Origin of the sequence: uncultured Ellagibacter sp., assembly GCF_934617235.1 — a bacterium.
In the GTDB taxonomy this organism is placed as follows: Bacteria; Actinomycetota; Coriobacteriia; order Coriobacteriales; family Eggerthellaceae; genus Ellagibacter.
Map to the genome: position 1 here is coordinate 1 of NZ_CAKTTZ010000008.1, position 57,671 is coordinate 57,671.

Consider the following 57,671-nt stretch of genomic DNA (forward strand, 5'->3'; position numbering starts at 1 on the left):
CGCCCATGGCTCAACGGATAGAGCATCGGACTTCTAATCCGACGGTTGCAGGTTCGAGTCCTGCTGGGCGCGCCAGATTTTCCCAGTTCATCGGCCTGATTCGGCTGCTCTTTCTCTTTGTCGGTCAGCCCGATTCCGGGCTTTGGTCACAATATGGTCACAATGCCTCGGCCTAGGCGGTTTTCGCGGCCTTCTCGGGGTGCTCCATGACGGCTGCCAGCAGGTTCGCGGCCTGCTCGTCGTTGCCCGGCATGGCGTGCGCGTACCAGTTGAGCGTTATGCTGGCGTCCGCATGGCCGAGGCGGGTCTGGACGGTCTTCACGTCCACCCCGTTCCCGAGAAGCAGCGTCGCCTGGGTGTGCCTCAGCTCGTGGTATTTCAGCCCCTCGAAGCCGCTTTCCTCCCGAAACGCCCTCCACCACTTCTCGAAGTTCGACGCGTTCAGGTAGCCTCCCGTCGACGAGCGGCAGACGGGCGTTCAATTTCCCTAGGGCGTCAGCTTGCGAGGTTGCGCGGCTGAGGCGCGGCGTGTATCATACGGGGTGCGGTGCCCCGGCCTATCGGGCAGCATCGTACTTGAGATTACCCGGCTAGCTTCGCACGGCGCGCCGGGTTTTTCTTTTGCCTAAATGCAGTTCACTTGTTGTTGCGGGATAGCCCGATGATTTCCACCACCACCGCGATTATGGCGCATACGGCCAGAACAGTTTGAGAGTCCATCATGGCAACCACCTCCGTTCAAGGGGATAGGCTGCCCGACAAGTGAAGCACCGCGAGGGGCATTATACGCGAAGGCCGCTCCGCAGGAGGGCGCGAGAGCATGGAAAGGCCCCGCTTCGGCGGGGCCTTCGTTTTTCTGTCGGTTGTTTGGGGCTGGGCTATGCGGCCTCTACGCCGTGCGCGCCGCCGTCGGCTGCGGCTGTCTCGGGCCCCATGCCTCGGCTCGGCGCGTACAGCTCGCCGCTCAGCCCCTCGCCGTCCTCTTTCAGCTTGTCCAGCAGCGTTATGAGCGCCGCGAGGGATTGCCCCTCGATCGTGCCGCCGATCTCCTTGTCCAGCACCTCGCTCAGCATCAAGGCGAGGCTGCTCGCGTTCGCGAGGTTGTATGCCAGGGTCTCGGCCTTCGTCGCCGCGTCGTGGACGGCGCTTCTCGTTTGGTTGGTCATAGCGGTTTCTCCTTTCGGGTAGCTGCCAAAGCATGCCGATTATTGGTCACAATATGGTCACAACGCACAATATCGCTATATATCGTACTAGTACGTAATCGCAGATTGGACGGGCGTAACGATGTGCAGATATGCGCTGTTGTATCCAGAAAATGCGTCTTCTAATCCGACGGTTGCAGGTTCGAGTCCTGCTGGGCGCGCCATTTCTTTACGCAGGTAAACAGCCTTTTCTCAGAAACTAAACGGGTCGATGATAATCGATGAGCTATAAAAAAATGCGCCACTCGCGCGCTGTTTGCGAATGACACATCTCTGCATTTCGGTTAATATCCCAGGCCATCCGTCGGGAAGGTGAACGGGCGGCGAACGCTTGTTGCCTGCGGTCCCGTCGTCGTTTCTATTTCGCTAGCTTCTCGCGCAACTCGACCAGGGCGTTCCCGCGATGCGAAATCGCGTTTTTCTCCTCGGGCAGGGCCTCTGCCAGCGTTCGCTCAAAGTTGAAAACTTCGGCCAGGAAGAGCGGGTCGTAGCCGAAGCCGTGTTCGCCGCGCTCCTCGTGCCCGATGCGGCCTTCCACCGTACCGTGCGCGTCCGTCTCGTTGCCGTTCTCGTCGAGGAAAACAAGCGTGCATACGAAGCGTGCCGTACGTTTCTCGTCGGGGGTTTCGCCCAGCTCGCGCAGCAATTTGGCGTTGTTCGCGGCATCGTCGCCATGCTCGCCGGCATAGCGCGAGGAGAAGACGCCCGGCGCACCATCGAGTGCGTCGACTTCAAGCCCCGAATCGTCCGCAAGGACGGCGACGGGGTGCCCAAACGATGTCTTTGCGGCTTCCCAGGCGGCCTTCGCCTTGATGCGCGCGTTGCCGAGGAAGCTATCGGCGTCTTCCGCGGGGTCCGAGGCAATGCCCGCGTCCCTCAGCGTTTGAAACTCCCATCCAGGGAAATCGAGTGCGTGGGCGATTTCTTCCGCCTTGTGCGCGTTGTTGCTTGCAATAATGACGGTTTTTGCGTTGGACATGAGGATTCCTTACGGTAGATCGACGTGATTGACCTGGCCAATTGCATGTCCGAAGGCGCGCCCGCCGAAGCGCTCGAAGCCTTCGATGTCGGTGCCGGTCGTGCTGAACTCGTGATGCGCGACGGCGTCGGGGCTGGCGAGTTCTCCGCGGCGAGCGAGTATCTCCGCCACGTCGATCGCGGTTTCGTGAGCGGACGAGATGAGCGTGACGTCGCGCCCGATCACGCCTCCGATCAGCGCTTTCAGCAACGGAAAATGCGTGCACCCCAGTACGAGCGTGTCGATTTCGCAGCGCCGCAGCGGGTCGAGGTAGTCCTGCGCGATTTCTTGGAAGGCGGGGCGGATGTAGACCTTCGATGCGAGCGAGGTGAACTCTTCGATGGGGCCTTCCGCCATCTTGATGCCCTGCTCTGCGATGTCGACGAAGCGCGGCGTGGCGGTGGAGAAGACGGTGATGCCGGCATCGATGTGACGGATCGCCTTGGTATAGGCGTCGGATTCGACCGTTGCCTTCGTGGCGATGACGCCCACGCGGCGGTTTTTCGTGGCATGGGCGGCGGCTCGCGCTCCTGGCTCGACCACGCCGATCACGGGCACGGGCAGCGTTTGCTGGGCGTGCGAGAGCCCTGCTGCGGTTGCCGTGTTGCAGGCAATCACGATCATCTTCACGCCGCGGCTCACAAGCCACGAGCCGATTTGCTGCACGAACCCGTCGACTTCGGAAAGGGGCCTGGGGCCGTAGGGGCCTCGTGCGGAATCGCCCAGGTAGATGATGGATTCGTACGGAAGCTTCTTCGCAATTTCGCGCGCGACGGTAAGCCCGCCGAAGCCTGAGTCGAAAATACCGATGGGGGCACTGCTCGCGTGCTCGGCGGTGGGGTGGATGTTTGCTGTGAGTTCCATGTTTGAAAGTATACTCCAGACGTTTGGCCGTGCTCGGTGAACCACAATATGCCCAACGGTTCGCATGGCGGGCGGTTTGCGCGCGTTTGCGCGCGGAACTTGCGATTCGGAAAAAGTTGAAAAAGGGGCTTGCGCGTATTTCGGGGCTAGTGTATTCTAATCAGGCTGCTGAAGCACGGGGTGTTAGCTCAGTTGGTTAGAGCGCCGGCCTGTCACGTCGGAGGTCGCGAGTTCAAGTCTCGTACATCCCGCCATTCGAATTCCAAAGCCTGCGAAAACGGGCTTTCTTTTTTTATCTGCAGTCGTCGAAAGGGCATCGATTGTGGGTACGCAAAATCGATGCCCACTAGCAACATATTACTGTGTTTGCAGCCGCGATGCATGACGCCACATGTGCCAACTTCTCTTGTAAACGCGTTCTATTGCCCATTCGCTCTTGCGTGTTCTTTGGCTCGCGCGTTGCAAAGCCCTGCGAGCTTGCCGAAGTCCACCGTCGGGTTCTTCATGCGCTTCGCCCAGTTGGGACACTCGGTGAGAAGGTCCTTCCAGCACATTGACGTGAACATGCCCATCATCTTGCGGCTTTCGGGATCGAAAGACTCCGCGTTGACCATGGTGCACACCTTGGCGGCTGTCTTTTCAAGCTCGGCGTCGGTCATGTACGCATTGACGATTTCGAGCTCGACGTCGACACTTTTGCTGGCGGGCTTGCGCTGCTTTACGAACTCGTCGAGCACCACCTTGCCGTAGGCTGTGTGGCCAAAACGGTTCTTCCATCCTGGGACCTTGCAAACCACGCCTTCGCCGACCGCATCAGTTCCTTCGAGCAGGAAATCGTTGGCCTTTGCTATGGCGATGACGTCGTCGAACGTGGGGTGGTCGAGCACTGCAAGCAGCTTAATGAAGTAAGGTTCCAAACCGCTCGCCGAGAGCTCCTCGCGCCACTTGGGTTCGTCGAGGAAGCGCTCTTCCGCCGTATCGTAGACGTCGAAGATGAACAACTTGCCAAGCGCTGCTTTGTCGTAGCCCTTGAAAGCTCCGATGAATCGGTCGCGCCCCATCCATTCTCCGTACACGATGCGCGTCGGATGGGCCTCGCAGTAATCACAAAGGAGTTTCGCCTCGTCAGCGCCACTTTTTACCCAGGCGTGGAAGTAGGCATTGTCCTCGGTTTCGGAAAGCTCGAAATTGCGCGATCCGACCATGACCTCGCCCGCCTTCTCGCTCCAATAGACGCAGCCATTCGATCCGTCGACCTTCGCCGTCACATAGACAGCGGCGTTGTCGAGCAGACCTTCGCATTCCTCCGACCCGAGACGTTCCACGTGCAAGTACTTCTTGTATTCGCTCATTGTTGACATCCTTCGTCTTGCCCGCCCTTCTCGGCGGGATGTGGGCATTGTCCTTTACGTCGTAGCTTTTGTGAGTCCGTTGTATGGGACAGGGGGCATCGTTTGAATTGCGAGGCCGTGCGATTGGCGATTTCCTGCGCCTACGGCAGGGCCTTCCTGCAATGCGTGGGCCACCAAGGTTCGCTTGCGCGACCTGCCGCTTGCGTGCTTTGGATGGGATTGTTCCCGTGCCGACGATTCTCGTTTAGCATAGAACAGTTACCGAAAGAGCAGGCAACGGAACAGGCAATGGGCCAGTCATTCTAGGGCCAGACGCCTTACGACATAGCGGGAAAGGAAGCGCGCGGGTGGCGGTATACCCCTCGAAAGACATCGATCGCGAAGCTGCGGGCAATGCGCGCGCGGCGGGCTCGCGTGCGCGCAAAAAGCTTCCGCCCCGTGCCGAAATCGAGTACGTCGTCCCCGAAAGCCCTGCTGACGACGCTGGATTCGAACCTGGCTGCTTCATCACCACGGTCGACGGCGAGCCGGTGCGCGACCTGATCGACTGGCGTTGGCTTTCCGCCGAAGATGAGATCACGGTGGGCTACATCGATCTCGACGGCGAGGCGGGGGAGGTCGACCTTTTCCGCGACGAGGGTGAAGACTGGGGCTTCGAGTTCGAAGGCGTCGTGTTCGACGGCGTGAAGCAGTGCCGCAACGCCTGCATCTTCTGCTTCATGCGCCAGCTCCCCGACGACATGCGGGCATCCCTCACCCTGCGCGACGACGACTTCCGCCTGAGCTTTCTCGCTGGCACGTTCGTCACGTTCACGAACCTCTCGGCTGAAGACGAGGCGCGCATTATCGAGCAGCACATCAGCCCCCTGCGCGTGTCGCTGCACGCCTCGAACCCCGAGGTGCGCCGCCGCATCATCGGCAAGCGCGCCGCCCACGGCATCGGGGCGCTCGACCGCCTGCTTGCCGCCGGCATCGAGTTCCACGCGCAGATCGTTCTCATGCCCGACGAGAACGACGGGGAAGTGCTGCGCGAGACACTCGAGTGGGCTTACGCTCGGCCGGGAATCCTCGATATCTGCATCGTTCCGCTTGGATTTACCAAGCACCAGACGTGCTTTACGAAAAGCTTCGACGACCCCGACGCCGCCTATCGCGCGATGGAGGTCATAAAGCCTGTTCAAGAGCGTGCTTTCGCCGAACGGGGGACGCTTTGGGCCCATGCCGCCGACGAGTTCTACTGCAACGCCTACGGCGATGCGATCTTGGAGCATCTTCCGCCCGCCAGCTGCTATGGCGAGTTCGAGATGTTCGAGGACGGCGTGGGAATTGTGCGCTCGTTCGCCGACGACTGGCAACGAGCGGTGGAATCGGGCGCGGACGCCGCCTGCGCGCAGGCACTTCGCGAGGCGAAGGCGACCGCGCGCCTGGTGTTCGGCTACGCCACGCGCGGTTTCGCGGCGCGCCTTATGGAGGAAAGCGCCGTGGCGGGGCTCGTTCGCCCGCTCTTCGTGAAGAACGACTTCTTCGGCGGCAACGTCGACGTGACGGGGCTCCTTTGCGGCTGCGATATTGTGCGGGCGATTCGCGACGCCAACTTAGGGGAGGGGTCGCTTGGCGGTGCGGCCTCGCTCGACGGCGCGACCTTGCCCGACAGTGCGGCTTCTCTTGCAGGCGACGCCCCTCCCGTCGTGGACGGCCCGTCGCCTGCCTCGAGCGACTCGCCGCTCGTCATCTTCTGCATTCCGCGCGTCGTCTTCAACGATGACGGGGTGACGCTCGACGACATGACGCTTGCGGATATCGAAAAAGCCGCAGGTGCGCATGTGGCCGTGGTATCCTGTAACGGTTCGGAATTTTTACCGGAAATCGCCCGCCTGGCCGCGGAATTGCGCGCCAAGAGCTTTGAAGGATAGTCCAATATGGCATTACCAATCGTTGCGGTCGTAGGCCGCCCGAACGTGGGGAAATCCACGTTCGTCAATCGAATCGCCGAGGCCGACGAGGCCATCGTGCACGAGATGCGCGGCGTCACGCGCGACCGTTCGTATCACAAAGCCGACTGGAACGGCATCGAGTTCAAGCTGATCGACACCGGCGGCATCGAGATGGGCACCGAGGACCAGTTCCAAGGTTCCATCCGCTCGCAGGCGTTCGAGGCGACCAACGAGGCCGACGTGATCGTCTTCATCGTGGACGGCAAAACCGGCATCAACGCCGACGACGAGGAGGTCGCGCGCATCCTGCGCAAGACCACCAAGCCGGTGTTGCTCGCGGTCAACAAGCTCGACACCCCCAACAAGCTCGATGAGCTGTGGGAGTTCTACCAGCTGGGCTTAGGCGACCCGTTCCCCATTTCGGCCACGCACGGCCATGGCACGGGTGATTTGCTCGATGAGGTAGTCGATCACCTGCGCAAAGTCGATTGCAGCTTCGAGGACGATGAGGACGACGAGGACATCATCAACGTCGCCATCATCGGCCGCCCGAACGCGGGTAAGTCCTCGCTCACCAACCGCCTCACCAACAACGATCGCTCCATCGTCTCGGATGTTGCGGGCACTACGCGCGACGCTATCGACACGGTGGTTGTTCACGACGGCAAGAAGTACCGCATCGTCGACACGGCGGGCCTGCGGCGCAAAAGCCAGATCGACGAGGACGTCGAGTATTACGGCTTCGTCCGCGCGATGCGCGCCATCGACCGCGCTGACGTTGCGCTGCTCGTGATCGACGGTTCGATCGGCCTGACCGACCAGGACCAGCGCGTGGCCGGTTTCGCCGCTGAGCGCGGGTGTGCCATGATCATCGTGCTGAACAAGTGGGACCTCGTGGAAGGCCCCGAGGCGAAAGCCGAGGTCCGCGAGCGCATCGAGGACCGCATGACCTTCGTTGGCTACGCGCCCGTTGTCGCCACCTGCGCGCTCACGGGCAAGAAGGTCGACCGCATTTGGGACGCCGTCGACAAGGCGTACGCCGGCTTCAGCCAGACGATTTCCACCAACAAGCTCAACTCGTGGCTGTCCTCCATTCGCGAGACCGGTCACACAGTATCGCAGGGCAAGGCCGTGCTGCGCATGAAGTACGTCACGCAGACGGGCACGTGTCCGCCGCATTTCACGGTGTTCGTGAATCGCCCGGATTTGGTGACCGATAACTACGAGCGCTTCCTTGAGAATCGTCTGCGCAAGACGTTCGATTTGGAGGGAACGCCCATCCGTCTCAAGTTCAAGAAGAAGGATTAGATCGGTAGCGCGGGGCTTTAGGCCGTAACCCCTCGTTTCGGCGGTGCTCCAAATCGCCTGATTGCACGTGCTTTTTGCGGTTTGCGCAGCTGTGCGTCGGGCATGGCTGCCGCCGTTTGCCCTGTCGTTGTTTGCTAAGGAGTTTATTTTGCTCGCGCTTGTGTTGCTCGCTGTCGTTTGCTTCCTTTTAGGGTCGATTCCCTGGGGGCTTATCATCTCGAAGTCGGTTTTCCATACTGACATCCGCGAGCATGGCAGCGGCAACATCGGGACCACGAACGCCATGCGCACCATGGGCAAGAAAGGCGGCGCTGCGGTGTTCGTGCTCGATTTCGGCAAGGGCCTGCTCTCGGGGCTGGTCGCCGTTTTCGTGCTGGCGAACTGCATTCCTGACGCCGGCATGGCGGCAGATTCGCCGGTGAGCGCTTCTGAGGTCGTCGCGCTCGCCTTCCTCTGCTGCACGCTCGGGCACATCTTCAGCCCCTGGCTTAAGTTCAAGGGCGGCAAGGGAATCGCGGTCGCGGTGGGCTGCCTGTTCGTGACGTTCGGCGTGATGGGCGCGCTTCTCGAGATCGCCGTCTTTGCCGTGGTGGTCGCCATCTCGCGCTTCGTGTCGGCAGGCTCGCTCGCTGCGGCGATCGTGTGCCCGATCTTTGCGGCATACTACTTCCTCTTCCAGACATTCGACCCGATTGCATGGGTGTTGTGCCTGGCCACCGCACTCGTTGTCATTTGGGCTCATCGCGGCAACATCCATCGTCTTGCAACGGGGACCGAGCGCCGCATCGGCGACAAGGCAAAGGAGTAGCGCATGAAGGTTTCGGTTATCGGCGCGGGTTCTTGGGGCACCGCGCTTTCGCAGGTGCTTGCGAATAACGGCCATAACGTGGGGCTTTGGGCGCGCAAGCCCGAAGTCGTCAAGGCGATCAACTCCGAGCACAAGAATCCTCGCTACCTAACTGATGTAGAGCTGAACCCAGATGTGGTCGCCACATTGTCGTATCGCGATACGCTGCTTCGTGCTCGCGCTGCCGTTATCGTCACGCCCTCGACGCTCGTGCGCGGGGCGGCGCGCGCCTTGGCAGACGTGGTCGACTCCGATTTCCCAGTCATCGTTTGCTCGAAGGGCATCGAGGAGGGCAGCGGCCTTCTTCCCATCGACATCCTCGACGCCGAAATGGGCAATCGCAGCCGCTTCGCGGTCCTTTCGGGTCCTAACCATGCCGAGGAAGTGGTGCGCGGCGTTCCCGCTGCCACGGTCATTGCGAGCGAATCGCCTGATACGGCCGCATTTTTCCAGGAGATGTTCGCGAGCGAGTCGTTCCGCGCCTATACGAGTGAGGATGCGTGCGGAGTGGAGCTATGCGCCGCCTTCAAAAACGTTGTCGCGATTGCCGTGGGCATGTCCTACGGGCTTGGTTTCGGTGACAACACCGCGGCACTTCTCGTGTCGCGCGGTTTGGCCGAGATGAGCCGGCTTGTCGTGGCGTGCGGCGGCAACGCGATCACCTGCATGGGGCTTGCGGGCACGGGGGATATGGTCGCCACGTGCATGTCGCATCATTCGCGCAACCGCACGTTCGGTGAGATGCTTGCGGCTGGCAAGACGCTTGAGGACTTCACCGCCGAGACCCACATGGTTGCCGAGGGTGCCAATGCGTGCCGCAACGTGAAGGTGCTTGCCGATCGCTACGGCGTTGACCTGCCGATCGCCGATGCGGTGCGCTCCGTAGTGTGGGAGGGTGCTGACCCGAAATCGCTCGCCCGCGATTTGACGAGCCGCTCGCTAAAGCCCGAATTCTACGGAATCTAGCTAAATTTCCCGTTTTCTTGCGAACGGAAGCTGCTGGCTGGAGCAGTACAGTGGGTTCGTGGTCAACTAGACGAGTTATGCGACGTTTTTCCGCCCGATTATTCCTCTCGCGATGGCTTGGGGCATCCTTCGAAGGTAAAATCCCAGGTCAGCTTGAGGCAAGTTGGATTATCCTGAGAAAAGGCAGCGCATAACTTGTTCTTTTGACCACCAAGTGGCGTTTCTTGGCGTGCTTATCATGCAAGCAGGTGGCGGTTTTCGAGTGGGCGCGTTTACACGAGTTTCTCAAAGGCGATTCGTTGTTTTCCCGCGTCATTTCCTTCTACCAGGGTGATGACGCCACAATAGGTGAAACCTGCTTTCTGAAGGGCGCGCTGCATCGGCTTGTTGTCCGCATGCGTGTCGATGCGGATCGAAGAGAGCCCCCTTCGAGCGGCCTCGCTGCACGCGAAGTCGAGCATCGAGCCAGCGATGCCTTTGCCCTTCGACTCCGGGGCTACGCCTACGCGGTGAACCGCGGCGTACTTTGCGCCAGGTGTGAGCCAAGCGCCGTCAATTTCGCCGTATGAGGGTTCCGGGTCGTTTGCCTCGGCGTCGGCGATGAGGGCGAACATACCCGAAACCGCACCTTCGTCGGTTTCCACTACGTAAGCGAAGCCGTCCACAACGTCAGCTTCCCAGCACGCACGGTTGGGGTAGCCATCTTGCCACTGATCGATGCCCATGTTCCGCATGGCGGTCTTCGCAGATTCGCAGATCTCGTCCATACGCTCGACGTCGGAATGGGTTGCCGGTCGAATAATCATGCGACCCCTCTCTCGCATTTAGTGTTCCGACGATGATACCAGCTGATGCGGCTTATGGGCCGAGCCGTTAAGTGACTGTTTCCCTTGCCTTGTCAAGCGGTGGGGGAGACCTGCCAGAAATCGGGTGGTTTTCATCATCTGGAAGGGGTGGAGTGGGTGATGGGGAGAGCATCTCGGGCACTTGCATTAATTTGAACTGGCCTTTTGGTTCTGTGTTGCGAGGAAGCATCATGAGGCGGGCTGAATTGGGCGGCGAATTGTCTGCCAGATGATGAAAACTGCCAATTATCTGGCAGTTACCCTTCTCGTTTTCTGCACGCGCATTGTTGGCAAGGGGCTCCTGTGGGGGAAGGGGCTGCGAGATGCCTTCGTGCTGGCCAGCTACGGGCTTCCCGTGGGAGAAAGAGCCGCAGTTGCCTGCGCTTATCGTGTCGACGCCCAGCTACGGGGCTCCCGCGGGGGAAGGGGAAGCGCGGCGGCGCCCTCCCGTTGACCGGCAAAGGGCTCCCGTGGGAGAGAGGTCGAGGCGTTCCTTCGTATTGCTGACAAGAGGTTCTCGTGGAGAAAGAGGCTGCAAATTAGTCTATCGAGGTGCCATCCTTGTATTTGCTAGTGAGAATGAGTATCATTAAGCTATCCTAATTAGAAGATGAGGGAGGACTGAATGATCGACAAGACTGCTTTCCATAGCCTGAGCTACGGTATGTACGTTATCGGGACCAGTTTCGAGGGTCGCGACTTCGGCTGTGTGGCGAACACTTTTGCCCAGGTCACGTCATCTCCGTTGCAGGTGAGCGTTGCCCTGAACAAAGAAAATGCCACGACGGCTGCCCTGCGCGCTGCTTGCTGCTTCACGGCGTCGTGTCTGTCGGAAGATGCCTCGATGGAGCTCATCGGCACATTCGGCTTCCACTCGTCGACCGAGTTCGATAAGTTCGCCCGACATGCGTGCGCCCGTGATGCGGCGGGCATGCCGTATGTCGCCGAGGCGTGCTGCGCGTGGTTCTCCGCGAAGGTCACAGCTGAGCTCGACTTGGGCACGCACGTGCTGTTCATCGGCGAGGTGGAGGAAAGCCGGAAGGTCGAAGGCGCGGCGGCGCCCATGACTTATTCGTTCTATCACCAGGTAAAAGGTGGGAAAACGCCGCCGAAGGCTTCGAGTTATCTGGGGGATGATCAACCTGCAACCACCTCGGCGTCTGCTGGGGAAGGTGGCGAAGGCGAGGGCGCTGCGGCCCCGAAGGTTGGAGATGCGGCCCCGAAGGTGGGCTGGCGCTGCACGATTTGCGGCCATATCGAGTACGTCGATGAGCTCCCTGATGATTTCGAATGTCCCATCTGCGGTGTTGGCAAGGAGATGTTCGAGCGCGTGGAGCTGTAGACGGCTGCGCACAGCCCCTACTCGAGCTTCTGCTTACGAGCTTCCCGCCATCCGCCACGTACGATACCCGTAGACGGCCGCCGTCTAACTCTGCTTGAGCTTTTCCCGATAAGGGGCCGTGTCCACGAGCTCTGCGAGTTTCACCTGCCCACAGAAGCGCTCGGCACCGCTTGCGATGAGGCCCGGCTTCATCGCAAGCATGGTGACGGTGACGTCGGCGCAAAAACAGGGGTCCGCCCATATCGCGGCTTGTGCGGAATAGCCGCTTGGCACATCGATCGCCACGGCAAAAGGAGCATCCTTCCTGCGATCGTGCAGGGTAGTGCCGCTCGCCTTTTTACTCGGCGCACCCGTGCGGGCGCGATGCGCTCCGCGCCCCTTCCCGCGCGGCCCATTGAATCTTCGCAGGTTGGCAAGGGAAATCCACGTTGCATACGGCTCGCGCAGAGCACGCCCCGCAAAACCCGTTCCCAAAATCGCGTCGACGACGACCTCTGCTTCGTCGAGCGTGCGTGCGACATCGCCGGCTTCCGGGGCAACCGCGATGGTCAGGGAAAACCCGCCTTCGGTTGCTCGCTCCATAGCGAAAAGGGCCTCGGTGCGCGCGGGCTCGGCAGTTAGGGCTTCGGCTGCTTTCGGGGTGACGAGCGTGACGGGGTAGCCGCTCTTCGCAAGGCTCGCTGCGCATACCCAGCCGTCGCCTCCGTTGTTGCCCGAGCCTGCCAGCACGCATACGCGCACCGGGCCTCCCGACCATGCGCGCACCTCGTCGGCGACCGCTTCACCCGCACAGCGCATGAGGCTTGCGAGCGACGTGCCGCCTTCGGCGATAAGCTGCTCGAGTTTTCGCACGTCATCGACGGAAAGCGCGCTCAGTCTCGCGCGCTCTGCCGCAAGGCCGCTCTCGGTCATGATGCGCGTTCGGCTTAGCATGCCGTTCAGCATGACGAACGGCGAGCGACCCGACGCTGCTCGTGCGCCGCGGACGACAAGCGAGACGATCCATGCCAGACTAAACACGGCAAGCACTCCGATGCACACCCCTGTGTTGTGCGAGGCGAAGGTTGCCAGCGTGCCCGTCTCAGAGCCGAGCGAGACATCGCGCACCTCGATGAGCAGGGTGAACAGCCCCCAGGGAATCCACAGGAAAACGAAGAGCAGGCCGTATCGCGCCAGATAGTGGTACCACGATGCGGGGCGTGCCCCCGTGCGCGCGATGCGCAGGTGCAAGAGCGCCTGGGCGGGCGTTTTGCCCTTCGTCGCCATGGGCACGATGAAGAATACGACGACGAGTGCGGCGAGTATGCACAGGCGAGCAGGCGAGAGCGCGTCGCTTACCTGCGCGGTGGTCGCCTCGAGGGCTTGCGCTGCGGTTGCCCTCGCGCCGATCGGAGTTGCAACCAGGCCTGATCGGTACACCAGGTAGATCGATCCCACCGCAAGCGCGGCGGTCAGCACGGAGTCGAGCGCGAAGGAGAGGGCGCGCCTTATGACGCTTGCGGAAAGCCCCGCCTCGGCCGCGCGCAGGTTCGCCGTCCGCAAGTCGGGAAGCGCGCGCATTGCGGGGCCTGTCAGCCAGAATCCCAACATGGCGCCGAGTGTGTTTTGGATCAGGTCGTCCACATCGAACAGGCGATAGGGGTGCTCATAGATGCCCCACAACCCCGTGAGCTGGGTCGTCTCGAAGGAGAGCGTCACCAAAAAGCCGATGATGAGCGTCTGCCACCAGGTGCGGCGGAAGTAGTAGCGAAGATAGGCACCTAACGGTAAAAGCAACAGTACGTTGAAAATCGCCTCGTAGATGTAAGGGTCGCGCAAAAGCCGAGGCCACGTTGCGGGATCACTCGGTGAGAAGGTGGTTTCGGCGAGAAACTCATGGACGAAGTTGAAGGGGATAAGTTGCGGCGTCGCAGCGTAGGCGACGTATGTCGTGCGATCGGCGGGAAGCGGCAAAAGCACGAGGAAATACGCGCACATAAGATAGAACACGAACGAATAGACAATCGCGGTATGAAGTTTCGGTACCGACCCTCGGCGGCGGTATTGGTAGACCATATAGGGAATAGTGATGAGGAACGCGACCGCCGGGAACAGGATGCATGCGGTGAGGATGTCGCTCAGGTATACGTTCAAGGTGTCTTGCCTCTTCTTTATCGTTATCCCGCCCGCGCGAGGTCATTGCTTGGCCTGCGGGGCCGCGCACAGGTTCGGTTTTCTCAGCCTTGCGCGCGTTTCGGTTTGTCGCGGTTGCAAGCGGCGTGGCTTATCGCGGTTGAACCCGCTTGGCTTTGTGGAGTCGTGCGCGGGTTGAATGACGGGCCGTTTCACAGGTCGAACGACGCTCCGCCCGACAGCTCGCGCTCCGCTTCGCAGCTTGCGCGTCGCTCGGCAGAACGCGAGCCCCTACGTTAGGCCCCTGCTCGTTCCCGCTCCATGTGCAAGAGGCCTTCCCGAATGCGCCCGCGCGCATCGGCTGCGATGGGACGGCCGTTTGCGCGAACGACTCGGTGATCGGGAACAAGCACGGCGATCGGGTTTTCCCTCACCGCGGCCCCCACGGTGCGGTACGACTTCGGTTTCCCCAGCTCGCGCGCAAGATCGCCGCTTGTGACCGAGGTGGCGAAGGGAACGCGGGCGAGCGCTTCCCATACGCTTTTCTGGAATTCGGTTCCCTCGGGGTCGAGCGGGATGTCGAAGGCGGTGCGCTTTCCCGCGAAGTATTCTAAAAGCTCGGTGGCGCAGCGGTTCGATAGCTCGGTCGGGCGCCGAGTGCCTGCCAGCTGCACCTCACCGAACGCCACTGCGCGCACACCCTTCTCGCTCACGCAGATGGTGATCGGGCCGTGGGGGGTGGGGTAGGAATAGTGCGAGAGCATGCTGTGCATCATGGGGCCTTCTTCCTGTCGTTGTCTCCATTATAGGCGGGCGAGGCGTTTTCGCGTCGCGCTGCGTGGGGATTTCACATGTCATTGCGCGATGTGCCCGTCGTGTGCGCCCAGTGCGCTAGAATGGCTGCTTGACGAGAGAACGCCGCAGGTAGGCGGCGCAATAGGCAGACAAGGAGCACACATGTTTCAACCGGTGGCCATAGCGCCTTCCATCCTTTCGGCTGACTTCATGAACCTCGGCCGCGATATCCGCATGATCGAGCAGGCGGGCGCGGGCTACGTCCACGTCGACGTGATGGACGGGCATTTCGTCCCCAACCTCACCATGGGCGTTCCCGTGGTGAAGCAACTCGCGAAGCTGGCGAACATCCCGCTCGACGTGCATCTCATGATTGACAATCCGCTCGACGAGCTGCCGTGGTTTCTCGAAGCGGGTGCCGACATCGCGTGTGTGCACGCCGAGGTGCTCTATGGCGATGAGCTGCGCCTCGCGATTGATATGATCCACGACGCGGGTGCGAAGGCCGCTGTGGCGCTTAAGCCCCATACGCCTCCCGAGGTGCTCGAAGAGGTCATCGCGCGCCTCGACATGGTGCTCGTGATGAGCGTCGAGCCGGGCTTTTCCGGGCAAAGCTACATCGAAGGCAGCGAGGAGAAGGTCGCGGCCGTCGCCGAGATGGCGCGTGCGGTCGGCAACGACGCGCTCCTGATCGAGGTTGACGGCGGCGTGTCCGAGGCCACGGTCGAGCGCCTTACCGCGGCGGGCGCCGACGTGCTCGTGTGCGGCAGCGCTGTCTTCGGGGCGGACGATCCCGCAGCCGCGCTTGCTGCCGTGAAGGAGAAGGGCGATGCCGCGCGCGTGGCCGCCATCGAGGACGCGCAGGCTGAAGAAGCCCTTGCCGCCGAAGAGGAGATGTAGGCAATGCCCGCTACTGTGAGTCCCGATTACGTGTACCTCGACTACGCCGCGACGGCGCCATTGTGCGAAGAGGCGCTCGAGGCCATGAAGCCCTATTTGACCTGCGGACGAGACAACCTCGCCCTCAACATGAACGCGAACTCGCTTCATTCGCCGGGCCGTGCCGCCTTCGAAGCGCTCGAATCTGCGCGCAAGTCGATCGCTCGCGACATCGGCGCGTCCCGCCCGAGCGAGGTCATCTTCACGTCGGGCTCCACCGAGTCCGACGACACGGTGCTTTTGGGCGTCGCTCCCGCTGCTGCCGAGGCGCGCCGCGTGGCCTCGGGCTCGTTCACGCCGCACGTCATCGTGTCGGATATCGAGCATGAGGCGGTGCTCATGCCCGCGAAGCGCCTCGAACAGCAGGGATTTCGCGTGACGCGCCTGCGACCCGATTCCCGCGGCTTCGTCACCGCCGACGCGCTTGCAGGCGCGATCGACGCTGACGCGGTGCTCGTGTCCGTACAGGCGGCGAACTCCGAGCTCGGCAGCATCGAGCCGGTGCGCGAGCTTGCCGCCATCGCGCATGCCCATGGCGCGCTCTTCCACGTCGATGCGACCCAGGCCTTGGGGAAGATGCCCCTTGACGTGGGTGAATGGGACGTCGATGCCGCATCGTTTTCCGCACACAAGGTCGGCGGCCCGAAGGGCATCGGCGCGCTGTACCTGAGGGCGCGTACCCCGCTTGCGGCGTTCCAGCTCGGAGGCGGGCAGGAGGCGGGCCGGCGCTCGGGCACGCAAAACGTCATGGGTGCGGCGGGTTTCGCCGCCGCCTGCCATGCGGTCTGTGCGATGGAGCCTGAGGAATCCGCACGCCTGCGCGAGCTGCGCGATGAGCTCTACGAGAAGCTTTCCCAGGTGCCGGGCGTGCGCCCGACGGTCGATGTCCCGCGCGGATCGCAAGACTTCCTGCCGAACATCGTGCACGTGATCGTGCGCGACCTCGAAAGCGAGACGCTTATCCTGCGCCTTGACATGAAGGGCTTCGGCGTGTCGGGAGGATCGGCTTGTTCGTCCCATTCGCTTGAGCCGAGCCACGTGCTGCGCTCGATCGGCGTGGAAGGCGACGACGCTTACGGTGCGCTGCGCATCTCGATGGGGCGCTACACGACCTCTGATGATATCGATAGGTTCCTCATCGCCTTCGACGAGGCCCTCAACTGGAATCGGGGTTAGTGCGCCTATGATGCCGCTCGTGAACACGCATTCCCACACGGCGCTCTGCGGACACGGCCAGGGCACGGTGGCCGAACTCGTCGCCGCAGCCGACGCGGCGGGGATCGAGGTGCTCGCCGTAACGGAGCACTTCCCGCTTTCGGGCGCTTTCGACCCGCGCGGAGACGAGGCCATGCCCCGCGCGTCCGTTGCAGGCTATCTTGCCGACATCGATCGCGCCCGCGCGGAGTGCCCGCACATGACCATCCTCTCGGGATGCGAGATGGACTGGCTTGGAGCGGCGGAGGATCGCACGCCAGCCGAGCGCGACACCTCGCGTTTCGACGTGGTGTTGGGCTCGGTGCACTTCCTTGGCACCTGGGGCATCGACAACGAGGACATCGAAGGCCCGTGGCTTGAGCCGGGCGCCCCCGACCGCATCTGGCGTCAATACGTGGACGAATGGTGCGCAATGGCGGCCTCGCCCGACCGTTTCGATGTTCTCTCCCATCCTGACCTGCCGAAAAAGCTCGGTCACTTCCCAACCTACCCCTTAGAGCCCCTCTATGAGCGCATGGCGGAAGCGGCGCGCGCGGGCGGGCGCATGGTCGAGGTGAACACGGCGGGCGCGGTGAAGCGCTGCGCCGAGATGTACCCGACGCTTACCTTGCTCGCCGCGTTTCGCCGCGCGGGCGTGCCATGCACCGTGGGCACTGACGCGCATAAGCCCGCCGATGTCGCCTTCGGCATCCGCGAGGCATACGAGCTCATGGCGCGCGCAGGTTATGATTGCGTGACGATTCCCCTGGGGCATGGCGAGCGGCGGGAGCTGCCGATACAATAAAGGGCAGGAAACCTCGCTCGAACGCATAAGGAGGATGTGAACATGGCTTCTGCAAAACCTGAAACGGGACTGAGCAAACGCGCATCCGGGCCCCTGTCCAAGAAGGAGAGGACCTTAAGCGTAGGCGCCTTGGAAGCGGCGCTGTTCAGAACCTTCCCGAAAGAAGACGTTGAAGACTGGGACCGCGCGGGCCTTACGGTGGGTGATCCGTCGCGCCAGGTCACGCGCGTGGCGGTGGCACTCGACCCCACGGTTGCGGCGATTCACGAGGCGGCATCGCGCGGGGCGAACGTGCTTGTGACGCACCATCCCGCATTCCTCGATCCGCCAAGCGAGTTCAAACCCGGCACGTCTGCGGCGGTGTCGCCGGGCGCGGTAGTGTGGGCCGCCATCGAGTCGGGCGTCGCGGTGATGTCGTTTCATACCGGCCTCGACGCAAGCCCGCTTGCCGCGCGCATGCTGCCCAACATGCTCTCGCTCGATTGGTCCGGGCGTGTGCTCGTGCCGTGCCCTTCAGGGCCCGATCGCGGATACGGCCAGCTCTGCTCGGTGCGACAAGACGACGCACCGATGACGCTTGAGAAGCTCGCTGCTCGTTGCACTTCGGTGTTTGCGCAGGTCCCGCGCGTGTGGGGCGATTTCGACCGCGAGATCAAGAGCGTTGCCACCTATACGGGGTCGTGCGGCAGCATCGTTTCCGCCTGCCTGCGCGAGCACGTGGATTGCCTCATTTGCGGCGAGGTGAAATACCATGCGGCGCTTGACGCGTCCGCGGCGGGGCTCGCCATCATCGACATGGGGCACGACACTACCGAGCTGCCCTTCACCGGCGTGCTTGCGGATGCGGTGGCGGGCGCGGGCGTTCCTGCAGATTGCATCGAGGTCATCGATCAAAGCGGCAATTGGTCCCACCCTGAATCGACCAGGTTGTAAAATAACGTATGGCAAACATTGAACACAAGGGAAGCGCGAGGTAAACGCATGCAGGTCAAAGACGAAGACGTCTCCACGCTCATCGAGTTGCAACACAACGACATGGAGCTTCTGCGCGTACAGAAGGAAATCGCCGATCTTCCGCAGCGAAAGACCATTGTCGCCGCGCGCAAGAAGATCAAGGCTATCGAAGAGAAGCAGGAAACGGTGGGGAAGCTTCGCGCAAAGGCCGAGGACAAGCTCGCCGCTATCTCTGAGGAAGACGGCAAGCTCGCCGCCAAACAGGAGGATGCGCAGAAGGCGGTCGATTCGGCGTCTGGCTACCGCGACGTCGAGGCGCACACGCGAGAGATGGACGGCTACGCGAAACGCCGCGCCACGCTTGAAGAGGATCTTGCGGCGGTTGACGCCGAGTTAGACAAGATTTCCGCTGTTGAAAAGCAGATTTCGGCGGCGCTTTCCCAGCTGCGGGAGGAAGAGTCCGCTGCAACTGCCGAATTCCAGGCGCAGGGGGGCGAGCTGAAGAAGCAGGAAGCGGAACTTGCCGCATCGCACGACAAGATCGCAGCGAACCTGCCCGCCGACCTTAAGGCGCGCTACGATCGTGCGGCGAAGCATTGCGGGGGAGTGGCGGTCGCCCTTCTTCGCGATAACGCCTGCGGAGCCTGCCGTGCCACCATCGAGCAGGGCCGCCTGATCGACATCAAGGCGCATGCGCCGCTCGGTGAGTGTCCTAACTGTAAGCGTCTGCTGATCGTGCTTCCGTCGTAAGGGTGCGGGGGCGTTCCTTCCAAATGGAGCGCCCCCGCTTTCACCCTCTTTCCCCCAAACCCAAAAAAGCCCGCGGATGCGGGCTTGTTTCTTGGTGCCAAATGGCAAATCGGTCGAACAGACCGAGGTGCGGCTTTACGCGCGCTCGACCTTGCCGGCCTTCATGCAGCTGGTGCAGACGTTGGCCTTGCGGACGCGGCCCTTCTCGTCGCGGATGGTGACCTTCTGGATGTTAGGACGGAACATGCGGTTGGTCACTCGATGGGAGTGGCTCACGCTACGACCGAAAGACGGTGCCTTGCCGCAAACTTCGCAAATCTTCGACATAATTCTCAACTCCGTGTACGTGCCGGTTAAAAACCGTTGATGACAAAAAAGCCTAACTACTATATCACAAAGAGACAGTTCGGTTCAAGGACTTTTCGTGTGTAATAGCTACCGCTGGGTTCTCGCAGCTATCGTGCGTACATTTCCTTGCGCTATACTGCCTTTTTGGATGATTACGCGCGGGCGGTCAGGCTTCGCGCGTGTTGCGAAAGGAGCATTATGAGCACAACGATTCCTGGCAACCTGCATGTTGCCAACGACGTTCTGGCCGACATGGTCGGCAACGCGGCTCTCGAATGCTACGGCGTCGTCGGCATGGCGGCTCCGAACGCCGTCGACGGCATCGCGAAGATCCTGCCCGCCTCGCGCCTGCGCCGCGGCGTGGTCGTTTCAAGCACTGAAGCCGGGGTCCACGTCGAACTCTACGTCGTCATTGAATACGGCACGAACATCAGCGCCGTTTCCCAGAACCTTGTCGACCAGGTCACGTTCGCGCTCAAGGAATATGCGCGCGTTCCGCTCGACGGCGTCGAGGTCCACGTACAAGGCGTGAAGGTCCGCAAGTAGCATCGTTTTCGGCGGACGCGCGTCTTTGCGATGTGCCTCCCGCTTGGTAAGGAGATAGTTCCACCATGTCACAAACCTATACCGGATCAGACGTTCTTGCCGCGATCGCTTCTGCTTCCGCCCAGCTCAGCGAGCGTAAAGAGGAAATCAACCGCCTGAATGTCTTCCCCGTTCCCGATGGCGACACCGGCACGAACATGTCGCTTACGCTGAAGTCGGTCGTCGACAACATCGCGAAGCTTCCCGCAAACGCGGGCATAGCCGAGGTTCGTCGCGCCATCACCACGGGCGCGCTCATGGGCGCTCGCGGGAACTCCGGCGTCATCACCTCGCAAATTCTTCGCGGCCTGTGCGAAGGGTGTGCGGAAGCCGACGAGGTTTCCACCGCGACGATCGATGCGGCGTTCGCCCGTGCGGTCGAGGTCGCTTTCCAGGCGGTGCGCAAGCCGGTCGAGGGCACTATCCTCACGGTGGTGAAGGATATGGCCGCGGCTGCTAAGCATGCGCGCAAGAAGAAGCTTTCTGTTGACGAGGCGCTCGAGGCCATCGTCGAGGAAGGCTACGCGTCGGTGAAGCGCACGCCCGACCTGCTTCCGGTGCTCAAAGAGAACGGCGTTGTCGATGCCGGCGGTTTCGGCCTTGCCATCTTGGCCGACGCGTTCACCGCGGCGCTGCTCGGTAAGTCCGGCCCCCTTGGCGATGAGCTTGCGCTCGCGCGTGCCGGCGCTGCCCCGAAGGTTGCGATCGAGCAGATCAATGACTGGGAGGGCTCCAAGTACACCTACTGCAACGAGTTCCTCGTCGATTCCGACACGCTCGACAAGGACGAGGCGCTCGATTTCTTGTCCACCATGGGCGACTGCGAGCTGTGCGTGGGCGAGAAACCCAAGTTCAAGGTGCATGTGCATTCCAACACGCCCGACAAGGTGCTCCACTACTTCCTTGAGCGCGGCCAGATTTCCGAGGTCTTCATCCACAACATGAAGCTTCAAAGCGTCGAGCGCAACGAGAAGCTCGCCGCCGAGGAGCAGGCTGAACGCAAGCCGCTCGGTTTCGTGGCGGTCGCTGCCGGTGAGGGCATGGCGAAGATTCTCAAGAGCCTGGGCGTCGATGTTGTGGTGTCGGGCGGGCAGACCATGAACCCCTCCACGAAGGACCTGCTCGATGCGGTGGAGCGCGTGAATGCCGACGCCGTCATCATCCTGCCGAACAACTCCAACATTATCATGGCCGCTCAAAGCGCCGCCGGCTTGTCCGAGGTGCCGTGCGCCGTCGTTCCCACGAAGAGCGTGCCCCAGGCATTCTCGGCGATGTTCAGCATCGATGAGACCGCCTCGCTCGAAGAGAACGTCGAGAGCATGACGAGCGCCTTCGCTGACACGAAGACTGGCGAGGTCACCACGGCGATCAAGGATTCCAAGGACGCTCACGACAACCCCATCCACAACGGCGACGTCATCGGCATCGCCGACGGGTCGATCGAAGCTGTCGGCACGAGTGTGGAAGACGTCGTGATGTCGCTGCTCGACACCATGGAAGCCGAAGACGCCGACACGCTGACGCTGCTTGCGGGCGAGGATTTCTCGGACGAGCGCATGAGCGCGCTTGTGGAACGCATCGAAGAGCGCTTCGACGAGCTGGAGGTCGACGCGCAGCGCGGTGAGCAGCCGCTCTACCCGATCGTGTTCTCCGTGGAATAGGCTAGCTTTTCCAGCTCGTTTCAGCCGAGGCTGGCGAAGCATCGTCGTGCTCAGACAGTCCTGCTTTGGCGAACAGCCCACCGGGCTGTTCGCGTCGTGCGGAACTGCGCGCGACGAAGCCCCGCCAGCCTCGGCTTTTTCGTGGCTGAAGCGGGGCCGGTCGATTTTAATTGCGAGAGGATATTTTGTCGGAATCTTCCCACATACCCGATAGGCTGCAGGCCACGCTGGGGCTTGACGAGCCGGTAAGCCGCGTGCGCCTGGTGAGTCCTGCGCGCGCGAAGGCGCTCGGGAAGCTCGGCATCCGCACGGTCCGCGGCCTTATCACGCATTTCCCGCGACGCTACATCGACCTTTCCGCCCGCGAAACCGCCGCGTCGGCGCGCATCGGCGAATCGTGCACCATCGAGGGCGTCGTCCACGATGTGAAGCTCAAGCGACCCAAGCCGCGTCTGACCTTGGTCGAGATTGGCGTGACCGACTCAACGGGCGTCGTGATCGTGACCGCATTCCGTCAGCCGTGGCTCGCCGAGCAGCTTTCCGCGGGCATGCGCGTGGCGATCGCGGGCAAGATCGAGTTCAACTACGGCTTCAAGCGTATGGTGAACCCGCATATCTTGCCGCTAGAAGAGGCAGACGCGCTCTCGCATGGGCTCGTCATTCCCGTGCATCCTGCGGGCGAGAAGGTGACGCCGGCGTTGATGCGGCGCTTCGTGAGTAACGCGCTCGAGCTTGCGACAGGCGTGCTCGATTCGATGCCGCTCGAGCTTCGCGCGAAATATCGCCTGGTGAGCCGTCAAGTCGCCTTCCGCGCCATTCATTTTCCCGAAAGCATGGCCGAAGCCCATGAGGCCCGGAGGCGCTTGGCCTACGAGGAAGTGCTCATGCTGGAGCTTCACCTCATGCAGCAGGGAGCGGCTCGCAGCCGCGGGCATGCGCCCACTGCGCACGAGATTGCAGGGCCTCGCATGCAGGCGCTCGATGCGGCGATTCCGTTCACGCTCACCGACGAGCAGCAGCAGGCGCGCCTGGACATCTTGGGCGAGATGGCGCAGCCGCACGTGATGAACCGTATGCTTTTGGGCGACGTGGGAACGGGCAAGACCGTTGTCGCCGCATTCGCCATTGCTGCCGCTGCCGATACGGGCGGTCAGGCGCTGCTTTTGGCGCCGACTGAGGTTCTTGCGCGGCAGCACGAGCGCAGCCTGGGGAAACTCTTTGATGCGGCGGGCATTTCCCATGCGGTGCTCACGGGGTCGACTTCGGATTCCGAGCGCGCCGAGCTGCTTTCCCGCCTTGCCGCAGGCACCCTCGATGTGCTCATCGGCACGCATGCACTCTTCGAAGACGACGTGCGCCCGAGCAACCTTACGCTTGCTGTCATCGACGAGCAGCAGCGCTTCGGCGTTGCCCAGCGTGCGAAGCTGCTTGCGAAGGGCGACGCGCCCGATGCGCTCTATCTCACGGCGACGCCGATTCCGCGCACGCTTGCGCTTGCGCTGTTCGGGAACTTGACGCTCACGTACCTGAAGCATCGTCCTCATGATGCGGCGCGCCGCACGACGCGCGTGCTTGCGAAGTCGGAGCGCGGGTATGCCTACGATGCCGCCCGCGAGGCGCTCGGTCGTGGCGAACAGGTATATGTTGTGTGCCCGCTTGTGGGAAAGGACTCGAAGGAGCGCGACGCCATGGCGGGGGAGGATGCCGCCGCAGCGCGCGAGGAGCTCGACGGTGGGGTTTACCACCCCGCGGTTGCCATCGAGGATGACTCCGACCTCGCGCACGATGACGTGGCAGCGGCGACTCGCGAGGCGGAGATGCTCCAGGGAAGCACGTTTTTCGACTGGAAGGTCGAGCTGCTGCACGGCGGCTTGCCGTCTATTGAGAAGCAGCAGGTCATGCAACGTTTCCATAACAACGAAACGCAGGTTTTGGTCGCGACCACGGTCATCGAGGTGGGCGTCGACGTGCCCAACGCGACCGTCATGATCGTGGAAGACGCCGATCGCTTCGGCCTCTCGCAGCTCCACCAGCTGCGCGGGCGCGTCGGGCGCGGCGAGAAGCCTGCCCAGGTGTTTCTCGTTTCGGCATCGAAGCAAGATGTCGCACTCGAGCGCCTGCGCGTGATGGAGACGTGCGATGACGGCTTCGAGCTCGCCCGCATCGACTTGTCGCTTCGCCGCGAAGGCGATATCCTGGGCAATCGCCAGAGCGGCGCTTCGGTGCTGAAGCTGGTGAATGTGGTGCGCGACGGCGGCCTTATCGAGGCGGCGCACGCCGATGCGCGTGAGATCTTGGAAAACGACCCCGACCTTGCCGCCGCCGACCATGCGGCGCTTGGGCGGGAAGTACGGTTGCTGCTTGGCGCGATGCGCGCGGGGGAAGGCGGATAACATGAGAATCATCGCAGGCGAATACCGCGGGCGGGTCATCAAGGCCCCTAAGGGAGATGGCACGCGTCCAACGACCGATCGCGTGCGCGAGTCGCTGATGAGCGCGATTGCCTCCGCACGCGGCGGATTCGAGGGGGCTGTGGTGCTCGACGCCTTCGCGGGGTCGGGGGCCTTAGGCCTCGAGGCGCTCTCGCGCGGCGCCGCTTCTGCATGCTTTTTCGAGCGCGATGGGGCGGCGGCTTCTGTGGTGTCGGGCAACATGCGCACGCTCGGCATCGAGCCGCGACGCGCGCGCCTTGTGCGCGCCGACGTTCTCGAAAAGCCGCCCGTTCGTCAGCGTCCTGCGTTCGAACTGGTATTTCTCGACCCGCCCTATGCGCTTGCCGCGTTGGAATCGCTCGGCATGGTGGCGAGTCTCGCGAAGGCGGGTGCCCTTGCAAACGATGCAATCGTGGTTTACGAGCATGCGTTGTCTACGAACGCCGATGCCGACGAGGCGGAGCTGTCATGCGGATTCGCGCTATCATCTCGCAAGAAATATGGCGAGACCGCAATCGACATTTTGCGTTTGGGATAGCAATCCAAAGGCGACGATTTCCAGCACATTTCTTTTTTGCTCATATCCCTGATTGACGCTTATGAATGCTCTGTGGTGCGTTTTGCCAAATCAGGGCGTCGTGATATGATAATTGGACGCATGCGCGCCAATGACTTCGCGCGCCAAACATCGATGAACCGCCGCATATGAAGAAGGTTGGAAGGAATAACATGGACGAAACCGGGGTTTTGAGTCTTCTTGAGGAACTCTCGATTTTGCTTGAGGAAGCAAAGCCAGTTTTCGGCAAGAACAATCTTCGCCAGGTAGATGTGTCCGCCGCGTTCGAGATCATCGACGAGATCCGCGACACGTTCCCGAGCGAATTCGCGCAGTCGCGTCAGATCGTACGCGAGCGCCAGAGCCTTCTCGACGATGCGGAAGCCGAAGCGAACCGCATGATCGAGGATGCCCGCAGCCAGGCAATGACCATCGCCTCCGAGCAGGAGATTGTTCGCATCTCCCAGCAGCAAGCCGACACCATCTTGGCTGACGCCCGCGAGCTCGAGCGCCAGACGCGTGCCGGTGCGGAAGATTACGCTGACGAGGTGTTCGGCCACGTCGAGCAAAGCCTCGACACGCTGCTCGGCAATGTGCGTCGTTGCCGCGATCGCCTGAATGCCGGGTCAACCAATGTCGGTCGCGGCTAATGGACGAGCTTTCTAGCGTTAAGAGCTCCCTGCGCGTTTTGTCGGGGGACGCGCTTTCACTCGAGGTTCCTGCCGAGTTGTTCTCGCCTGCGGAATTTGCCCAGTTCGAGGGCATGGTCGCTGTCGATGAGTTCGAGTGCGGGCCCGATACGTATCGTTTCGCCGGGCCGCTTTCATGGCATGCCGATGTTTCCAACACCGGCGACGCGCTGCTTGTCACGGGAAGCGTCACAGGCGAGGCGCACACCGACTGCGCGCGCTGTCTCGAAGACGCCGCCTTCGAGGTGGAAGGGGAAATTGAAGGGTATTTCCTGCTCGAAGGTGCGGAGATTCCCGAAGGTGCCGACGAGGACGAGTTCGATCGCCTGCCGGCAAATCACGTGCTCGACCTGGAGTCGCTCATTGTCGCGGCCATCGTGTTCGAGCTGCCGCTCGTTCCCTTGTGCGATGAGGACTGCAAGGGCCTATGCCCGACGTGCGGTTCAAATTTGAACGAGGGCCCCTGCGGATGCAAGAAGGAGAAATCTTCTGAGCCCGACGAATTCGAGCTGGCGAAAAACCCCTTTGCTGCGCTTGCGAACTTCTCCTTCGATTCCGACGAATCGGCCGAGTAGGGATTATCGCGTTATTGCAGCGCGCCCGTCGACATGGCGGGCGCGTTTTTGCTTTTTTGCGGGGGGGGGCTTTCTCGTGGCCCGCGCCCTTCGCCTCTTAGCTCATCTCCGCGTTTGCGAGACCGCGTTCGGCGACCTCCATGCGCGCGAATTCGATGAAGCGCTTTTCCGCGCTGGTGAGCGCCGCATTCTTGGAATAGACCATATAGAACGTACGGTAGTTGTTCTCGTTTTCGATCTCGAGGCAGGAAACGTCGAGCTGCTCGAAGATGGCGAGCCGTGGCACGACCGCGATGCCGAAGCCTGCCGCGACCATGCCGGCGACCGTGTAGTCCTCGCGCTCTTCGCTGAGATAGCGCACCGATACCCCGGCATCCGAGTACATCTTGTCGACGGTCGGGCGAAGTCCGGTCCCCGGCGCGAAGCCTATTTGCGGATATTTCGCCGCTTCGATGAGGTTCACGCTCTTCTTTCGGGCGAGGTCGTGGTCGCAGGGCGTGATGATGACGAGCTTTTGCTTCGCGACGGCGACCTGCTCGAGGTCCGCGTTGCTCACGCGGGAACTCAGCCCGATTCCCGAGCGTCCCTCCTCGATGTCGGCAGCCACCTCGGACGCGATTCCTAGCCGCAGGTCGAACTTGCATTCCTCGTCGGGAAAGGCCTGTTTGAAACGCGTGATTGCGTTCGGGAGGAATATCGCGCCGAGCACGCGCATGAGCGAGATGCGCACGATCGAGGCGCCGCCGGCGATCGTGCGGGCGCGCGCCTTCCCGATGTCGAGCTCCTCGATTGCGCGATTGACGTGCTTGAGGTATTCCTCGCCGGCGGGCGTGAGGCGGACGCCGCGTGAGGTGCGCTCGAACAGCTTGATTTCCGTGCGCGCCTCAAGCTGCGACATCGCGTATGAAAGCGCCGGCTGGCTGATGAAGAGCTGCTTCGCCGCGGCGGTGTAATTCCCGCATGCCGCGAGCGTTTGAAAGTACCTCAGATGGTCGAAATCCATCGCTTGAATCCTCCCGACAAATTGGGCGTCACATTTTTTCTTGAATCTACCAGGTATTATCAATTTCTTTTATAGCTCCTCCATCCATTCTATTGGATTTGCACATTCGTGTTGCGAAATAATGCGCCCTGTCTCGCGACGGGCAACACGAAACAGGGGAGAGAAGTCGGCGGACGGAGGGAACGAACATGTGCCCGCCGAAAACGCGCCCGTCCCCCTCGCGGCCGTGGCCGCAGAACCAAGGAGGGCATGCATGGCAGCCTCATCGAAAGCGCTCTCGAAAGAGCAAATCGCCAATCTGTCGAAACGGGAGAAAACGACGATCCTCATCGCGATCTTGTCGCTGTACTTCGTCGTCTGCTCGACGATGACTATCTCGCCTGCGTTGCAGACGCTCTACAACGCGTTCCCCGATTTCGACCGCACCACCGTCATGTACATCTACACGCTGCCTTCGCTCGTGGGTATTCCGGTGACGATCCTCATCGGGCTTATCGCAGGCACTAAGGTGCGCTACCGCACGATCCTGCTTTCCGCGACGGCACTCATGGTCGTCATGGGCGTGGCGCCGTTCTTTATCGATAACCTGTACGCCATCCTCGCATGCCGCTTCCTGTTCGGCATCGGCCAGGCTTCCTGCCTTGGCGTTGAAGTGAGCCTCATGTACATGTTCTTCTCGGGCAAAGAGCTCGCTCGCTACATGGGATTCACCCAGGTCGCAGGCTCTCTTGGCAACATCGTGTTCATGCAAATCGGCGGCATTTTGGCCACGACCGGCTGGCATATGGTCTTCCTTGCGTACCTCATCGTCACCGTCGCCTTCGTGCTCGTGCTGCTCTTCATGAAGGAGCCCGAGGTGGCTGTTCCCGAGAAGAAGGCGAAGGCCGCTGATGCTTCCGCAGGCGCCGCTTCCGCGAAGAAAGGTCGCATCCCGCTTGCGTCGTGGGTGTGCATCTTCCTCGTGTTCTTCTTCACCCTTGTGTTCCAGGGCTTGACCGTAAGCCTCTCCTCGCTCGTGAGCGAGCTTGGCATCGGCGACGCCGCCACGACCGGCACCCTTTCCTCCATCTCCATGGTGTTCGGCATGATCGTGAGCGCGTTCTTCGGGCCGATTTTCGGGGTGACCAAGCGCCTTGGCGGGCGCGTGCTTTGCCTGTTCGGAATGGCAGTGGCACTGCTCATCATGATCAACATGCACTCCTTTATCGGGATCGCGGCTTCGATGTGCCTGTTCAGCTTCTTCGGCCTGCAGGTCATGATCTGCTCCATGGCGTCCGCTGCTGACGGCGCTCCCGACTCCGTGAAGGGCAAGATCGGCGCGTTCTGCCAGACCGGCGTGAAGATTGCGGTGTTCATCGTGTCTTACTTCACCGCCGCTTCGCTTGCTGTTGCCCCCGCGACCGGCCTGTACGCCTTCGCGCCTTCGGCTGCCCAGTACTCCGCCGACCTGTGGACGGGCGCGCTTCTGTGCATCGCTTGCGGGATCGTCGGCACCGTTGCGCTCGTGATCAAGAAGGGCAAGGGCGCAAAGGCCGTCGACGCCGGCACCGCCACCGACGCCGCTTAAGTTCACCTGAGGAAAAGAGACGATTGGAATGACTGAAGAAATGAATGAGGCACCGTTCAAGGCTGTCGACATGTCGCAGTTCAAGCGCGCCTACCTTGACATCCCCTACGCCGACGCGCACGAGCGCGAGAAGCTCGACCTCGTGCTTCCCGACGAGGGGGAGGGCCCCTTCCCCGTGATCGTCGCGGTGCACGGCGGTGCGTGGAAGTTCCGCTTCAAGCGCGCGGACAACATCGCGGGCCTTTTCCAGGCGGCTTCGCAGGGGTATGCGGTTGCAAGCGTCGGATATCGCTTGAGCTCGCATGCGAAGTGGCCTGCCCAGGTCAACGATGTGAAGGCTGCCATCCGCTACCTTCGAAACCATGCGGAAGAGTACCATCTCGACCCCGAGTGCGTGATCGTGTGCGGCAATTCTTCGGGCGGTCATATCGCCCAAACCGTCGCCGCGACCAACGACGACATCGACTTCGAGGATTGCCTGCTCGGCGATTGCGGCGACTCCTCGGTCCAGGGCTGCTTCTCGATGTACGGCGTGTCCGACATCTATGTTTGCGAGCATCAGACGGGCCATCGCGACGACGGCGACAACCCGATGTCCCCTCCCGACCAGGTGATGGGCTTCTGCATCGTGGCCGAGCCTGAGGAGCGCTGCGATATGGCGAGTTCCGTGAAGGCGATCAAGCGCCGTCCCGACGGCGTGCCCCCGATGCTCATCCAGCATGGCACAGGCGACCCAGTCGTTCCCTTCGCGCAGTCCGTGGCGCTCTACGAGACGCTGCAGGGGCTTGGCGACGGCGAGTGCATCGCGTACCGTTCCGCCGATCCCCATAAGGAATACGAGCTGCTCAAAGGCGAGCTGTCGGGCAAGCGCGCGGTCCTTGAGCTCGTCGAGGGCGCCGTGCATGGCGACGAGTGGTTCAAGACGTCGGAGAACATGAACCGCTTCATCGACTTCGCCGACGAGATCTCGGGCATCGACCGCGCTGAGCATCCGCGTACGTCGCTTCCTGAAATCGAGCTCGTGCCGTCGTATCTGTAGGGATGCGCAAGGCGAGCCGTGGGATTACGGCCTGCTGCAATTGTGAATGGGCGAGGGCGTGCGCCGTGCAAGCGGTGCGCGCCCTCGTTGTGCTGCGGCGCCTGTGCTTTTCTGCGCATTATGTGGTAAGCTAAGGCGAAAACGCACACAAGGCCTTGCGCTGTGCATTCCTCTTTGCTATCATATCTCTTCGCGTGTTTACCCAGTGATAAGCGGGCGGTTCGGAAATCCGTCCGATGTTTTACAAAGGAGCTAGATCATGGCAGTACCTAAGCAAAAAACGGGTCGTGCAAGCACCCATACTCGTCGCAGCGCTAACGATCGCATCGACGCCCCCGCTCGTTCCGTGTGCCCGCAGTGCGGTGAAGTGAAGCTTCCGCATCGCGTGTGCCCGAATTGCGGCTTCTACAAGAACCGCGAAGTCATCGAGACCGAATAGCGGCTTGCGGGCTCCTCGAGTCCGACCTAGCTTCTTAACATAGGCAAGCCTGGAGCCTCCCATATCCGTGCGCTTTCGTGCGCGGACGGGAGGCTTTTTCACGAGGTGGGTGCATCGCATCTGCCGGATAGGAGCGCACCATGGGAAGGAAATCCCGCGAATCGGCCGTCGCACGCGACGAGGCTGCAGCATTCCCCGGAACCGTTCTCGCTGTTGATGCCATGGGTGGCGACGACGCCCCCGGCGTCGTGCTCGAGGGGGTTGCTTCGGCGCTTGAAGCCGACCCCGAGCTCAAGATCATCCTGTGCGGGCCTGACGAGGTGGTTTCTCCTTTCGCCGCGCAGCACGAACGTTGCGAGGCGCGCGTTACCACCCAGGTGATCGATATGGGCGAGCATCCGGCCCGTGCTGTGCGGCAGAAGAAGGACTCCTCGATCGTGGTGGGCTGCCGTCTGGTGAAGGAAGGCGAGGCTGCAGGCTTCTTCTCTGCGGGGTCGACCGGTGCCTGCCTTGCCGCCGCGACGCTCGTGATCGGGCGAGTGAAAGGCGTTCAGCGCCCTGCGCTCGCTATGCCCCTTCCCGCGCCGTCGCATCCGGTGCTTCTGTGCGACGTGGGCGCGAACGCCGACTGCAAGCCCGCCTATCTCGTGCAATTCGCCCGCATGGCGGGTATCTACGCCGAGCGCATCATGGGCGTTTCCGGTCCCCGCATCGGCCTTCTCAACATCGGCGAGGAGGAAACGAAGGGCAACGACCTCGCGATTAAGGCGCATTCCCTCATGGCCAAGCAGGTGCCGGGGTTTGCGGGCAACGCCGAGGGGCGCGACATCCTGACGGGCGAATTCGACGTCGTGGTGTGCGACGGCTTCACCGGCAACGTGACGCTTAAAACCATCGAGGGCACGTCGAAGGTGCTCTTCAAGATGGTGAAGGATGCCATGATGTCGTCGACGAAGGCGAAACTCGGCGCGCTCGCGCTCAAAAGCGAGCTCTACGAGCTGAAGGACCGCATGAGCGCAGACACCTACGGCGGTGCGCCGCTTCTGGGCTGCAAGGGTGCCGTCGTCGTCGGACACGGCTCTTCAAACGCCAAGGCGGTGAAGAACGGCATCCTCGTGACCGCCCGCGCCGCTCGCGAGAACGTTTCTGAAATAATCGCGCAGACGCTCGCAGGCTCCGACGCAAATATTTCTGAACAGATAGAATAAGAGTTTAAGATAATAGCCACGGAAGTCTCAAGGCGGTTTAATCCAGCATGTCGATGACTGAAGAACAGCAAGAAAAACTCTTACGCGCCCAGGAGATCTTGGGCTATGAATTCAAGCAGGAACAGCTGCTCCTGTCTGCGATTACGCATCCCTCGGCGACGGAGGGCCGTCCGGTCAAGTACTCCTACGAGCGCCTGGAGTTCTTGGGCGATTCCATCGTGGGCGCTATCGTGGCGGCAATCGCTTTCGACAGCTTCCACGAAATCGACGAGGGCGGGCTTACCCGCATTAAGGTAGCGCTCGTCGCGGGCTCGAGCTTATCGGATGTGGCCGCGAAGCTCGGTTTCGCCGACATCATCGTGTTCGGCTCGTCGGAGACGGGCACGGGCAAGCGAGGCCTTCACTCAGCGCTTGAAAACGTATACGAGGCGGTTGTCGCCGCGCTCTATCTCGACGGTGGAATCGACGCTGCGGTGAAGTTCGTGCGTCGCACGCTCATTCCGCATATGTCGATCGATTTGGCCGCCCAGCCCGAAAACCCCAAGAGTGCCCTTCAGGAGAAGCTGCAGGAGGGCGGCATTACGCCGACCTACAAGCTGATCGAGACGCAAGGCCCGCCGCATGACCGCACGTTCGTTGCGCAGGTGTATGCAGGCGATCAGGGCTTGGCGCGTGGCACCGGTCGTACGAAGAAGGAGGCCGAAAGCCAGGCGGCGAAAAGCACGCTTGCTCGTCTGGGCGAGTTCTTCGGGCTCGGCCTGACCGAGGAGGAGCGTGCTGCCAAGGAAGAAGCCGCAGCTCAGGCTAGAGCCGAGAAGGCCGCCGCACGTGCCGCCGAGAAGGAAGCTGCGGCGCACGCGAAGGCCGAGAAGGCCTCTGAGCGCGCTCGCATCAAAGCCGAAAAGGAAGCCGCGCGCCTTCAGAAGAAGCAGGGCTAGCGAATGCACCTTAAGTCCCTTGTCCTCAAAGGCTTCAAGTCCTTTGCCGATCGAAGCGCGCTTACGCTCGAGCCGGGCATCACGGCAGTTGTCGGCCCGAACGGATCGGGAAAATCGAACATCTCGGATGCGGTGTTGTGGGTGCTTGGTGAGCGCAATGCCAAGCATCTGCGCGGACAGGCCATGGAAGACGTCATCTTCGCCGGCTCCTCCGCCAGACGAGCAGCGGGTCTTGCCGAGGTCGACTTGGTGCTCGACAACTCGGACGGCACGCTTCCTGTCGACTACGACGAGGTTGCCATCACCCGGCGCATGTACCGTTCCGGTGAAAGCGAGTACCTGATCAACGGCACGGTGGCGCGCCGCATGGACGTGCTCGACATCCTGCATGATTCGGGGCTTGGCACGGGCACGCACTCTATCATCTCGCAGGGCAGCCTCGATTCCATCTTGCAATCGAAGCCGGAGGATCGCCGCGCGCTCATCGAAGAAGCGGCGGGAACGCTCAAGCACAAGCAGCGCAAGGCGAAAAGCGAGCGTAAGCTGGCCCAGATGGACCAGCACCTTGCGCGCGTCCGCGATGTGACCGCCGAGGTTGAGCGGCAGTTGAAGCCGCTTGAGCGCAAGGCGAAGCGAGCGCGCACCTACCTCGGGCTCTCTGCCGAGCTCTCAGAATTGAGGTTGCAGCTTGCTGTCGATGATCTGCGCCAGCTGCAGGGAAAGCATGCCGCCGCTACGAGCCGCGAGGAAGCTGTCTCTGCGGAGCTCGAGGCGAAGCGCGCAGAGATTTCCGCCGCCGAGTCCGCTGCCGAGGCGCTGCAGGAGAAGATCCGCCAAGAAGGCGCGAGTGCCGGTGAGCTGACGCGTCAGCATCGTCAGGCTTCGAGCGCCGTTGAGCGCATCGAGTCCGCTGAGCTCGTCATGCGCGAGCGCAAGCGTGCGGCGACCAGCCGTGCGGGCGAGCTCGCGGTGGCCCTTGAGGCAAACGCCGCTCGCACAAAGACTGCGCAAGCTGACCTTGATGCTGCCAATGCCCAGCTCGCAAGCGTGCAGGCCGAACGTGCGCAGGCCGAGGAGAAGGTGTCGCGTCTTGCCGCGGACCATGCGGATGTAACGGCGCGTCGTGCTGAGACCGAGAAGCGCGCGACCGAGCTTGGCCGTGCGAGCCGCGATTTGGAGTCGCGCATCAATTCGGCGCGCGCCAAGCATGCCGAGCTCAAAGAAGCGCTCACGAACGGCCTCGCACACATGAAGATCATCGAGGGCCACACGCAGGAGCTTTCCCTGCAGTTCGACCGTGCTCAGGTGGAGGCCGCGAAGGCTCGCGACCATGCGCGCGATCTCGACGAACAGCTTTCGGCGCTTGAACAGGTTGAAAAGGAATCCCGCATGCACGTGGGGGAGGCGATGCGAGCTGCCGAGGCGGCACGCGCTGCCCGTGACGAGGCGAGCGATGCCGAGCGCGCCTGTTCCGCCTCCATCGATGCCCTGCGCGAGGTCGAGCGCGCCTCGGCCAAGGCTCAGGGTCCGGCGCTCGAGTGGCTTGCGAGCAACGCGAGCGCCTTCGATGCCGCGGTGGCACCGCTCTCCCATGAGATTTCCGCACCTGAGGGGCAGGAAGCCCTCGTTGAGCATCTTCTTGGTGCCGACGTGGCCGCCCTGCTTGTCTCTGACGGATTGCATGCGGCGAACATGATCGCCTCGCTTGTCGCCGAGGGGAAAAACGGCGAGGTGACGCTCGTTCTGCGCGATGACGCGAATGGCGCCTTGCCGCCGGACGCCACTTCGCGCCCTGCGGATGCCCCGGGATATGCGCTTCTCGAGAGGCTTTCGTTTCCCGAAACGTCTGCTCGTGCGATCCGCGCACTTCTCGGCGATGTCGTCGTCTGCGCGAACCTTGATGAGGCGCTTGCTGCCCACGCTGCCGATGCGCTCGGCCTTCGCTTCATCACGCCTGATGGATGCGTGGTGTGGCCGTCGGGCAAGGTGGTTGCCGGCCGTCACGTCGACGATGGGGGGCGAGGCGCCCTTGCACGCGCTCGTCGCCTCGAGGAGCTCTCGCGTGAGCTTTCCGCTGCAAAGGCCGCGACACAGCAGGCGAGAGAGGCTGCTGAGGTCGCCGACGCCGCTTTGCGCGCAGCTCAGGGCGAAAGCCTTGCGAAAAGCCAGGAATTGGCCGCAGCGAGGGGCAAGTCGGATGCTGCTCGCGCTGCCGCTGACGCTGCCGCGCAGAAGTTGACTTCAACCCGCCACGAACTCGAAAACGTCGAACGCCAGCGCTCGGAGGCCGAGCAGGCTATCGCGAAGGCCCGCCCCGACGTCGAGGAATATGCGCGTCTAGCCGACGAGCTCGGGCGCGAGCTTGAAGGCGTGAAGGAAAGCCTCGCCGTCGCTCTCGATGCCGCGGCGCCCCTGCGCGATGCTGCCCAGCAGGCGACCGATGCGCTTTCCGAGGCGCGTCTTGCTGCCGCGACCCTCGTGGAGCGCGAGACCTATACCATCCGCGTGCGCGATGCGCGTGCGGGCGAGCTTGCTCAGCTTGCCGCTCAAGCGAAGATGCAGCGTCTGGCACATCATGCGAAGGAGCTTTCCGCAACCCGCATCGAGCCGTTGCTTGCGCTGTTCGAGGAACTCGCGCAGAGCGCCCGCCGATGGACGATCGATTTGGAGGACAAGGCCTCTCAAGCGCAGGATTCCCAGTCGGGATTGCATGCCCAGGCGAACGAGGCGCGTGCGAAAGCGCGTGCCGCCCACGACGCCTACGACGCGGCAAGCGAGCGCCTAAGCGCCGCCCGTGTGGACAAGGGGCGCCTCGAAGTGCAGGTGGAAGCCGCAGTGAGCGAGATCGTCCACGGTTGCCGCACGCCGCTTGAGACGGCGCTTGCGTACCCTGAGCTCGAGAATCGCCACGAAGTGGAAGACGCTGCCTTCAAGCTGCGCCGCCGCATCGCCAATTTGGGCACGATCAATCCCGATGCCGCTGACGAATACGACGCGCTCAAGGTGCGCTACGATTACCTGGCAAGCCAACTCGCTGACTTGGACGGTGCGCGCAAGTCGCTCGCGAAGATCAACCGCGTCATCGATGCGCGCATGAAAGACGACTTCGCGCGGACCTACGAGGCGGTGAACGCCAACTTCCAGGAAATCTTCGCCACGTTGTTCCCCGGCGGCTCGGCGCATCTGTCGCTCGTCGACCCAGACGATTTGGAGAACACAGGCGTGGAGGTCTCGGCGCAACCGCGCGGCAAGCGCATCACCAAGATGTCGCTTATGTCTGGCGGCGAGAAATCGCTTACGGCGATCGCGCTTCTGTTCGCGGTGTACCGGATTCGCACCACACCGTTCTACATTTTGGACGAGGTCGAGGCGGCACTTGACGACACGAACCTGCGTCGTCTCATCGCGTTCGTGGAATCGTTGCGCGGAACCACCCAACTCATCATGATCACGCATCAGCGTCGCACGATGGAAACCGCCGATGTGCTGTTCGGCGTTTCGATGCAGGCAGACGGCGTGACCAAGGTCGTAAGCCAGAAGCTCGATAGGGCCCTGCAGTACGCCGAGTAAGCTTTCGTGTGCGGTGAGCCCATGTGGCGCGCCCATTCGCCATTTCCGCCTACGTGTTGTCAACGCCCTCGGCATTTTCGGATGTCGGGGGCGTTTCTTTGCTATGCTGTGATGTGGAAGATTCCGAGGCATGTTGCCTGCCTCTTCGTTTTTCTGAAAGGATAGAACATGGGTTTCTTCGATCGCATCAGCGAGGGTCTTTCGCGCTCTCGTAATAAATTCAAAGAGCAGATGAACGTCCTGCTCGACCGCGGGCCGGACTTGGATGATGAGTTTTGGGACGGGCTCGAGGAGACGCTCATCTTAAGCGATGTCGGGGCTCCCGCTGCAAGCTCCATCGTCGAGAACCTGCGCGACCAGGCGACGCGCAAGGCGCTTCCCGATGCCTATGCAGTGCTCGATATGCTGAACGAGCAGATCGCAAGCACGTTTACCGAAGGTGGGGAAGAGGTCTTCGGCGGCGAACCCGCGCTCGTGCTCTTCGTTGGCATTAACGGCACGGGTAAGACGACGACCGTCGGCAAGCTTGCCAAAGAAGCCTCCGATGCGGGCCGCAACGTCATTTTGGGCAGCGCCGACACCTTCCGCGCCGCCGCGATCGAGCAGCTCGAGGTCTGGGCTCGCCGCGCAGATGTCGAAGTGGTCGAGCGCGAGCGGGGAAGCGACCCTGCGAGCGTATGCTATGCCACGATCGAGCGCGCGGAGGAAACGGGCGCGGATCTGGTTCTTATCGATACTGCTGGTCGTTTGCACACCTCAGCCGACCTTATGCGCGAGCTGGAAAAGGTCGTGAACGTCGTGCGCAAGAGATCTCAGCTGCCGGTCCACACTGTGCTCGTCATCGACGCGACTACCGGCCAAAACGGCATGCAGCAGGCGCGCGAGTTCAACAACGCGCTCTCGCTCGATGGCATCGTCGTCACCAAGCTCGACGGCACGGCGAAGGGCGGCATCGCGCTTGCCGTGAGCCATGAGCTTGAGCTTCCCGTGCTGAAGATCGGCGTGGGCGAGGGCATGGACGACCTGAAGGACTTCGACGCGCACGATTTCGCGCGAGCCCTCGTGGGCGACTTTGACGAGCGCGAGGCGTAGCGGTCGGGCTTTCCGCTAAAGCCGCCTTATCTCAGGCGCCTGGGCTTCTCGTGCTTGGGATTCGCTTACGGGGTTGTTCGGCCTTTCGCGATGCAATATTGGCAGTTCATATGTCGGGCTGCCGTTTGCTGCGCAGCAATCTCAACGGCATTTCATTTTCGGCAAGCAAAAAACGCTCGGCCCTTGCGGACCGAGCGTTTTTTCATGCGAACGAGATGCTCGTGGATCGATTAGAGCAGGTCGTTGTAGCAAGAATTGGCGATGACCTGGGCGGCCATGGCGCGGCTGAGAACGGTGTCAGCCTGGATGTATCGGGTGCCGTCAACGTCGACGCCGGAGATGACGCCAGCGTTCAGAGCCCACGCAACGCCTTCGGTTGCCCATTCGGCAACGCCGTCAGCATCCGGCATGGCGTTAAGCTTGTCCATGGAGGGATTCTCGGCCTTGACGTAGCGGGAAAGGATGACGCACATGGTCTGACGATCGACCGGGGTGTTCGGCTGGAACTCGACACCGGCGACACCGGTGATGATCTTGTTGGCAACGGCCCAGTTGGCAGCTGCGGTGTAGAACTGGCCATCCTCAACGTCGGCGAAGCCAGTCTCGTTCTTCACGTTCGTGAAGTCGGCAGAAGCGGCCTCAGGGTCGACGATGCGATGGAGCACGGTCACGAACTCAGCACGGGTGAGAGCGTTGCTCGGCCCGAAGAGATCGGTGTCAGCATAGCCGGTCATGAACTTGGCGAAGTTGCAGAAGGTGACGGCATCCTCATACCAGGAGCCGGCTTCGACGTCGGAGAAGATCTTCGACGCATGCGTGGTTTGCAGGTTCACGGTGACAACGCCGGTGGCAAGACGCCAGCCGGGAGCGTTGATCGTGCCAGTCTCGTCTGCCTTCCAGCCGCGGAAGACCTTAGCGAGGGGGTAGGTGCTCATGTTGGCGGCAGCAGCCTGCGCCGTGTCGCTCACAACTTCACCTTCGGATTTCTGGGATCCGTAGGAGAACGCGAGGATTGCGGGCGTCTCAACGGCATCGGTGATGTTGTTCACGTCGGTTGAGGACTGGTTGGGGTAGAACAGGTTCTGCTCTGCGATGTCCTCGAACGTGGGCTGGTTCTTTCCGTAGAGACCGTCGGTGCATACGAACTGCAGGTTAGAGCCTTCATCCCAGTACTGGTCGATGCCGGCATCCTTCAGAAGGTCGGCGAAGGTGATGTAATCGGTGGCAGCGTAGCCCACGACAGCGCCGTGGTTGGACTGCTGGTAGTACTGCGTGTCGGTGGAGAGCTTCGACGCCAGTTCGGCCATCGTGTAAGACTTCACGGGCAGGCCGTTGATCTGCACGTTCAAGATTTTGTCGGTGATGGTGAAGGTTCCCTTGACCTGGCCGACGTAGTTGCCGATTCCGGTGATGGTGAAGCTGGCGGTGCCGGCATTCACGTTGTCAACGTACTCGATCGTGTAGTCGACATCCTTGGCGAGCAGGTTGCCTTCCTGGTCGGAGACAGTGATCGGGGTGATAGCGGCGCCGGTGTAGTACTGGGTATCGGTGCCGGAAATCGTGCAGTTGGAGATGCTGTTCACGGTCACGCCGGCCGGTGTCTTGATGGTGAGGGCGACCACGCTGCCGGTAAGGCGCATGCCGGCGTCGATGACGGCGCCTTCCTCGGAAGAGGAGAGGTCGCGAGCGATGCCGATGGCAACCTTGGTGGAGTTGCAGGCCTGGTTGGCGTCGGTGATGGTGCCGTCAAGCACGCCGAGCGCGGCGGCGAGCGCGTCAGCGGAGAACTCGCCCTCGGTCTTCACGCTCTTGTACCAGCCGGGGATGGCGATGCCTGCGGGGACTTCAATGGCGCCCGAAACATCGGTGAGCTCGGTGTTGGAGCGGTTGGGGTAGAAATAACCCGTCTCATGGAGCTGCTCGTAGCTGGGCACGCTCTTCTTGTACACGCCGTCGGTGCAGGTGAACTGCAGCTTGGCGCCTTCCGTCCAGTATGCGGAAGCGCCTGCGTCGGCAATGAGCTTGTCAAACTCGACGAGCTTCTTGACGGCGAGAACGTTCACATTGTCGTTTTTGGTGTACTGGTAGCCTGCATCAACCTCGGTCGCAAGAGCCGAGAACTCCTCGGCAGTGTAGGACTTCAAGAGGGCGGTGTTGCCCGCCTCATCCTCGACGTAGACAGCCATCGTGCCATCAGCGGCAGTTGACGTGTCTCCCTTTCCATCGAGACCGAATGCAAGGCTCGGCAATGCGAGTGCCGTGGCGAGCACGAATGCAAGCGCAATATGCCAGGCCTTCTTGGCGTTCGATAACATGGAAACCTCCTTTTCCTTCTTTCTATTTCCCTTCTCCTATATTCCAAAACCCAAATAAACAGGTTTGTGGATAGTATAGCGCGAAGTATCCCCAATAGAGATAAAACTCGATAAAGGATAGTTCGTTAATCGGCCCCAGAGCTTCTGTCAGGGGCGACTGCGCTCGAAGAGGATCCGCTCGAGCTAGAAGAACCCGAAGGGCTCGCGGCGCGAGACTTGCTGGCCGAACTGGGGCTCGATGAGCTGGAGCTTGCGTTCGATGAGTCGGATTTCGCTGACGAGTCGCTCGATGAGGCGCTTTGGCTCGAAAGGTCGTCGTCCATCGCGTCTTTGTCCTCGGTGATCATGTAGTACTTGCCCGTCTTGGGATCTTGGTACACCATGCCCTTCTCGACGTAGGCGTTGCCCGCATCGGTCATGTCCTCGGGCATGTCCTCGGGCGTGTCGATCGCTTCGAGCTGCTTGTCTTGAAGCTCCGAGAGGGGGGTGAAGTCGATGTTCCAGACGGTGACGAGCGCCATCATGAGACCGCATGCAAACACGAGCATGATGTCCGCGATGTTGGCGACTGACGCCATGGGGTCAGTGTCTTCTTTCGAGCGCAGGCGCCCTCCGCGAAGGTCGCCGCCATTTCGCAATCCGTGCGCCATGGCTATTCGCCTTCCTTGGCGGGGGTGGCGTTGGCTTCTCGGGGTTCTTCGCCCGCAGCGCCGACGAGTTCCTTCAAAGAGATGCCCTTGTCGCACATTTCCTTCTCGGCGCGGGCGATGATGGTTTCCACGTCGACGCCGTCGCCAACCGTGGTCACGACTCCTGCCTCGCGCTCCTTCTCGATCTTCTCGAGCATGGTGCACATAGCTGCCTCGAGCGCGCCAAGGTAGTTCTCATACCAGTTGCCGCGGATACGGCCAACTACATAGGCGACGCCTGCGGTGATAAGGCCGGCGACCGTGGTGTCGAAGGCGACGCCGATCGAAGCTGCAAGCACGTCGGTCTGTCCCTGGCCGAGGGCAACGATGCCAGGGCCGAGGGGAATCAAGGTGCCCATGAGGCCGAACATGGGAGCGAGGCGCACGGCCGCGTCGGTGCGCCCGGTGATGCGGCCATAGCGCAGCTCCTGGATGGCGAGCAGGCGCTTCGCAAGCGTCTCAAGCGTTTCGCTCGGAAGCGAGCGATAGCTCCACAGCGTGAGCAGCGACACCTTCTGACGGCGCAGAAGGCCCGAGTCAATCACGACGTCGGCGAGGTCTTCTTCCTTCGCGCAGGCGATGGAAGCCAAGAACTTCGAGATCACGATGCGGAAGTTGCGTCGCTCGGTCACCGCTTCGACGATGACGCTTCCGATGAGGAAGACCGCGTAGACGATGAACGCGAGCAGGACGATGATGACGGGAGCCAGCAGCCCCTGCGAGACCGCATGGAGAATGTCGGTCAGGTAAAGTGCCTGTGCGATTTCGAGCATTGATCAGTCTTTCTAGGATTCGTGATGGGCAGGGGTTGATGCGCTCGCCTCGGAGTTGTCCGCGGCGTTGCTGATGTTGTTTGCGCCGGCGGCGGCTTCAAGGGAAGCGGCATCGGCGCTTGTGGGCACGGCATCCTCATCGATGGAGAGCGCGGTCGCGTCCGCCGCATTCAGGCTTTGCCCCTTTGCGGTCGGCGGGGTGATGATCTGGTTGTCGGACGTGCAGTTCTTCATGATCTTGCCCATTTCGCAGCGGTAGATGCTGCGGATCGGGGCGATGCTCTTCGTGCCGTCGGGGTTGTTGTATCCCGTGATGACGCCGCGCGTGAGCGCCCAGGCCACGCCGTCTTTCGCCCATTCGTCAACAAGAGAGGCGTCGGGCATGGCGTCGAGCTTCGTGCGGTCGGTCTCCGCGGCGACGTCCACGCCGTTTTGGGACTTCGCGTAGTTCATGAGGATGAGGCACGCCTGCTCGCGGGTGACAGGGTCGTCGGGGCCGTAGCCGGTGGCGACGCCGGTTTCAGGGTCCTTGTAGCTGGTGATGATACCGTTTTCAAATGCCCAGTTCACAGCACCCGTGTACCAAACATTGTCCAAGACGTCGGGCAGGCCGGTCTCGTTTGCGGTCTTGTCGGGATCGCAGGCGGCTGCTCCCTCGGGGTCGGCGAAGCGCCAGAGCACCATGGCCATCTGAGCGCGGGTGAGCTCGCCGTAGGGGAGGAACGTCGTGTCGTTTATGCCCTTGATGAGGCCCGATTCCTTGCAGAACTTGAGCGTGCCGTCCTTCACGTACCAGTCGGTCGCGATGACGTCTTCGTAGCCGAGCTGATCGGCCTTGTCGTAGATGGTGAAGCTGCCGGTTACTTTTCCAGTGTAGGAGCGTGAGCCGCGAACGGTGAAGGTGGCGGTGCCGATTTCTTTGTTGTTCTCGTACTTCACGTTGTAGTCTTCGCCCTTAAGCTCGGTCCCGTCGGGAGCGTAGACCTTCACCGGCGTGATGTCCTTGCCGGTGTATGCCTGATCGTTCACGACGATGGTGCAGTCGTCGATGCTTGTCGGCGCGGGCGCGTTCTGTCCGTGGATGATGAAGTACATGTTCACGAAGTTGTCGAAGTCGAAGGGTCGTCCGCCGCCCTTGAAGCGCACGGTCACGCAGCCGACCTCGTTTTTGTCGGGGTCGCCGACGTTGGCGTATTGTGTGTAGTTGCTCGAGGTCGTATCGCAGTTGGGGTTGCCGTAGACGAGCTGGTAGTCGGTACCCTCGACGAGCGTGTGCCCCTTGTAGGTGACCTTCGAGATGGTCGGGAGAATCTTCGAGCCGGTGTAGTTGAACACGGGGGCGCCGTTCTCGAACGCGATAGCCTTGTCGTTCCACTCGAGGTTCTCGCCGTCCCATTCCATGTACTCGATGTCGACATCGGTCATAAGGCTTGCCGGCGTAATCTTGAACAGACCCTCGGTCGTGCCGGTGTAAGGAGCCGACTCGGTGGGGGAGATGACCACGGGGTAGTAGCCGTAGTGGTAGACGCCGTCGGCGGACCACTCGGGTGCGGTCTGCGTCATGTTGATGGTCTTGTTAGGCGAGATGTAGCGCTCGACCATGGTTTTTCCTGCGTAGGTGGTGTTGGAGCCGCTGTAGACGCAGGTCTTGAAGGTGTAGGTGAACCAGTCAGAAGGGAGCTTGTTGCCGTAAGCGTCGGTGACGGTGATGTCGTCTGCCGCAAGCGTTTTCTCCGAGTAGTCGAATTTACTGCTCTTGATGGAGACGAGGCAGGACGCAAGGTCGCCCTTCACGATGCTGTAGGTGCACACGTTGCTTTGCGTGCCCGCGTAGGAGCCGATGCCGACGATGCTCGCGCTGTAGCCGTCGCCGAGGTCGGTTGCTCCTTCTTGCGGTACCACGTAGAAGTCGACGTCCTGGGTGAGGGTCTTTCCTCCCATGGTGACCTCAAGGCGCGGAATGGCTTCGCCGCCGGTGTAGGGCGCGTTCTCCGCGCACGTCGCCGTGACGCCTGAAAGCGGAGTGGTCGAGATGGAATTTGCGAAACACTTCAGGACGGGATAGCCATTGTTCTGCCCGCCGGTTGAGAGCACGAAGTAGTTGTCCCATTCGCCGCCGTTACGCTGCTTGTTGAGGGTGGCGACGGCGCTTGTGGCGCGCAGGTCGGTGGCGCTCACATACGCGCAGTTGGAATACGTGCCCGAGCTGGAGTCGACCACGTGGTAGATGTCGCCGTCTGCACAGGTGTCCTTGAGCACGAGGCAGTCATGCAGGTTGCCATCGTTCTGGCCGATGAGGCCGGAGCTCTTGTTTCCGGGGAGCGCGTCGATCTTTCCGGCGCTGTAGCAGCTGTATACCTCGGGAGTGGGCGTGGTGTGCGTGCCGTCGGGCTTCGCGTACTGGAGCAGCATGCCCGCGATGCCCGCGACGTAGTAGCCGCCGCCCGTGGCGGTCTTCACGGTGCCGGTGTTGCCGCAGAACGAGACGGTTCCGTGGCTTTGCCCCACGATGCCGCCGCCAGCGGGCTTGTTCCAGCGGTTTACGGTGACGAGCGCCGCGTTCGCGCACTCGGTGACCACGGTGTAGCTTCCTGCACTGCCGACGATGCCGCCGCCGGAATACAATCCGGTGACCTGGGCATTTTTATCGGTTAAGCAGCGCTGCGTGTAGAGGATGTCATCTTTGGAGCCGTAGTCGATCTCGGTCGAGTCTCCCGAGCCGCTCATCGATAACCCGCGAAGGGAGCCCACGATGCCGCCCGTCATGCTCGCCTGAGCACCGGAGACGATGCCCTTGCAGGTGCTGTCGTAGACGCTGCCAAGGGAAAAGCCCACGATTCCGCCGACGCCCTCGGTCTTGGCGGAGATTTTCTCACCGAAGCGGTCGGTTCCCGCCTCGCAGGGGGATTGGGAGTCGATGGAGCCTGAAAACACGCAGTTGTAGATGTTGCCGTGCGTCCTTGCGCCCTCGATTTCCTCCTGCGCGGGGTCGCCCAGGTATGCCACGACGCCGCCGATGGTCTTCGCGACGATGAGCCCTGGTGAGCGGCCGTTGCCGTCGGTGCCGTCGGAGCCTGCGGTGTTGGTGATGGCCTTGAGGCTGCCCGAGAACTCGCAGTTCTTCACATCGCCGAACACGGTAGCCGCCATGCCGCCGATCTTGGACATAACGCATTTCACGGTGTCGGTTTGAGGCGTGTCGACAGCGACGTCGATCGTGGCGTCGACGGTGCAGTTCTCAACCGAGCCCTTCGAGGTGCCGATGAGGGCTGCGACGTTCGAGACTGCCTGCGAGGAGCTTGCGGAGCGATGGACGGTGACGGTGGCGCCGGTCACGTGAACGTTCTTCACGACCGACTTCTCGCCGCATCCGCCGAACAGCGCGATGTTCGTTGCGCGCTCGCCTGCATCGGCGAGAGACGTGAGGCTGTAGCCGCGGATCGAATAGCCCGCGCCGTCGAAGGTGCCGTTGAACTCGTGTCCGCCTTTCCCGCCGATGGGGGTGACCTCGGCGCGGATGAACACGATGTCCTTTGCGAGCGTCACGGTCTTGCCCTCGAAGGTGACGCCCGAGTTGACGAGTTCGGCGAGGCCTGCGAGCTGCGATCCGGTGCTTAAGGTGTAGCTCGATGCGCCCTCCGAGTACCAGGAGGTGTCGGGGCTCACCGCGCGCAGATCCCATGAGGTGCTGGCGAGTTCGATGAGCTCCCAACCTGGTTGCTCATCGTTAATTGAGAGCAGTGCGGGCGCGTCGTCGAGATACGCCTCTGCCCATGATTGAGCCTCGTCGATGGTGGTCACGCTGCCGGGCGTTTCGACTGCCCAGGCCGCGCATGGTGCAGCGCAGGCAAGCGCGAACGCGAATGCGACCCCCATCGCTGCGGTGCAGATGTTCTTCTTCATCTTCGGTCTCCTTTCGAACGCTATCTCAGGGGTAGTTTCTGTCTGCGGTATCTCACGCCCATCTGCACGCCTCCCGCGGCTGCCGTGCCAATGGCGAAGGGGATGACGAACGGGGCGAAGGGGTTCTCGAAATCAATGGTGTCGACGTCGGAGGGGTTGGGGTTCATGACCTGGTAGACTTGCCATGAACCGCCGGTGGTGCCGCCGCCGCCGTCGCTGATCGCAGCGGACCCGCCCCCAAGGCCGGTGGCGTCGCCGACATCGGTGCCGGTGCTTCCGCCGTCTCCGCCTCCTTCTCCGCCGCCCGAGCCGCCTTGCCCGGTGCCGTCGCCGGTGTTGGTACCGATCTCGGGCTGAACGGGGGGAGCGCCTGCGAGGACGACTTTGATGGTGTTGATCCAATAGACCTGGGCGTTCGACGTGACCTGGCCCGATCCGGTCGCCCCGAAGAGCAGGCGGAAGCAGGCGTTGTCGTTCATGTCGGAATAGTCGGGATCGATCGAATCGCCGTACTTGTACCAGCGGAAGTTCGATTGCACGGCGAGCATCGGGGACACGGGGATGCCTTCCTGCACGTTGCCGCCGGCGTCGTATTGCGGGAAGTAGTAGCGGATCGAGCCGAAGAGCATGTTATAGCTCACCGCTGTGCCGAAGTCCGAGGACCCGACGGGGGTGTCGGCGGTGACGAAGCGGAACTCCTTGATGCCGTCGAGGTTCGCTCCCGCGGCCTCGAGCACCGTGGAGAGCAGGACGCCTCGGCCGCTTACCGTGGCGAAGCGGTTCGCCGAGCCGATGACGGTGTAGGTCTGTTCGACCATGCCCATCGCCTCGACCTCGGCGCGCGAGAACGTCTTCTCGGAAACGACCTTGTCGGGGGCTTCCTCCCACACGACCTTCACGGTGAGGGAATCCTGCGGGCGCGCCACGGGGTCGGGCTTTTCCTCGGCCGCGGTGCTCACGCACACCTTGCCCGTGACGGTCGCGCCGCCGATTCCCGCCGTGGACGAGGCGCTCACCCAGACGTTCGCCTCCTCAGCGGGGCGGTAGAGGCCGGTCGTCGGCTCGACGTAGCCGAAGGTGGAATCGTCGACACTCCAGGAGAGGTCGGCGATCGCGCCGTTGGTTTGCTGGCTCAAAAGCCCGTTGGAGGTGAGGTAATCGGTCGTCGTGCCGTCGGCGGGGTTCGTCACCGTCACGCGCGCGACGAGCTGCAGCGTCTGGTTCGTGTTGTAAAGGCGTGCGCCTGCCTCGGTGTAGGGTTCGCCGTTTTCATCGCAGATGACGACGCTCTCCACGTAGAGCTCGTTGTTCTGCCCGCTCACGTCGATAATGTAGGAGGTCGACAGTCCGTCGCAGGTCGCGGTGAGCGTGACGGTGCCGTTTGCGAGGGCCGTCACCTGGCCGGACGTGCTTACATGCGCAACCGCCGGGTCGCTTACCGACCAGGTGGTCATGTGCCCGGTGTCACCCGCCCAGGAGGTCGAGCCATCGTTCCATACGAGCTGCACCTTGAACTGGAGCGACTCGCCCTTCTTCGTGAGCTGGCCGTGCGTCTCGGGCGTGTTCTCCCAGCTGTTCGATGCGACCTTCCATCCGCTTCCGACGTAGGGCGTCTCGTAGAACAGTGAGATGCCCTCGACCGACTGGGTGGGAGGCTGCGGGGTGGGGTCGGGATCGGGTGCCGGATCGGGTTTGGAAGGCTGCTCGGTTGAGCTTCCGCCATCCGACTCGCCTTCCGCAAACGCGGCTCCCTGCGCGTAAAACGTCAGGGAGAACGCGAGCAAGAAGACGAGCAAACAACGCAGCGCGTCGCTGGCAAGTCGTTTGGCTGTCATGGTCTGGCTGCGCATCGCTACTGCTTTCCGTAGGGAGGATACGAATTGCCCAAGAGCTCGCGCGCGTCGTCATCGGTGATGTCGACCCAGTACAGAAGCGAGTAGAAGTTCTTGACTTCCTCCACCATGTCGACGTTGTAGCGATCGGGGTAGAGCATGTTCGCGATCCATTGGATGCCGAGGAAGCGGTTCACTCCGGGCGGGCGGTCGCACCATGCGAACGGGGCGTTCGGCATCGTGTAGACGCGGCCGTTCTTCACGGCGGAGATATGGCTCCACTTCTCGTCGGTGCGGATGATCTCGTCGGCACCGCCGCGGATGACGTCGTCCCACGCGATGATGACCTCGGGGTCCCAGGCGAGCACGGCTTCCAAGCTCACGTTGGTCATGCCGATGCCCTGGGTTTCCTCGACGGCGGAAACGTTGTTTGCGCCTGCCACGTCGAAGGTGAGCGCGTGCAAGCCGCGGTCGGGCTCGGTCTGCAGGCCGAGCGGGCCCTCGGCGTAGTAGAGGCGCACCTTCTCGCTATCGGGGATGTCGGCGGTCGCCGCCGTGACGTCGTTGTAGACGCGCTCGAGGTACGTGGCGATTTCGCTTGCGCGCTCTTCGGCGCCGAGGATCTCCCCGAGGAGCTTGTAGGCGGTGCGGATGTTGTCGAACGACCCGTCGATGCACAGGGCCGGGATGTTCGTCTGGCTCTCGAGTTTTTCCGCAGTCGAGACGTCCGCTGCGGAAAGTGTTGTGCCCGAGCAGTCGATGATGAGCTGAACGTCCTGCTTGAGGAGCATCTCGCGGTCGATCTCGCCGCCGCCTGAGAGCGTGCCCATGTAGATAAGGTTCTCGGTTCCCGCGGGGAGGTAGCGCAGCTCCTCGGCCGTGAACTGCATGCCCGTGCCGCCGAGCAGCTGCGGGGCGAGCGTGAACACGAAAATCTGCGCAAGGGCACTCGTGAAGTACACGCGCTCGAGTTTGTCGACTGTGGGGATGGTTCTTGTGCGGCCCCAGGAGTCGGTGAACTCGCGAGTGCCGCGAAACGTCGCATCGAGGCCCGATTTGACTCCCATGTTGTCGAGGGCCCCCGTCACCTGATCGGCCGAGCAACCCGACAAAAGCCCACTTCCCGGCAGCAGCGCGGTCATCGCTGCAACTCCGCCGAATTGCAGGAACGTCCTGCGGCTCATCGCCTGGTTGTTCCCATTCTCACTTTTCGTCACGATAACTATTCGCTTCCTTCTCGTCCTATAACGGGATGCACACGCGCTCGGTGTGCCCTGGTTCTATCTCAACGTCGATTACGTAGACGTTCGTTCCGTAGATCTGCCTCAAGGTTTTGTTCGTGATGACCTCGCTCGCCGTTCCCTCGTTGATGACGAGGCCCTTCTCCATGACGATGACCTTGTCGGCGCAGAACAGCGCATGGTCGGGGTTGTGCGTCACCATGACTACGCCCATACCCGCTTGCGAGAGCGACTTCATGCGCGAGAGCACGAGCTGCTGGTTGCCGAAGTCGAGGCTTGCGGTCGGTTCGTCCATGACAAGCAGGTCGGGCTCTTGCGTGAGGGCCCGCGCGATCAGCACGAGCTGTTGCTGGCCGCCCGAAAGCGCGGTGTAGGGGCGGTCAGCCAGATGCTCGATCGACATCTGCTTCATGGCGCGCCACGCGATGGCTCGGTCGTCGGGCTTCACCACGGCGAGCCGGTTCACGTAAGGGGTGCGCCCCATGAGCACGACGTCGGCCACGTTGAAGGGGAAGGGCGGCGTGTGCGCCTGGGGGATGTAGGCGAAATGCCGTGCGAGCTCCGGTTCGTCCATGTCATGCGTGCTCTTCCCGTCGATGAGCACTTCGCCGGCCGTCGGCTTCATAAGCCCTAGAACAGTCTTCAGGGTGGTCGTCTTGCCGCAGCCGTTTGCGCCGATGATGCAGACGAATTCCCCGTGCTCGACGGTGAACGAGACGCCGTGGACGATTTCGGTCTTGTGGTAGCCGCCGTGAACGTCGCGCACTTCCAGAAGATGGCCCATCGTTTACCACCCCTTCTGGTTGCGCTTGAAGATGAAGATGAAGAACGGCACACCGAGGATGGAAGTGAGAATGCCGATTGGAATTTCGACCGTCGCGAGCAGGCGTGCAAGGTTGTCGACGAGCAAGAGATAGCTTGCGCCGACGACCATCGACGCCGGCAGGAGCGCTCGATAGTTGGGGCCGACAAGCGCGCGGGCGAGGTGCGGGATGACAAGGCCAACCCAGCCGACGATGCCCGAGACCGCGACCGAGCACGATACGATGAGGGTCGACGCGAAGATGACGACGAGGCGAACGCGGCGGGTCTTGATGCCCATGGAGCGCGCTTCCTCGTCGCCGAATGAGAGCACGTTGAGTTTCCAGCTTTCGAGCAATAAGAGTAAGAAGCCGCATATCATCGGTATGATGACGGCTTTCATATCCCCATCGCTCACGCTTGCGAAGCTGCCCATGAGCCAGAAGGTGATAGTGGGGAGCTTGTCGTTGGCGTCGGCCATGAGCTTTACGAGCGAGGTGCCCGATTGGAAGAGCGTCGAGACGAGGATGCCGCCTAAGATGAGGCCCAAGATGGCGTCGGAACGAACCATTCGGTTGAGCCACACGGCGCACGCGACGGCCACCATGCCGCCTGCGAACGCGAAGACCTGCACCATGTAGTTCGGCATGTCGAGCAGAAGGGCCAGGCAGGCGCCGAAGCTTGCGCCCGCGGATGCGCCCAGAAGGTCGGGGGAGGTGAGGGGGTTTTTGAACATGCCCTGATAGGCGGCGCCCGCGACAGAGAGCGCGGCACCGACGAGCATGACGACGACGATGCGGGGAAGACGGATGTTGAACAGGGCCGTGTTCGCGGCGTCGGAGATGACGATATCGGGATCGTTGAACAGGTTGTACACGCCGACGGTGATCTGGGCGACGACGTTTTTCACCAGTTCGTCAGGGGCTACGGGGTACTTGCCGAGCGCGAAGGAGGCGAAGAGCATGATGACGAGTACGGCGACGATCCCGATTTTCACTCCGAGAGAAATCTTCTTGTCAAGCGCCTCTTGCGCCTCGCGATATTCTTCGCTGAAGTCGGGCGTCGCGACGCTTCCCGTCCTGTTTTGCATCGTAATTGAATTCCCCTAAATCAAAATATACACAATGCCAAATAGAGCCAAAAGAGACTATACCAGAACAAGAACATCTGAAAACAAGTATTATGCGGAATTTAGGCAATATGTTCGATTTAGGATAAGAACTGACGCGAGCGGTCCAGGAAAAAGAAAAGCGCCCTCGTTGGGGCGCTTTCTGGTGAGGCTCGATTGTCTTTCGGTAAAGCTCTACGCGGCTTCGATGTCCTTTCCAGGTTTGAAGTCGCGGCCTTCCTTTCTCCACTGGCTGTACTCAGCAGAAGCGGCAAAGAGCACGTCGGAGGAGGAGTTGAGCGCGGTTTCGCAGGAGTCCTGGATGACGCCGATCACGAAGCCGATGCCGACGACCTGCATCGCGATGTCATTGCCGATGCCGAACAGCGAGCAGGCGAGCGGAATCAGGAGCAGCGAGCCGCCCGCGACACCCGACGCGCCGCATGCGCTCACGGCAGAGAGGACCGACAGGATGATCGCGGTGGGGATGTCGACTTGGATGCCCATCGTGTGCGCCGCCATCATGGCCATGACCGAGATCGTGACCGCAGCGCCGCCCATGTTGATGGTTGCGCCGAGCGGGATGGAGAGCGAGTAGTTGTCCTTGTTAAGACCCAGCTTGCGGCACAGCTCCATGTTCACCGGGATGTTGGCGGCCGAGCTGCGGGTGAAGAATGCGGTGAGGCCGGAGTCCTTCAGGCAGCGAACCACAAGGCCGTAGGGGTTCTTGCGGAAGCACGCGAAGGAAAGGATCGGGTTGGTGACGAAGGCGATGAAGAGCATGCAGCCCACGAGCACGAGCAGAAGCTGGCCGTATTCGGTGAAGATTTCAAGGCCATTGGTGGAGACTGCCGTGTAGATAAGGCCCAAGATGCCGAACGGGGCGAGCGAGATGATCCAGCGGACGACGGTCGACACAGCGTCGGAGATGCTCGTGAACACGTCTTTCACCTGGTCGCTTGCGCGTCTAAGGGCAATACCCAAAACGACAGCCCATGCGAGGATGCCCAGGTAGTTCGCGCTCATGAGGGCCGTAACCGGGTTCGCCACCACGTTGGTGACAAGCGTCGCGAGGACTTCCCCGATGCCGGAGGGCGAGGATTGCGCCTCGGCGGCAGCGGAGAGCGTGAGGTCGACGGGGAACAGCGTGCTCGCCAGGACGGCGACGGCGCCCGCGATGAAGGTGCCCACCAGGTACAAGATGATGACGAGCTTCATCTGCCCGCCGCCCTTCGCATTGCAAAGGGCGCTGATAACCAGGAAGAACACGAGGATGGGAGCAACACTTTTCAGGGCGTTCACGAAAAGCGTGCCGAGCATCTCGATGATCTCGTTCCCGGGGATGACGAGTGCGAGGATGGTGCCGATAACGAGGCCTACGATGATGCGCTTGATGAGGCTGATCGAGTTCCAGGCTCGTCCAATCTTTTTGACGGTGTCCACTGGCGATCCTTTCAGTATTGAAAGCTTCATATAATAAAGCTGGGGGAAGGGTGCAGGAAAAGCACCCTTCCCCCAGCTGGTGCGGGCGAAAGGACTTGAACCTTCACGGGGGTTGCCCACCAGAACCTAAATCTGGCGCGTCTGCCAATTCCGCCACGCCCGCACTCTTTGCTGCAGGAAAACAGCGGACACATGATAGCAGAATGCGGCAAGTTGTAGCGCGAGGACGTCTCCGAAGTTGGCAAACCCCTGGCAAACGGGAATTCATTCCCCGAAAACGGGCACGTACCAGCTTCTTTCTTTGACAGGGAAGTCGCCAAATTTGTCTTTGACGCTAAGAAACCTTATAAATTAGTAATAAAATACACCTATGCCAATATAGGACATAGGCATATACTTTAACTTGATAATAACTGTCAAGCAATATGGGTAATCATTAGTCAAACAAATGCAATGCCGCAGCGAGAAAGGATTCCCTGATGGACGAATTGCTTAGCGATGGCGCTAACGGCGCGATTATTGTAGAAGGTGGCAATAAGTGCGGTTGCGATTCTGGCGGAGTTGCAACGCCGGGAATTAAAGGGAGAGTCGGCGCCAATGATTATGCGATTGCGCCGGAAGAGTGGGACAAGCCGCCGGTTGCTAAATGCGATGTTCTGTATTCGGTTGGAGGTGTGTACGGAAACATCGAGGCAATGAAAACTGTGCGTGAGATGGTCAAATCGGAAGAGGGGGATGTTTGCGTGGTTTACAACGGCGACTACCACTGGTTTGACGGGACGGCTGAGAACTTTCTGGAAGTAGAGCGCTTGCTTGAGGGGTCTATTCCCATGAACGGAAATGTCGAGTTGGAGCTTGCCCGCCTGGAGGATTGCGGCGTGGGGTGCGGATGTTCTTACCCTACGACGATGTCGGATGCTTTCGTTGGTCGTTCGAACGCTATATTCGGCAGAATGAAGGAATCGGTTAAGAATCTCCCCGAGGTGAGTGCGCTCGGCAACCGACCCGCATGGGGCGTTGTTGAAGTTGGTGAAGCGCGAGTCGGAATTACCCACGGTGACGAGAGCTCGGTTTCGGGGTGGGGCTGCTCCGTTGAAAACCTCCAAAACCCAGCGAGGAAAACGAAGCTTGACCAGTTTTTCTCCGAGAGAAATGTTGACATTCTCTCTACGACCCACACATGCGCTGCTGCTGCGTTAGCCCTTCCGCATGGGGTTGTCATAAACAATGGTTCAGCCGGTCTTCCAGAATACAAAGATAAGCTGTTCGGCCTGGTAAATCGAGTGGCTAAAACCCCGCATCCTGATGCTGTGTATCGCTCGAGGGTCAAAGACGTATTCGTCGAGGCGGTTCCTGTCCGATACGATCAGGATGCGTTTATCTCGTGGTTCGACTCCGTCTGGGAATTAGACTCCCCAGCAGCTCAGAGCTATAGACCGAGGGCAATTTCGGGACCTGATACCACCTACGACGATGCCGTCTTTGAAGGATTCGAAATACTCGATTGATAGACGAAGCGGTAGTTTGCATCTTCGCTTTCGATAAATAGTCGCTTTATTCGAATACACTCGCCGAACTAATAGTTGACGTAGCCATAACATTAAATAAAATAGTCGACCATATCAATTAGTTGATATTTCATTATTTATTATTAAGAATGAAAGGATGAAAACGATGGAAGGTAACTCGCTCAACCGCCGTCAGTTTGTTGCCGTCAGTGCGACGGCGCTTATGGGAGCCGTCGCGGCGGGTGCGGTGTCTGGCTGTTCGTCGTCGAATGGCGACGCCAAAGGAAGCGACTCCGCTTCAAAGGATAAAATTATCTTTATTTGGGAGCCAAACGAGTCTACGACAACGTACGAGGGCATGCGTGAAGCGGTTGCCGAGTGTATCGAGGAGGGATGCGGGCTGCCCTGCGAGATGATGACGACGACCGACTACAACGTCACCATCGAGTCGCTGGTGTCGGGCAAGGCTGACATGGCGTCTCTCGGCGCTTCGGAGTACGTTGAGGCTCATGCGAAGAACCCCGACGTTAATATTGCTTTCGTGCTGAGCAACGAAGATGGCGAACTTGACCAGGCATCATACTACTCGCAGATCTGCGTTCGCAGCGAGGATGCCGACAAATACAAGAGCGGCTCCTCCTTCTCGCTGGACAACATCAAGGGCAAGAACTTCTCCTTCGTCAATTTGAATTCGACATCCGGCTTCGTTATGCCTGCCACGGTGGTCAAGAAGCAGTTCGGGCTTTCAAGCACCGACGAGTGCAGCGAGTCGGGTGCCTTTTTCGACACGGTGTTGTTCCCTGGATCCCATCCCGGATCGCTGTTCAACCTTCTTAACGGGGATGCCGATGTGGCCGTCTTCGCCGATTATCTGGTTGACCCGATGGTCGAGCTGGTCTCGGGCGAGCCGGCGCAGCCCGGCACGGTTTACCGCGTGAAGGAGGGCGTTGACTCTCCGCTTGATGCCGTCGTCGGCAAAGAGTTCACCATCATCGAGGCATTGCCGGTTCCTGCTGTTCCCATCTGCATTAATACCGCGACTGTCCCGCCGGAGATCCATGACAAGATTATCAGCTACATGTGCTCTGACGAGGTTGCGTCGAATCCGGAGATTTTCCCGTCGCCCGACGACAAGGACACCGTAAGCAATTGGTCGAAGACCTCCGATAAGGTGTGCTTCGTTCCTGCAGAGGACGACTATTACGACGAGTTCCGCGAGCTCATCGACTTTAAAGGTTAACCGAAAATACCTTAGAAAGAAGTAATAGTGCAAAAGGGGCGTATGTTCGCATGCGCCCCTTTGCTCGGAAGCGACAGGGCAAAGGAATAGAATGGCGGATGCATCCCCGATTCTGCTTGAGCTGAATCAATTGACCAAAAGCTACGGTAGCGGCAAGGTCGCCCTCGACGGGTTCGATATTGCTGTTCGGAAAGGAGAGTTCGTCTCCGTAATCGGATCGTCGGGTGCTGGCAAGTCAACAATGCTGCGTTGCATCAATCACCTTATCGAACCGACATCGGGAACCATCGTATTCGACGGCAAGGATACGACGAAGGTGCGCGGTCGCGAGCTCCGCCGTATGCGGCGCAGGATCAGCATGGTATTCCAAAACTACAATTTGGTTTATCGCGCAACAGCGATTGAAAACGTATTGCAAGGACGGCTCGGCTACAAATCCGCAATCGCTGGTGCGCTTGGTCTTTACACGGAAGACGAGAAGCGACGCGCTTTCGAGATGCTCGATCACGTTGGCTTGGCCGACTTTGCATACACTCGAACGGATCAGTTGTCGGGAGGTCAAAAGCAGCGCGTGGGAATAGCCCGAGCGCTCGTTCAAGATCCACTGCTCATTCTTGCCGACGAGCCCATCGCAAGTCTCGATCCGAAGTCCTCTCGCACCGTTCTCGAGTTGCTGCGTGGTGCGGCCGACAAGTTTGGGATCACCTGCTTGGTAAGTCTTCATCAGGTTGAGTTTGCGCAAGAATTCTCCGATCGAATCGTCGGCCTTGCTGACGGTCGGGCAGTCTTTGATGGTGCGCCCGATGCTCTGACGAGCTCTATTGTCTCCGAGATATACGGCGGCGATTCCGAAGAGGGGGAGCAGTGATGCAGGTGATGCCCCAGACTGTTGGTGGGGAATCCATCGAAGCTGAGAAGAAGGGGGCATCTCCTCAACACTTCTTCCTTAAAAAGCAGCTGACTCTCGTTGCCCTCTTATTCGCATTTCTTGTCATTTGCGCCATCTCGAGCCAATTTGTTGGGTTCGATCTGCTGAAAGCGCTCCGTGATTTTCCTGCTGGATTCGTATGGTTCCTTCAGAAGTTCATGCCGACAGCATCCTCGTTCGAGAAAATGGGGACAATCGGGCCGGCGCTTCTCTCGACGGTTCTTGACTCTGTAGCGGCGAGTTGCACTGCGGCGGTGCTGGCTTATGTCTGCGCGGTCTTGGGATCGCGGACGACGGGGCTTGGAGGGCCGATGCAGCTCATTGTTCGGGCGATCGCCTCGATATTCCGCAACATTCCAATTGTGGCGTGGGCATTTCTGCTGCTCTTCTCGTTCAAGCAAAGCGAATTCACGGGATATCTGGCGCTCTTTCTCCAAAGCTTCGGCTTCTTGACGAGGTGCTTTTTGGAGAGCATCGATGAGATGAGCGTTGGGCCCGTAGAGGCACTTAGGTCTTGCGGGGCGGGTTATCTCCAAGTTGTCGCGCGCGCGGTGGTGCCGATGAGCATTACCCAGGTCATCAGTTGGGTTCTCTACATGATTGAAACCAATATCCGCGATGCTACGCTTGTTGGCATGCTTACGGGAACCGGCATCGGATTCGTCTTTGACTTGTATTACAAGAGCTTCAGGTACGATACCGCCGGTCTCGTGCTGGTTCTCGTGATTATCGTCGTCATCGTTTGCGAAACAACCTCTAACTACATTCGAAGAAGGGTGATGTAATTGGCTCTGTCAGGAGCACCGCGCGGCGCACGCCTGACCCGTCGCGGAACAATCAAGGTGGGCGCCTTTTCCAAGTCGAATGCTCTCATTGCTGTTGTGGTTCTCGTGCTCGCTGCAGTCACAGTCTACGCATTCATCCAGATGGATTATGGCAAAACGCCGCTTGCAACCGCGTTTGCGAATGCTGTTTCCGATTTTGTCGAAATGGCAACGACGCCGCACGTCAACGGTCATTTCAAATACCCTGATCTGGCGATTGAGCTGCTCGTTACGCTTGCCTTGGCAACGCTGACCACGTTAGGCGGTGCCGTTATAGCACTCCTCCTTGGTTTGTTCGCGGCAAGCAACCTGTCGAACCGGACGGTCAGCAATGCAATCAAGGTCGTGATGTCGATCGCGCGGGCGGTGCCGACAATTCTGTGGGTTCTTGTCTTCACGGTGGCAATCGGACTTGGCGCCGAGGCGGCTGTTATCGGCATGCTATTTCATAGCGTGGCGTATCTCGTAAAAGCGTATTCGGAAAGCTTCGAAGAGGTGGACGAGGGAGTGCTCGAGGCCCTTAAGGCGACAGGCGCATCATGGTGGCAGATCGTTTGCCGAGGCGTGCTTTTCGAGAAGCTGAACGAGATGCTCTCTTGGACCTTCATCCGCTTCGAAATCAACTTCGTGGCAGCGGTTGTCGTTGCGGGAATGGCGGGCTCGGGCGGCATAGGGTACTCGCTCTTCCTTGCCGGTAACTATTACTTCGACATCCATGAGATCGGGCTCATCGTCTACATGTGCATGGCGGTGTCCATCGTCCTGGAAATTTCAGCTACGAAGCTCCGAAAGCGCTTCGTAGTCAACAAATAGAAGAGTTTCGAAAGATGCCCGTTCGTTTCCTCGCCCAGTATAAGGCGTTCCATGTGGAAGTGAGCGTTTAGTTGGCACAACTCGACCATATGTGCGATAATCCCTTCTCGGTGCGCATTCGGGCCGATGTACGGCCGCGCTGTCCGATTCGGCCAGATTCGATTGCGCGCTGCACGAATCGTGCGATAAGCGAACGATGGAGGAAAGTTAGTGGAAACAAAAGTAGAGGCATTGCAGGACAACAAGGTCAAGGTGACCGTCACCGTCGATGCCAAAGAAGTCGACAATCGCATCAAGAAGGCTTACAAGGACTTCGCGAATAAGTACAATTTCCCCGGATTCCGCAAGGGCAAGGCGCCCCGTCCGATCATCGACAATGCGCTCGGTGCCGAGGCTGTGCCGGCTACCGTCACCGATGACCTCGTGAACGGCTGCTACCCGCTCGCCATCGACAGCTGCGATCTGTACCCTGTCGGCGAGCCCGAGTTCGGCGAGCCTGCACTTGTCGAAGGCGGCAAGCCCTACGAGTTCTCCTTCGAAGTTGAGTGCAAGCCGACCTGCGAGCTTTCCGATTACGAGCCGGTCGAGGTGAAGCTTCCGGCCGAAGGCGCTTCCGAGGCCGAAATCGACCAGCAGATCGAGGCGCTGCGCGACTACTATCATGAGTTCGAGAACGCCAATGCCAACACCAAGGTGAAGGCCGACTCCTACGCCGACCTCAAGATCGCCGCAACCGACGAGAACGGCGAGGACGTGAGCGCGCTGTCGAGCGAGTCCCGCATGTGCCTCATGGGTTCCGGCATGTTCCCGGCCGCTTTCGACGAGCAGGTCATCGGCCTGAAGAAGGGCCAGACCGCGAGCTTCTCCGTCAACGTCGAGGACGCGAAGGAAGCGACCCTCATGGCCTCCCTCGAGGGCAAGACCAAGACGGTGAACTTCGAGGTCGAGGTTCTCGCCGTGAAAAAGCAGGTGCTCCCCGAGCTCACCGACGAGTGGGTGAAGGACACGCTGGGCTTCGAGGACGTTGCCGACCTGCGCGAGCGCGTCGCTGACAGCATCAAGGAACAGAAGGAAGACGTCCTTCCGCGCATGAAGGAAAGCGCCTGCCTGATCGAGCTCGCCAAGCGTCTCGACGTCGAGGTTCCTGCCGCTGTGCAGGAGCAGACCGAGGCCAAGCTTCTGCAGGACTTCTTCACCCAGCTGCAGAATCAGGGCGCAAGCTTCGACGCGTATCTCCAGCAGAACGGCATCAGCGCCGACCAGTTCAAGGCCGACGTGAAGCAGCAGGCCGCCGACACCGCCAAGCAGGACATGGCGCTCG

Annotated in this window: 48 protein-coding genes and 2 tRNA genes (1 of these 50 running past the window's edge); 30 read left to right on the top strand and 20 right to left on the bottom strand. The window is 61.0% G+C overall.

What is annotated here, in order from left to right:
* Window positions 1–172: 172 nt before the first annotated feature.
* The 4 genes from Q0G85_RS02700 to murI all read right to left on the bottom strand — a co-directional run bounded on the left by Q0G85_RS02700 (window position 173) and on the right by murI (window position 3,087).
* Entirely contained in the window at window positions 173–445 is a 273-nt protein-coding gene (locus tag Q0G85_RS02700) for a tyrosine-type recombinase/integrase (protein ID WP_297154573.1), read from the bottom strand.
* Between the two features lie 433 nt (window positions 446–878).
* A complete protein-coding gene (locus tag Q0G85_RS02705) occupies window positions 879–1,166 on the bottom strand; it encodes a hypothetical protein (protein WP_297154489.1) in 288 nt (95 codons plus the stop codon).
* Window positions 1,167–1,563: 397 nt separating this feature from the next.
* On the bottom strand, window positions 1,564–2,184 hold the full coding sequence (rdgB, locus tag Q0G85_RS02710; protein WP_297154491.1) for an RdgB/HAM1 family non-canonical purine NTP pyrophosphatase: 621 nt from the start codon (window positions 2,182–2,184) through the stop codon (window positions 1,564–1,566).
* A gap of 9 nt (window positions 2,185–2,193) precedes the next feature.
* Window positions 2,194–3,087 (bottom strand): glutamate racemase, encoded by an 894-nt coding sequence (gene murI, locus Q0G85_RS02715; RefSeq protein WP_297154493.1) that lies wholly within the window; start codon window positions 3,085–3,087, stop codon window positions 2,194–2,196.
* Window positions 3,088–3,264: 177 nt separating this feature from the next.
* Here murI and Q0G85_RS02720 point away from each other — a divergent pair.
* Window positions 3,265–3,341, top strand: a tRNA-Asp gene (locus tag Q0G85_RS02720).
* Between the two features lie 165 nt (window positions 3,342–3,506).
* Here the strand turns inward: Q0G85_RS02720 and Q0G85_RS02725 are convergent.
* Complete coding sequence (locus tag Q0G85_RS02725) at window positions 3,507–4,439, bottom strand: RNA ligase family protein (RefSeq protein ID WP_297154495.1); 933 nt, start codon at window positions 4,437–4,439, stop codon at window positions 3,507–3,509.
* Between the two features lie 347 nt (window positions 4,440–4,786).
* Here Q0G85_RS02725 and Q0G85_RS02730 point away from each other — a divergent pair, with 347 nt between their 5' ends.
* The 4 genes from Q0G85_RS02730 (at window position 4,787) to Q0G85_RS02745 (ending at window position 9,494) form a co-directional block, all read left to right on the top strand.
* Window positions 4,787–6,352: a DUF512 domain-containing protein gene (locus tag Q0G85_RS02730; RefSeq protein ID WP_297154497.1), complete on the top strand. Its 1,566-nt coding sequence runs from the start codon at window positions 4,787–4,789 to the stop codon at window positions 6,350–6,352.
* 6 nt (window positions 6,353–6,358) lie between these two features.
* Window positions 6,359–7,681, top strand: a complete 1,323-nt coding sequence (der, locus tag Q0G85_RS02735) for a ribosome biogenesis GTPase Der (protein WP_297154499.1) — start codon at window positions 6,359–6,361, stop codon at window positions 7,679–7,681.
* A gap of 145 nt (window positions 7,682–7,826) precedes the next feature.
* Window positions 7,827–8,489, top strand: coding sequence for a glycerol-3-phosphate 1-O-acyltransferase PlsY (plsY, locus tag Q0G85_RS02740; protein ID WP_297154574.1), 663 nt, complete (start codon window positions 7,827–7,829; stop codon window positions 8,487–8,489).
* A gap of 3 nt (window positions 8,490–8,492) precedes the next feature.
* Window positions 8,493–9,494, top strand: coding sequence for an NAD(P)H-dependent glycerol-3-phosphate dehydrogenase (locus tag Q0G85_RS02745; protein ID WP_297154501.1), 1,002 nt, complete (start codon window positions 8,493–8,495; stop codon window positions 9,492–9,494).
* Between the two features lie 272 nt (window positions 9,495–9,766).
* On the opposite strand, the gene Q0G85_RS02750 is transcribed toward Q0G85_RS02745, so the two are convergent.
* Window positions 9,767–10,300 carry a GNAT family N-acetyltransferase gene (locus Q0G85_RS02750; RefSeq protein WP_297154503.1) on the bottom strand — a complete coding sequence of 178 codons (534 nt, stop codon included), beginning with the start codon at window positions 10,298–10,300 and terminating at the stop codon, window positions 9,767–9,769.
* Between the two features lie 664 nt (window positions 10,301–10,964).
* On the opposite strand from Q0G85_RS02750, the gene Q0G85_RS02755 reads away from it, so the two are divergent.
* A complete protein-coding gene (locus tag Q0G85_RS02755; RefSeq protein WP_297154505.1) occupies window positions 10,965–11,681 on the top strand; it encodes a flavin reductase in 717 nt (238 codons plus the stop codon).
* Window positions 11,682–11,765: 84 nt separating this feature from the next.
* Here Q0G85_RS02755 and Q0G85_RS02760 read toward each other — a convergent pair whose 3' ends face one another.
* Window positions 11,766–13,814 (bottom strand): VanZ family protein, encoded by a 2,049-nt coding sequence (locus tag Q0G85_RS02760; RefSeq protein WP_297154507.1) that lies wholly within the window; start codon window positions 13,812–13,814, stop codon window positions 11,766–11,768.
* 275 nt (window positions 13,815–14,089) lie between these two features.
* Complete coding sequence (locus Q0G85_RS02765) at window positions 14,090–14,569, bottom strand: methylated-DNA--[protein]-cysteine S-methyltransferase (RefSeq protein ID WP_297154509.1); 480 nt, start codon at window positions 14,567–14,569, stop codon at window positions 14,090–14,092.
* A gap of 181 nt (window positions 14,570–14,750) precedes the next feature.
* Here Q0G85_RS02765 and rpe point away from each other — a divergent pair, with 181 nt between their 5' ends.
* The 5 genes from rpe to Q0G85_RS02790 are packed head-to-tail and all read left to right on the top strand — an operon-like array spanning window position 14,751 to window position 19,230.
* Window positions 14,751–15,488, top strand: coding sequence for a ribulose-phosphate 3-epimerase (rpe, locus tag Q0G85_RS02770; RefSeq protein ID WP_297154511.1), 738 nt, complete (start codon window positions 14,751–14,753; stop codon window positions 15,486–15,488).
* 3 nt (window positions 15,489–15,491) lie between these two features.
* A complete protein-coding gene (locus Q0G85_RS02775; RefSeq protein WP_297154513.1) occupies window positions 15,492–16,703 on the top strand; it encodes a cysteine desulfurase family protein in 1,212 nt (403 codons plus the stop codon).
* 10 nt (window positions 16,704–16,713) lie between these two features.
* Window positions 16,714–17,526 carry a histidinol-phosphatase gene (locus tag Q0G85_RS02780; protein WP_297154577.1) on the top strand — a complete coding sequence of 271 codons (813 nt, stop codon included), beginning with the start codon at window positions 16,714–16,716 and terminating at the stop codon, window positions 17,524–17,526.
* 42 nt (window positions 17,527–17,568) lie between these two features.
* Window positions 17,569–18,459 (top strand): Nif3-like dinuclear metal center hexameric protein, encoded by an 891-nt coding sequence (locus Q0G85_RS02785; RefSeq protein ID WP_297154515.1) that lies wholly within the window; start codon window positions 17,569–17,571, stop codon window positions 18,457–18,459.
* 48 nt (window positions 18,460–18,507) lie between these two features.
* Window positions 18,508–19,230, top strand: coding sequence for a zinc ribbon domain-containing protein (locus Q0G85_RS02790; protein ID WP_297154518.1), 723 nt, complete (start codon window positions 18,508–18,510; stop codon window positions 19,228–19,230).
* A 135-nt stretch (window positions 19,231–19,365) separates the two neighbouring features.
* Here Q0G85_RS02790 and rpmB read toward each other — a convergent pair whose 3' ends face one another.
* On the bottom strand, window positions 19,366–19,557 hold the full coding sequence (gene rpmB / locus Q0G85_RS02795) for a 50S ribosomal protein L28 (protein WP_158049204.1): 192 nt from the start codon (window positions 19,555–19,557) through the stop codon (window positions 19,366–19,368).
* Between the two features lie 219 nt (window positions 19,558–19,776).
* Between rpmB and Q0G85_RS02800 the strand changes: the two genes are divergently transcribed.
* From Q0G85_RS02800 to Q0G85_RS02825, 6 genes are all read left to right on the top strand, one after another.
* Window positions 19,777–20,124, top strand: coding sequence for an Asp23/Gls24 family envelope stress response protein (locus Q0G85_RS02800; protein WP_158049205.1), 348 nt, complete (start codon window positions 19,777–19,779; stop codon window positions 20,122–20,124).
* Window positions 20,125–20,189: 65 nt separating this feature from the next.
* Window positions 20,190–21,824, top strand: coding sequence for a DAK2 domain-containing protein (locus Q0G85_RS02805; RefSeq protein WP_297154521.1), 1,635 nt, complete (start codon window positions 20,190–20,192; stop codon window positions 21,822–21,824).
* Between the two features lie 185 nt (window positions 21,825–22,009).
* Window positions 22,010–24,217, top strand: coding sequence for an ATP-dependent DNA helicase RecG (locus tag Q0G85_RS02810; protein WP_297154523.1), 2,208 nt, complete (start codon window positions 22,010–22,012; stop codon window positions 24,215–24,217).
* A gap of 1 nt (window position 24,218) precedes the next feature.
* Complete coding sequence (rsmD, locus tag Q0G85_RS02815; protein ID WP_297154525.1) at window positions 24,219–24,794, top strand: 16S rRNA (guanine(966)-N(2))-methyltransferase RsmD; 576 nt, start codon at window positions 24,219–24,221, stop codon at window positions 24,792–24,794.
* 191 nt (window positions 24,795–24,985) lie between these two features.
* Window positions 24,986–25,462, top strand: a complete 477-nt coding sequence (locus tag Q0G85_RS02820) for an ATPase (protein ID WP_297154527.1) — start codon at window positions 24,986–24,988, stop codon at window positions 25,460–25,462.
* The gene (locus Q0G85_RS02825) at window positions 25,462–26,076 is read left to right on the top strand and encodes a DUF177 domain-containing protein (protein ID WP_297154529.1); all 615 of its coding nucleotides are present in this window, start codon (window positions 25,462–25,464) and stop codon (window positions 26,074–26,076) included. The genes Q0G85_RS02820 and Q0G85_RS02825 overlap by 1 nt, the downstream gene beginning before the upstream one ends.
* Before the next feature lie 97 nt (window positions 26,077–26,173).
* Here Q0G85_RS02825 and Q0G85_RS02830 read toward each other — a convergent pair whose 3' ends face one another.
* Window positions 26,174–27,079, bottom strand: a complete 906-nt coding sequence (locus Q0G85_RS02830) for a LysR family transcriptional regulator (RefSeq protein WP_297154531.1) — start codon at window positions 27,077–27,079, stop codon at window positions 26,174–26,176.
* Window positions 27,080–27,332: 253 nt separating this feature from the next.
* Here Q0G85_RS02830 and Q0G85_RS02835 point away from each other — a divergent pair, with 253 nt between their 5' ends.
* The 7 genes from Q0G85_RS02835 (at window position 27,333) to ftsY (ending at window position 36,932) form a co-directional block, all read left to right on the top strand.
* Window positions 27,333–28,646 carry an MFS transporter gene (locus Q0G85_RS02835; protein WP_297154533.1) on the top strand — a complete coding sequence of 438 codons (1,314 nt, stop codon included), beginning with the start codon at window positions 27,333–27,335 and terminating at the stop codon, window positions 28,644–28,646.
* Window positions 28,647–28,674: 28 nt separating this feature from the next.
* Complete coding sequence (locus Q0G85_RS02840; RefSeq protein WP_297154535.1) at window positions 28,675–29,685, top strand: alpha/beta hydrolase; 1,011 nt, start codon at window positions 28,675–28,677, stop codon at window positions 29,683–29,685.
* 259 nt (window positions 29,686–29,944) lie between these two features.
* Window positions 29,945–30,124 (top strand): 50S ribosomal protein L32, encoded by a 180-nt coding sequence (gene rpmF, locus Q0G85_RS02845; protein ID WP_297154538.1) that lies wholly within the window; start codon window positions 29,945–29,947, stop codon window positions 30,122–30,124.
* A gap of 140 nt (window positions 30,125–30,264) precedes the next feature.
* Window positions 30,265–31,332, top strand: coding sequence for a phosphate acyltransferase PlsX (gene plsX / locus Q0G85_RS02850; protein WP_297154540.1), 1,068 nt, complete (start codon window positions 30,265–30,267; stop codon window positions 31,330–31,332).
* A 53-nt stretch (window positions 31,333–31,385) separates the two neighbouring features.
* Window positions 31,386–32,270 (top strand): ribonuclease III, encoded by an 885-nt coding sequence (gene rnc / locus Q0G85_RS02855; protein WP_297154542.1) that lies wholly within the window; start codon window positions 31,386–31,388, stop codon window positions 32,268–32,270.
* A gap of 3 nt (window positions 32,271–32,273) precedes the next feature.
* Window positions 32,274–35,840: a chromosome segregation protein SMC gene (gene smc, locus Q0G85_RS02860; RefSeq protein WP_297154544.1), complete on the top strand. Its 3,567-nt coding sequence runs from the start codon at window positions 32,274–32,276 to the stop codon at window positions 35,838–35,840.
* Window positions 35,841–36,008: 168 nt separating this feature from the next.
* Complete coding sequence (gene ftsY / locus Q0G85_RS02865) at window positions 36,009–36,932, top strand: signal recognition particle-docking protein FtsY (RefSeq protein ID WP_297154546.1); 924 nt, start codon at window positions 36,009–36,011, stop codon at window positions 36,930–36,932.
* A gap of 230 nt (window positions 36,933–37,162) precedes the next feature.
* Here ftsY and Q0G85_RS02870 read toward each other — a convergent pair whose 3' ends face one another.
* The 10 genes from Q0G85_RS02870 to Q0G85_RS02915 form a co-directional block, all read right to left on the bottom strand.
* The gene (locus Q0G85_RS02870) at window positions 37,163–39,247 is read right to left on the bottom strand and encodes an S-layer homology domain-containing protein (protein WP_297154548.1); all 2,085 of its coding nucleotides are present in this window, start codon (window positions 39,245–39,247) and stop codon (window positions 37,163–37,165) included.
* Between the two features lie 125 nt (window positions 39,248–39,372).
* Window positions 39,373–39,897, bottom strand: a complete 525-nt coding sequence (locus Q0G85_RS02875; RefSeq protein WP_297154549.1) for a DUF2149 domain-containing protein — start codon at window positions 39,895–39,897, stop codon at window positions 39,373–39,375.
* Between the two features lie 2 nt (window positions 39,898–39,899).
* The gene (locus Q0G85_RS02880; RefSeq protein ID WP_297154551.1) at window positions 39,900–40,709 is read right to left on the bottom strand and encodes a MotA/TolQ/ExbB proton channel family protein; all 810 of its coding nucleotides are present in this window, start codon (window positions 40,707–40,709) and stop codon (window positions 39,900–39,902) included.
* 12 nt (window positions 40,710–40,721) lie between these two features.
* A complete protein-coding gene (locus Q0G85_RS02885) occupies window positions 40,722–44,612 on the bottom strand; it encodes an S-layer homology domain-containing protein (RefSeq protein ID WP_297154553.1) in 3,891 nt (1,296 codons plus the stop codon).
* 20 nt (window positions 44,613–44,632) lie between these two features.
* On the bottom strand, window positions 44,633–46,447 hold the full coding sequence (locus tag Q0G85_RS02890; RefSeq protein WP_297154555.1) for an Ig-like domain-containing protein: 1,815 nt from the start codon (window positions 46,445–46,447) through the stop codon (window positions 44,633–44,635).
* Between the two features lie 17 nt (window positions 46,448–46,464).
* On the bottom strand, window positions 46,465–47,661 hold the full coding sequence (locus Q0G85_RS02895) for an ABC transporter substrate-binding protein (protein ID WP_297154557.1): 1,197 nt from the start codon (window positions 47,659–47,661) through the stop codon (window positions 46,465–46,467).
* A gap of 25 nt (window positions 47,662–47,686) precedes the next feature.
* Window positions 47,687–48,469 carry an ABC transporter ATP-binding protein gene (locus tag Q0G85_RS02900; protein WP_297154559.1) on the bottom strand — a complete coding sequence of 261 codons (783 nt, stop codon included), beginning with the start codon at window positions 48,467–48,469 and terminating at the stop codon, window positions 47,687–47,689.
* A 3-nt stretch (window positions 48,470–48,472) separates the two neighbouring features.
* A complete protein-coding gene (locus Q0G85_RS02905; protein ID WP_297154560.1) occupies window positions 48,473–49,576 on the bottom strand; it encodes an iron ABC transporter permease in 1,104 nt (367 codons plus the stop codon).
* A gap of 213 nt (window positions 49,577–49,789) precedes the next feature.
* Entirely contained in the window at window positions 49,790–51,037 is a 1,248-nt protein-coding gene (gene sstT / locus Q0G85_RS02910) for a serine/threonine transporter SstT (protein WP_297154562.1), read from the bottom strand.
* Window positions 51,038–51,114: 77 nt separating this feature from the next.
* Window positions 51,115–51,200 (bottom strand) — tRNA-Leu (locus tag Q0G85_RS02915).
* Between the two features lie 316 nt (window positions 51,201–51,516).
* On the opposite strand from Q0G85_RS02915, the gene Q0G85_RS02920 reads away from it, so the two are divergent.
* The 6 genes from Q0G85_RS02920 to tig all read left to right on the top strand — a co-directional run.
* The gene (locus Q0G85_RS02920) at window positions 51,517–52,545 is read left to right on the top strand and encodes a hypothetical protein (protein WP_297154563.1); all 1,029 of its coding nucleotides are present in this window, start codon (window positions 51,517–51,519) and stop codon (window positions 52,543–52,545) included.
* A 166-nt stretch (window positions 52,546–52,711) separates the two neighbouring features.
* Window positions 52,712–53,785, top strand: coding sequence for a phosphate/phosphite/phosphonate ABC transporter substrate-binding protein (locus Q0G85_RS02925; protein WP_297154564.1), 1,074 nt, complete (start codon window positions 52,712–52,714; stop codon window positions 53,783–53,785).
* A 91-nt stretch (window positions 53,786–53,876) separates the two neighbouring features.
* Window positions 53,877–54,653 carry a phosphonate ABC transporter ATP-binding protein gene (gene phnC / locus Q0G85_RS02930; protein ID WP_297154566.1) on the top strand — a complete coding sequence of 259 codons (777 nt, stop codon included), beginning with the start codon at window positions 53,877–53,879 and terminating at the stop codon, window positions 54,651–54,653.
* A gap of 218 nt (window positions 54,654–54,871) precedes the next feature.
* Window positions 54,872–55,498, top strand: a complete 627-nt coding sequence (locus Q0G85_RS02935) for an ABC transporter permease (RefSeq protein WP_297154567.1) — start codon at window positions 54,872–54,874, stop codon at window positions 55,496–55,498.
* Window positions 55,499–56,350, top strand: a complete 852-nt coding sequence (locus tag Q0G85_RS02940; protein ID WP_297154569.1) for an ABC transporter permease — start codon at window positions 55,499–55,501, stop codon at window positions 56,348–56,350.
* A gap of 210 nt (window positions 56,351–56,560) precedes the next feature.
* Window positions 56,561–57,671, top strand: partial view of a trigger factor gene (tig, locus tag Q0G85_RS02945; RefSeq protein WP_297154570.1) — the 5' portion only. Its footprint extends 296 nt past the window's final position; 1,111 of the gene's 1,407 nt are visible here — the first part of the coding sequence; its start codon is at window positions 56,561–56,563; the stop codon falls past the right edge of the window.

Coding starts and splice junctions, on each gene's coding strand:
- Q0G85_RS02705 (WP_297154489.1), bottom strand. CDS start 1,166: ATGACCAACCAAACGAGAAGCGCCGTCCACGACGCGGCGACGAAGGCC.
- rdgB (WP_297154491.1), bottom strand. CDS start 2,184: ATGTCCAACGCAAAAACCGTCATTATTGCAAGCAACAACGCGCACAAG.
- murI (WP_297154493.1), bottom strand. CDS start 3,087: ATGGAACTCACAGCAAACATCCACCCCACCGCCGAGCACGCGAGCAGT.
- Q0G85_RS02725 (WP_297154495.1), bottom strand. CDS start 4,439: ATGAGCGAATACAAGAAGTACTTGCACGTGGAACGTCTCGGGTCGGAG.
- der (WP_297154499.1), top strand. CDS start 6,359: ATGGCATTACCAATCGTTGCGGTCGTAGGCCGCCCGAACGTGGGGAAA.
- Q0G85_RS02745 (WP_297154501.1), top strand. CDS start 8,493: ATGAAGGTTTCGGTTATCGGCGCGGGTTCTTGGGGCACCGCGCTTTCG.
- Q0G85_RS02750 (WP_297154503.1), bottom strand. CDS start 10,300: ATGATTATTCGACCGGCAACCCATTCCGACGTCGAGCGTATGGACGAG.
- Q0G85_RS02755 (WP_297154505.1), top strand. CDS start 10,965: ATGATCGACAAGACTGCTTTCCATAGCCTGAGCTACGGTATGTACGTT.
- Q0G85_RS02765 (WP_297154509.1), bottom strand. CDS start 14,569: ATGATGCACAGCATGCTCTCGCACTATTCCTACCCCACCCCCCACGGC.
- rpe (WP_297154511.1), top strand. CDS start 14,751: ATGTTTCAACCGGTGGCCATAGCGCCTTCCATCCTTTCGGCTGACTTC.
- Q0G85_RS02775 (WP_297154513.1), top strand. CDS start 15,492: ATGCCCGCTACTGTGAGTCCCGATTACGTGTACCTCGACTACGCCGCG.
- Q0G85_RS02780 (WP_297154577.1), top strand. CDS start 16,714: ATGCCGCTCGTGAACACGCATTCCCACACGGCGCTCTGCGGACACGGC.
- Q0G85_RS02785 (WP_297154515.1), top strand. CDS start 17,569: ATGGCTTCTGCAAAACCTGAAACGGGACTGAGCAAACGCGCATCCGGG.
- Q0G85_RS02790 (WP_297154518.1), top strand. CDS start 18,508: ATGCAGGTCAAAGACGAAGACGTCTCCACGCTCATCGAGTTGCAACAC.
- rpmB (WP_158049204.1), bottom strand. CDS start 19,557: ATGTCGAAGATTTGCGAAGTTTGCGGCAAGGCACCGTCTTTCGGTCGT.
- Q0G85_RS02800 (WP_158049205.1), top strand. CDS start 19,777: ATGAGCACAACGATTCCTGGCAACCTGCATGTTGCCAACGACGTTCTG.
- Q0G85_RS02805 (WP_297154521.1), top strand. CDS start 20,190: ATGTCACAAACCTATACCGGATCAGACGTTCTTGCCGCGATCGCTTCT.
- rsmD (WP_297154525.1), top strand. CDS start 24,219: ATGAGAATCATCGCAGGCGAATACCGCGGGCGGGTCATCAAGGCCCCT.
- Q0G85_RS02820 (WP_297154527.1), top strand. CDS start 24,986: ATGGACGAAACCGGGGTTTTGAGTCTTCTTGAGGAACTCTCGATTTTG.
- Q0G85_RS02825 (WP_297154529.1), top strand. CDS start 25,462: ATGGACGAGCTTTCTAGCGTTAAGAGCTCCCTGCGCGTTTTGTCGGGG.
- Q0G85_RS02830 (WP_297154531.1), bottom strand. CDS start 27,079: ATGGATTTCGACCATCTGAGGTACTTTCAAACGCTCGCGGCATGCGGG.
- Q0G85_RS02835 (WP_297154533.1), top strand. CDS start 27,333: ATGGCAGCCTCATCGAAAGCGCTCTCGAAAGAGCAAATCGCCAATCTG.
- Q0G85_RS02840 (WP_297154535.1), top strand. CDS start 28,675: ATGACTGAAGAAATGAATGAGGCACCGTTCAAGGCTGTCGACATGTCG.
- rpmF (WP_297154538.1), top strand. CDS start 29,945: ATGGCAGTACCTAAGCAAAAAACGGGTCGTGCAAGCACCCATACTCGT.
- plsX (WP_297154540.1), top strand. CDS start 30,265: ATGGGAAGGAAATCCCGCGAATCGGCCGTCGCACGCGACGAGGCTGCA.
- rnc (WP_297154542.1), top strand. CDS start 31,386: ATGACTGAAGAACAGCAAGAAAAACTCTTACGCGCCCAGGAGATCTTG.
- smc (WP_297154544.1), top strand. CDS start 32,274: ATGCACCTTAAGTCCCTTGTCCTCAAAGGCTTCAAGTCCTTTGCCGAT.
- ftsY (WP_297154546.1), top strand. CDS start 36,009: ATGGGTTTCTTCGATCGCATCAGCGAGGGTCTTTCGCGCTCTCGTAAT.
- Q0G85_RS02870 (WP_297154548.1), bottom strand. CDS start 39,247: ATGTTATCGAACGCCAAGAAGGCCTGGCATATTGCGCTTGCATTCGTG.
- Q0G85_RS02875 (WP_297154549.1), bottom strand. CDS start 39,897: ATGGCGCACGGATTGCGAAATGGCGGCGACCTTCGCGGAGGGCGCCTG.
- Q0G85_RS02880 (WP_297154551.1), bottom strand. CDS start 40,709: ATGCTCGAAATCGCACAGGCACTTTACCTGACCGACATTCTCCATGCG.
- Q0G85_RS02885 (WP_297154553.1), bottom strand. CDS start 44,612: ATGAAGAAGAACATCTGCACCGCAGCGATGGGGGTCGCATTCGCGTTC.
- Q0G85_RS02890 (WP_297154555.1), bottom strand. CDS start 46,447: ATGACAGCCAAACGACTTGCCAGCGACGCGCTGCGTTGTTTGCTCGTC.
- Q0G85_RS02900 (WP_297154559.1), bottom strand. CDS start 48,469: ATGGGCCATCTTCTGGAAGTGCGCGACGTTCACGGCGGCTACCACAAG.
- Q0G85_RS02905 (WP_297154560.1), bottom strand. CDS start 49,576: ATGCAAAACAGGACGGGAAGCGTCGCGACGCCCGACTTCAGCGAAGAA.
- Q0G85_RS02920 (WP_297154563.1), top strand. CDS start 51,517: ATGGACGAATTGCTTAGCGATGGCGCTAACGGCGCGATTATTGTAGAA.
- Q0G85_RS02925 (WP_297154564.1), top strand. CDS start 52,712: ATGGAAGGTAACTCGCTCAACCGCCGTCAGTTTGTTGCCGTCAGTGCG.
- phnC (WP_297154566.1), top strand. CDS start 53,877: ATGGCGGATGCATCCCCGATTCTGCTTGAGCTGAATCAATTGACCAAA.
- Q0G85_RS02935 (WP_297154567.1), top strand. CDS start 54,872: ATGCCGACAGCATCCTCGTTCGAGAAAATGGGGACAATCGGGCCGGCG.